We start from the raw sequence: 54,973 nt of genomic DNA, 5'->3' as shown, positions 1-54,973 counted from the left end.
GCTTGCCCGGCTGGCCGAACGCCGGGGAGACCAGCACCCGGTCATGGGTGATGTCCTCGATCCGCCAGCTGGTGGCCCCCAGCGCGAACACGTCGCCCACCCGGGACTCGTAGACCATCTCCTCATCCAGTTCACCCACCCGCTTTGGGGCCTTGGAGTCCTCGGCCCCGGCCAGGAACACCCCGAACAGCCCGCGGTCCGGGATGGTGCCCCCGGAGATGACCGCCAGGCGCTGGGCCCCGGGACGGGCGGAGAGGGTCCCGGCATCCCGGTCCCAGATGATCCGGGGCTTGAGGGTGGCGAACTCATCGGAGGGGTACTTGCCCGAGAGCATGTCCAGGGTGGCCAGGTAGGCGCTGCGCGGCAGCTGCGCGTAGGGGGCGGAGCGGCGCACCGTGTCAAACCAGGATTCCACGCCCAAGTCCGCCAGGGCGACCGCGGCCAGGGTCTGCTGGGCCAGCACGTCCAGCGGGTTGGCCAGCACCGTCATCTTCTCGATCTGCCCGGTGCGCATCCGGGTGACCACCAGCGCGGTGGACAGCAGGTCCGCCCGGTGCTTGGGGTAGAACACGCCGCGGGAGACGGAGCCGACCTGGTGCCCGGCACGGCCCACCCGCTGCAGCCCGGAGGAAACCGAGTTCGGCGACTCCACCTGGATCACCAGGTCCACCAGCCCCATGTCGATGCCCAGCTCCAGGGAGCTGGTGGCCACCACGGCGCGCAGCCGCCCCAGCTTCAGGTCCTCCTCGATCACCGCGCGGGTGTCCTTGGACACCGAACCGTGGTGGGCGCGGGCCAGGATGGGGGCGGCCGGGTCGCTGCCGGCACTGGAACCGGCCTGGGCCATCAGCACCGCCGGGGTGCCGGCCGGCTGCGCCGGATCCGGGGTGAAGCCCTCGCGTTCGGCGTAGAGCTCGTTGAGCCGGCCGGTCAGCCGCTCGGCCAGGCGGCGCGAGTTGGCGAAAATGATCGTGGACTGGTTGGCCAGCACCAAATCCACCAGCTGGTTCTCCACGTGCGGCCAGATGCTGGCCCCGGCGGTGGGGGAGGAGCCGGGCCCCAGGTCGTGGGCGGCGGCCGCGGCCGGCAGGTCGGTCATGTCCTGCACCGGCACCCGCACCGACAGCTCCCACTGCTTGGCCGCCGGCGGGCGCACAATGTTCACCGGCCGGGTGCCGCCCAGGAAGCGGGCCACCTCCTCGGGTGGTTCCACGGTCGCCGACAGCCCGATGCGCTGGGCCGGGGTGCCCAGCAGCGCATCCAGCCGCTCCAGGGACAGGGCCAGGTGGGTGCCGCGCTTGGTCGCGGCCAGGGCGTGGACCTCGTCAATGATCACCGTCTGCACGGTGGCCAGCGTGCTGCGGGCCTGGCTGGTGAGCATCAGGTACAGCGATTCGGGGGTGGTGATCAGGATGTCCGGCGGGTTCTTCACCAGCTGGCGGCGTTCGGCGGCCGGGGTGTCCCCGGAACGGATGCCCACGCTCACCGCCGGCTGGCTGATGCCCAAATCATGCGCGGTGGCCCTGATCCCGGCCAACGGGGAACGCAGGTTGCGTTCCACATCCACGCCCAGGGCCTTCAGCGGGGAAATGTAGAGCACGCGGGTGCCGCCGCCGCTGGGCGGCTGCGGCAGCCCAGGCAGCGCCGGGGCACTGGCGGCGGTGTTCAGCAGCGAGTCCAGGGCCCACAGGAACGCGGCCAGCGTCTTGCCCGAGCCGGTCGGGGCGATCACCAGCGTGTGGTTGCCCCGGGAGATCGAGTCCCAGGCGCCGTTTTGGGCCGCGGTGGGTTCCCGGAAGACATCGGTGAACCATTTGCGGGTCGGGGCGCCAAAACGCGAAAGGATTTCGCTCATGGTTCGATCTTAGGACCTGGGACCGACGGGTTTGGCGGGAACCGGAGCTGGCGCCCGGTCACCGGGTGGTCCCGGTGATTTCGCGCAGCGCCGCCAGGTGCCCCACATAGGCGGCGCGTCCGGCGGCGCTGAGGCTCAGGCGCGTGTGGCTGCGCCCGGCGCGGCTGAAACGCTCGGCCCGGAGGTAGCCGGCGGCGTCCAGCTGCCGCAGGTGCTTGCTCAATACCGAATCGGTGATGCCCAGCAGGTCGCGCAGCTGGGCGAATTCGGCCCACTGGACCGGGGCCAGGCTCGCGCAGATGCGCAGCCGTATCGGGGCGTGGATCAGCGCATCGAATCCTTGTGGTTCAGTGGGCGTGCTCATGGGCGTCCTTCTGCCGGGCCAGCGCCAGCGCCCGGCGCATGCGCTGCTGGCAGAACCAGAACAAGGCGAAGACGCTGAGCCACTTCGCCGTGATCGCGATGGGGCCCAGGGCTTCCCAGAACTGCAGCACTGCCAGCGCCAGCAGGCCGAACAGGAAAGAGCCGGCGTAGGCGCCGTCATTCTCCACCAGCCGGCGGGGCCGCGGGCGGCGGCGGTAGTGGAGCAGGCACCACAGGGCCAGGGGCAGCAGCAGGCTGGCCAGCACGATCAGCAGCCCCGGCGGGGCGACATGCCGCAGGCTGAGCAGGGTTGCCACCCAGGCCCCCAGCAGCGCCAGCAGGCCCCGGGGGGCAGCGCTGGTGCGCACCATGTTCGCCGCGGCGTCATCGGCCAGTGCCAACAGCTCGGCCGCGGACTGCGCCGGTGCTCGGCCGGAGCCCGTGGATCCATGCATGAGCCATTCTCTTTCCGTTGCGGAAAGTCTTGTCTTTCCGGTATGGAAAGTCAACCGGGTGCCATCGCCAGGGGCACTGGTGGGGGGCGGAAGTCTAGAGGTGGTGGTACTTGCCACCGGCCAGGATGTCCTGGGCCCGGTAGAGCTGTTCGGTGAGGATCAGCCGGACCAGCTGGTGGGGAAAGACCAGCTTGGACAGCGACCAGGTGAAATCCGCGCGGTCGTGGACCGTGGAGTCCACCCCGTAGGCCCCGCCGATGACCACCACCACATTGCGGCCGGCGTCGATCGGGGCGCGCAGCGTGTTGGCCAGGGCCGGCGAATCGACGTTGCGCCCACGCTCATCAAGCAGCACCACGAAGTCGCCGGGCGCCACCTTGGCCAGGATGCGCGTCGATTCCTCGGCGCGCGCCGCCTCGTTGTCGCGGGCGGAATGGCTCAGCAGCTGCCAGGACAGGTTGAAGGGCTTCTTCAGCCGCTTCTCATAGCGCCCGATGCCCTCGGTGACCCAGGACTCATGCTTTTTCCCAACTGCCAGCACCTTGATTGTCATGACGCCATTCTCCCGCATCCCCGGCGGTGACCCGGTGACTTCTGCCGCGGGGCACGCACCGGGGCGGGGGCGAAGACTACGATGGAAGCCATGCGATCCTCGTGGTATTTCCGGCCCGGCCAGCGCACCGACGCCGCCCGGGCGCTGTGGGTGGTGCTGGGCCTGATCGTCGCCATGTTCTACTTCACCCGCCGTGTGGTGGTTTCCCTTGGCGCGGGTGGCTGGGTGCAGGATTTTGACGCCCCGGTGCAGCAGTGGGTGCTGGAGCACCAGGACCCGGTGCTGGCGGCCTTGGCCCATGGGTTGTATTGGTGGGGGTCCACCCCGGGGATGACCGCCACCATGGTGTTGGTGACCGCGCTGTTGTGCTGGTTTACGCGCAGCTTCTGGCCGCTGGCCACCGTGGGCTTCACCGCGCTGGTTTCCGTCCTGCTCACCACGATCCTCAAGGGACGGCACGAAGTGATCAGGCCCGACGGGATCCCCGGGGGCCCGGAACCCCCCGGTTCCTTTTCCTTTCCCAGCGGCCACACGCTGAACGCCGCCGCGCTGATCGGCATCGCCGCCTACCTGGCCATCGTCTACGGGCTGCGCCGCTACGCCTACCTGATTGCCTCGCTGGCCGCGCTCTTCGTGCTGGCGATGGGCTTCTCCCGGATCTACCTGGGCCACCACTGGCTCTCCGATGTCGTGGTCGGCTTCGTGATCGGGGCTGGCTGGGCTGCGGTGGTGGCCATCCTGCACTACTACTTTGTTCCCTCGAAGCGCATTCGCCGATAATTCCTGTGTGCCAACGATCATTTCGAGTTGTGAGAAATGTATCAAAGAACCGACGGCTTGTTGAGACTCGCGGCACATTAAAGCGACGAGCGAGATCGTCGGATTTTCCGCCGCGGATGTTGCCGCGGCCACGCGATGGGGCCTGCTCCGTCACATAAAAACATTGGATTCGCGCCGATCAGGGACCCATGGGCCGCGCCGCGGCCCGCGCGTGCGGTGTCCTTTGCGGACACGGTTAAGCCAGCTCACTCTTTTCCAGCTCCCGGGAATTTTCCCTGCGGCATTCTCATGCGGTGAGAATTTCGACTTGCTCCACCGCCGCGGTGGAAAGAACAATGGGTGACTGCGCCTGATTCCACCTGCCTTGAATCGGGTGGTGAACAGATCGTGGCCCGCAGCCCCGGGCCCCCGGCAAAGGTGTTATGTACGTAAGAAAAGTGTCCGATTCGCAGACCGCTCGGGTCCTGTGGATCCTCGCGGCGTTGGCCAAGGTTCCCCAGGCGACCGTTAAGGAGCTGTCCGAGGCGTCCCAGATTCCGGTCAGCTCGGTCTACCGGCTGCTGGATGACCTGGTGACCTCCGGCTTCGTGCACAAGACCTCCTCGCGGCACTACGGGGCCGGCCCGGTGGCCGTGCAGCTGGCCGAACGCTACCGCGACACCACCATGATGACCGGGACAATCACCCCCTACCTGCGCCAGCTCAGCCAGGACACCGGGGAGCTGGCCGCGTTCATGGTCGCCCACGGCGCCGAGGCGGTCTGCGTGGAATCGGTGGAGGCGGCCCGGGCGCTGCGCTGCAGCTACACGGTGGGCGCCTCCCAGCCGCTGACCTTCGGGGCCAGCGCCACCGCACTGCTGGCCCAGCTTCCGCCCGCATCCCGGGCGGAGATCTTTGACTTCCATGCCCTGGCCGAGACCGACCGCGAGCGCATCGACGCCGCCTGCGCGGCCGCCCAGGCCGCCGGCTACGCCCAAAGCGCCGGGGAACTGGACGAAGGCATCTGGGGAGTCAGCGCCCCGGTGCTTGACGGCGCCGGGGAACTGCAGGGTGTGGTCACCCTGATGGCTCCCATCCAGCGCAGCCAGCAGCGCCGCGCCCACCTGATCGAGCAAACCCGCCGCACTGCGATGAACCTGAGTGGAGGAATTAAATGACTTGGAAACAGCCCCAGGGCTGGTCCGGACGCGATGACGGGCCCGGACCCCAGAACGCCCGATGGCACAACACCATCACCCCGTGGCAACCCGGCGCCGACGCGGGCACCGCATTGCTCGGCTTTGCCAGCGACGAGGGCGTGCGGCGCAACAAGGGCCGCACCGGGGCCCGCACGGGTGCCGCCTCGCTGCGCACCGCCCTGTCCTCGCTGGCCCTGCACGAACCGCTAAGGCTCTACGACGCCGGAGACATTGAAGTCCAGGGCCAGGAGCTGGAGGCCGGGCAGGAGGCCTTCGCCGCCGCGTTGGCCACCCTGCTCAGCGAGGGACACTTCACCGTGGGCCTGGGCGGTGGACATGAAATCACGTTCGCCAGCTACCGCGGGCTGGCCCGGGCCCTGGGCGATGAGGCGCCGTGGAGCCTGGGCATCGTGAACATCGACGCCCACTTTGACCTGCGCGAAGAGCCGCTGGCCAGCTCCGGCACCGGGTTCGCCCAGATCGCCCGGGCACAGCAGGACGCCGGCCGGGACTTCCGCTACGCCGCGGTGGGCATCAGCGAGGCCTCCAATACCCGCAAGCTCTTCGACTACGCCCGCAGCCTGGGCGTTGAGGTGCTGCTGGACACCGAATGCCATCTGGGGAACCTGGATGGGGTGCGCGGCTTTGTCACCGACTTCGCCGACTCGGTGGACCACCTGTACCTGACCATCGACCTGGACGCGCTGCCGGCCAGCATCGCCCCGGGAGTCAGCGCCCCGGCCGGATTCGGCATCGGGCTGGAGGTGGTGCGCGAGGTGGTGCTCGCCGCGGCCGGCAGCAACAAGCTCATGCACGCGGACATTGCGGAGCTGAACCCGCTCTTTGACATTGACCAGCGCACCGCCCGCACGGGCGCCCGGCTGCTCAACGACCTGATCCTGAACCGAGGGTAGACATCTATGGAATTGCAATTATCACTGGTCCAGACCTCGGCGCTGGCCATGGTCCTGCTGGCCTTCGGCGAGTTCGCCCGGCGCCGGGTGGGATTCTTGGAGAAGTTCTGCATTCCCGCCCCGGTGGTGGGCGGCTTCCTCTTCGCACTGCTGGTGCTGGTGCTGCGCCAGACCGGCGCTGCCGAAATCAGCCTGGACACCTCGCTGCAGACCCCGGCCATGATCGCGTTCTTCTCCACCATCGGCCTGGCCGGTTCGCTGGCCACCATTAAAAGGGGCGGCAAGCTGCTGCTGGTGTACCTGGTGGCCTGTTGGTCCCTGGCGATCGCGCAGAACCTGATCGGCATGGGCATGGCCAAGGTGCTGGGGGTCGATCCGATGCTGGGCATCATGGCCGGCGCGGTCAGCCTGGAAGGCGGGCACGGCGGCGCGGCCGCGTTCGGCCCGACCGCCGAGGAAATGGGCGTGCAGGGCGCAACCACCGTGGCGATCGCCTCGGCGACCTTCGGCCTGGTGGCCGGCAGCCTGCTGGGCGGCATGCTGGCCAGCTTCCTGATGCACTGGCACAAGCTCAAGGCCCCGCAGAAGGCCGGGGTGCGTGAGGCAAAGCAGCCGGTGGGCGCGGGCATGCGCAAGCTGGCCGGTGGCGGCGGCTCGGCCGGCGGCCCGGCGGTGGGTGAGGACCTGGACGAGGCGATCAAGCAGCCCGGGGATGAAATCAGCAACTACTCCTCGCTGTTGTCCACGGCCACGGTCATCGGCATCATCATGGTGGTCGGCATGCTGCTGGGCGACTGGATCGCCGAGATCACCGGCTTCTCCCTGCCGGCCTACGTCGGTGCGATGATCATCGCGGTGATCTTCCGCAACCTGAACGACAAGCTGAAGCTGATCAAGATCAACGACGACTCGGTCAACCTGATCTCCCAGATGACCCTCGGCTTCTTCCTGACCCTGGCGATGATGAGCCTGAAGATCTGGGAGCTGGCGAACCTGGCCGGCCCGCTGTCGGTCATCCTGCTGGTGCAGCTGGTGTTCATCGTCCTGTTCTCCGCGTTCGTGGTGTTCCGGATGATGGGCAAGGACTACGACGCGGCGACCATGGTCGCCGGCTTCCTGGGCCACGGCCTGGGCGCCACCCCGAACGCGCTGGCGAACATGGACGCGTTCAACGCCAAGTTCGGGATCCGCTCCGAGAAGGCCTTCCTGATTGTGCCGCTGGCCGGTGCGGTGCTGATCGACCTGGTGGCGCTGCCCTGGATTGTGTGGTGCATGAACCTGGTCGCCTAGCCGCCCCACGGTCTTCACCCCGCGGTGCCCCACCCCTGCTGTTGCCGGGGGTGGGGCACCGTTGGTTTCCCCGGTCCGCTGGCCGTCGCGCTAGGCTGGGGCGAAACCCCGGGGAGGAACAATGGGCGCCGAGATGGACATGCAGGCCGCGCTGCTGGCCGGACGCCGCGGACGGCGGCTGCTGTACGAGCTGGTTGCGGCCAGCCAGCTGGAGCAGGACACCGAGGGTGGCGGGCCGGCACCGGTGCTCGGTGCGTTCCACGACGCCGCCTACCTGGTGGCCAAGGAGCGCGGGGATGCGGTGGCCCGGTTCGTGGCTGTCCCCGAAGGCGCGCCGGTGACCACCGCGGACCTGGAACCGGTGATGCCCACCGACGCCGAACTGGCGGCGCTGCTTGACCAGGTGGCGCTGCCGGAGCCGAGCCTGCCCACGGTGCGCCGGGCCCTGGCCGCCTCGGTGGACGCCGCAATGTACTGGCAGCCACCCGATGGCGAGGATACGCTGCTGGGCCGGGCGGACATCATCCCGCCCCTGCGCCGGCTGGCGGGTGCGCTCGGCCCCTCACGCCCGGTCACCGGGTGGAGGGATGCGTGCGCCCGGGCGGATCAATGGAGCATCAACTGGGATGATGTGCAGGGCCTTGGCGGGCCCGGGCCGGAGGAACCGGTGCCATCGGCGGCCGAATGCCTGGCCCGCTGGAAAAAACAGGTTGTGCGGGAGAACGGGCGGCGGCGCCGGGAGCTGCGCCGGCCGCTGCGCAAGCTGGGCAGCGGGTCGTGGTGGTCCACCCCGCCCTTTGGCACGGTCCGCTCCACCGGACGTTTTGCCGACGGCACCCCGGTGGGGCTGTGGTGCGCCGAAGACGGGATGGGTTGGCGCGGGGCGCAGCTGCGCCGGCTGAGCGTGCCGGCCGATGCCCCCGTCTATGAGATCACCGGGCCCAACAGCTGGGCCCGGCTGTGCCGCCAGTACCCGCTGGAGGTCACCGCGCTGCGCCGCCGTGACTGGTTTGATACCACCGGGCGCGACGGGCGCTGGGTGATCCCGGACTTCTCGGCGGTGGCCCGGGACTACGCGGGCGTGCACCTGAGCATTGCCGGGTACCTGGCCACCGCCGGGGAAGTGGTCCCGGTGGATGAGCACACCGCCTCGCTCATCGCCGGCTGGGACCCCGATGCCACCTACTGGCTGCGGGACGAAACGGCGCTGGTCGGGCAGGCGCAGCGCTGGGTGCTGGACGATGCCGGTCCGGGCCCGGATGACTGGGTCCGGGTCCGGTCCTCGGGCTGAGGACCGCTGGGCTACTGCTGGTATTCGGCCAGGACCTTCTTGCCGATCTTGAAGGCCACGTTCGCCGCCGGGACCGAGCAGTAGATGGCGCTTTGCAGGAACACTTCCTTGATCTGCTCGGGCGTCATCCCGTTGCGCAGGGCCGCGTGCACGTGCATCTCCAGCTCCTCCCAGTAGCCGCCGGCGATCATGGCGGTCAGGGTGATGGCGCTGCGGGTGGTGCGCGGCAGGCCCTCGCGGGTCCAGATCGTGCCCCAGGCGTAGCGGGTGATCATTTCCTGGAATTCATCGGTGAACTCGTTCGAGGTGCTGCTGGCCCGGTCCACGTGCTCGTGGCCGAGCACCTCACGGCGGACCGCCATCCCGGCATCATAGGTGTCCCCGGGCAGGCGCTGTGAATCTGTCATGGTCAAACCTTTGCTAGTTGGCGGTGAAGAAGGCGCTCAGCTGGCGCGCGGTGGCCTGCGGGTCCTCGGCCGGGGCCAGGTGGGCGACGCTCTCAATGATGGCGCAGCGGCCCCGCGGGGCGTGCTCGGCAATGAACTGGGCATCGGAGGGCGGACAGACCTGGTCATGGGCGCCGTTCAGGGCCAGCAGCGGGTCGGTGAGCCCGGCCAGCTCTTCGCGCAGGTCGAACCCGGCCAGCGCCCGGCAGACGTGGGCGTAGGAGAAGCGGTCGGCGTCCTGCAGGTTGTGCAGCAGGTTGGTGGAGGTGACCGGGTCCTTCTCGATGAACCCCGGGGCAAACCAGCGCTGGGCGGAGCCGACCACCATGGTCGGGGTTCCGGCGGCGGCGACCAGGTCGGCCCGTTCGTTCCAGGCCTGCTCCGTCCCGATCTTCGCCGCCGAGCACACCACCGAGAGCGCCTGGAACGCGCCGGGATGGTCGTGGGCCAGCTGCAGGGCGATGGCCCCGCCCACGGACACCCCGGCATAGTAGGGCACGGCCCCCTGGTCGATGACCCCATCCACGCGCAGCGCCTGGATCATGTCCATGACCGCCTGGGCCAGTTCGGTCATGGTGAACGGCTGCGTGGCCGGCTGGCTCGCACCGTGGCCGGGAAGGTCCCAGCCGATGAGCTGGAAGCCGTCCCTCAGGTGGGGGACGGCCGGGCCCCACAGGTGCAGTGCGCCGGTACCCAGCGACGGGCCCAGGATCAGCGTCGGCAGCGAGGCGTCGAGGCGGAGCAGCGAGGGGGTTAGTTGTGGGACAGCCATGATTCCTTCCACAGGGCGTAATCGGCAAGAACGGTGTCGGTGAAGCGTGCGGCGCTGCCCAGGTAGCCGGCCGGGTCCAGCAGCTCATCAAGCTGCGCGTCGGACAGGTCCGTGTGGGAGACCTCCAGGCGCAGCAGCTCGCGCAGGCTCACCTGGTCGGTGAGCGAACGGCGCACCAGATCCTGGACGGCGGGCTTGCCGCCCGCAATGACCGGGGCCAGCACGGTGGCCAGGCGTTCGGAGAGCACCGCGTCCCCGCCCAGGGCCAGGTTGCGGGCCAGCGCCGATTCGTTGACGCGCAGCCCGTTGGCCAGCACGTCGGCGTGCTCGGCGCTGCCCACCGCCAGGCGCAGCAGTTCGCGCAGTGCCGGCCATTCGGCGTGCCAGGCGCCATCCGGGCGTTCGTCGGCCGCGGTGCCGGCGGCGGTGAACAGCGTTCCCACCAGGGCCGGGGCGCTGAGCGCCGCGGTGCGCAGCAGCAGCGAATGCACCGGGTTCTGCTTCTGCGGCATGGCCGAGGACCCGCCCTTGCCGGCCTCGCGTGGCTCGGAGAGCTCCCCAATTTCCGGGCGGGAGGCGGTGAGCACATCGGTGCCGAAGGTGCCCAGCGCCGCGATCACCGTCCCCAGTGCGGAGCCGGCCTGCAGCAGCGGCACGCGGTTGGTGTGCCACGGGACCTGCCGGTCCACCAGCTGCAGTTCGGCCGCCAGACGGCGGACCAGTTCGGCGCTGTCTGGGTGGGTCCCGGGCTGGTCGGCAAGGAACTGGTCCAGGGAGGCCAGCGTGCCCACGGCGCCGCCCCACTGCAGCGCCAGCGTGTTGGACAGCTCCTGCAGCGCCCGGCCGGCCGAACCCAGCGCGGAAAGCCACGCGGCGGCCCTGTAGCCGAAGGTGGTGGGCAGCGCATGCTGGGTCAGCGACCTGGCAATGCAGGGGGTCCGGGCGTAGGCGCGCGCCAGTGCGGCCAGGCCGTCACCCGCCGAATGCAGGTGGGCGGACACCACCTTGATGCCGCGGGCCAGCAGCAGCATCAGCGCGGAATCGATGATGTCCTGGCTGGTGGCCCCGCGGTGCAGCACCGTGCCGGTGCCCCCAGGCGCGCCGTCCTGGGCCAGCAACTCGCGCATCATGCCCAGCAGCGGGATCAGCGCGTTCGCTCCGTCCGGGGTCCGCCGCGCCACTTCGGCCAGATCGTAGCGTTCGGCGCGGGCCACGGCGTCCACCGCCGCGGCCTGCTGCGCAGTGCACAGTCCGGCCCCGGCCTGCACCCGCACCCAGGCGGCCTCAACATCAAGCATCGCCTGGATGAAGGCGGTGTCATCGGCCAGCCGGGCCGCAGCGCCGCCGGCCCACGCCGGGTTGAGCACCCCGTAATCGGCATTAGTCATCGGTCAACCTCACTTCGGCACTACGTTCAACGCCCCGCCGGGGCGGAAGGCCGCGGTGCTTGGGCACCTGCAGCTTCCACCCTAGCGGGGCAGCTTCTCCTGCTTCCTAGCTTTCGCGCGGGTAGGTCAGGAAAACGGTCTCGTCCTCACCCTGCAGCCGAATGTCAAAGCGCAGCGATCCGTCCTGTTCCCGGGTGGCGATCAGGGTCTTGCGCCGCTCCTCGGGCAGCGCCGACAACAGCGGGTCATTGGCCAGCGCCTCGGTGTCCTCCGGCAGGTAGATGCGGGTGAACAGGCGGTTGAGCAGCCCGCGCGCGAACACGGTGAGCATGATGAACGGGGCCTTGCCCGCCTTGGTCGCGCCAGGGTTCACGGTGGTGAAGGTGTAGTGGCCCACGTTGTCCACCGCCACCCGGCCCCAGCCGGTGAACGTGTAGCCGTCGCGCAGCAGCGAACCGTCCTGGGTGGGCACCCGTCCCTGATGGTCCGCCTGCCAGATCTCCAGCATCGAATCCGGGATGGGGGTGCCCTGCCCATCGGTGATCACCCCGTGCAGGCGCACCGCGTTCGGGTTGGACGGGTGGATCAGCTCGTGGCCCTTGTCGTAGGGCAGTGCGTAGCCGTAGAACGGGCCGACGGTCTGTCCCGGGGTCGGGACGAGCTTCAGCTCTGGTGCCGGTGCCATTTAGTGGTCCCCCTCTTCGTCTTCCATCCAGGTGCGGTTGCTGCCGGTGAGCACAATGTCCCAGTTGTAGCCGGTGGCCCACTCATGCGAGGTGATCGAGTGGTCGTAGGTGGCGACCAGCCGGTCGCGGGCCTTCTGGTCGGTGATCGACTGGTAGATCGGGTCCAGGGAGAACAGCGGGTCACCGGGGAAGTACATCTGGGTGATCATCCGCTGGGTGAAGTCCGTGCCAAACAGCGAGAAGTGGATGTGCGCCGGACGCCAGGCGTTGTGGTGGTTCTTCCACGGGTACGGTGCCGGCTTGATGGTGGTGAACGTGTACTCGCCATTCGGCCCGGTGATCGCCCGGCCCACCCCGGTGAAGTTCGGGTCAATCGGGGCCGGGTGTTGGTCGCGCTTGTGGATGTAGCGTCCGGCCGCGTTGGCCTGCCAGATCTCAATCAGCTGCCCGGCCACCGGACGGCCGTCCCCGTCCAGTACCCGGCCGGAGACCACGATGCGCTCGCCGATGGGGTCCCCGTTGTGCTGGATGGTCAGGTCCGATTCCAGGATGTGCACGTCCCGGTCCCCGAAGGCGGGGGAGTGCAGCTCAATGGTTTCCGGATCCGTGTGGTGCAGGTCCTTGGTGGGATGGCGCAGCAGGGAGGAACGGTAGGGGGCGAAGTCGATCCGCGGCTGGGTTTCCTCTTTCTTCCCGGCCAGCACCTCCTGCCGGTAGGCCTCGTGGATGTCCTGGATTTCGCTGGTGATGGTTTCCTGCGAGTCGGCGGTGGCGGCAGGATCCAGGACGCGCGGGTTCTCGAACGTCTCATCGGTGGTGTGGTTCGTATCGGTGCTCACTGCGTGCTCCTTTCAGTGGTCAATGGGCGGGAAGGTGGTGGTTGGGCGGGTCAGGCGTGCGGCCAGCCGGTGTAGGACTCGGCCAGGTATTGTTGGCCGAAGCGCGAGGAGGTCACGGTTTCCAGCTCTCCCAGGGCGCGGCGGGTCATGAACGGGTCGGCGCCCACGGGGGTGTGGAGCATGGAGGTCATCCAGTATGAAAAGTTCTGGGCCTTCCAGACCCGCTTCAACGCCAGGTCCGAGTAGCCGGCCAGGAGCCGGTCACTACCGGTGGTGTAAAACGAGTCGATGGCCTCGAACAAGACCTTCACATCCGCGAAGGCCAGGTTCAGGCCCTTCGCCCCGGTGGGCGGGACCGTGTGTCCGGCATCTCCGGCCAGGAACAGCCGGCCGTGGGAGAGCGGTTCGCGCACAAAGGAGCGGAACCCCAGCACGGTTTTGTCGAAGATCGGCCCGGTCGCCAGCTGGAAGCCATCCGGTCCATCCACCCGCCGCTGCAGCTCGCTCCAGATCCGGTCCTCGCTCCAGTCATCAACGTTTTCGTTCGGGTCGCACTGGAAGTACATGCGCTGCACCGTCTCGGAGCGCTGGGAGATGAGCGCGAATCCGTGGGGGGAGTTCGCATAGATCAGTTCCGGAGAGGACTTTGGGGCCTGGGTGAGGATGCCGAACCAGGCGAAGGGGTATTCGACCTTGAAGTCATTGCGCTGGGCTGCCGGCATCTGGCGGCGGGTAAAGGAACGCGACCCGTCGGCGCCCACGATCACGTCAGCTTGCACCTCGAACAGGGTGCCCGCTGCGTCGGTGAAGCGGAACTTCGGGGTGTCGGTTTCGATGTCCAGGATCTCGGTGACTTCGGCCCCGTAGCGCACGTCCCCACCATCGCGCTTGCGTGCCGCGGCCAGGTCGATGAAGACCTCGTTTTGGGCGTACAGGGTGACCGTGGCGTCCACCAGGTCGCGGAAGTCCAGCGGATGGGACTCGCCGTTGAAGCGCAGGTCGATGCCGGCGTGCTCGTCGCCCTCGGTCAATACCCGGCCGTTGACCCCGCTGTCGGTCAGCATGGCCACGGCCTGGTCCTCAAGGATGCCGGCGCGGTGGGTATTGCGGATCGTTTCGTGATCCCGTTTTTCCACCACGATGTTCTCGATGCCTGCCTGGGCAAGCAGATGCGAGAGCATGAGCCCGGCCGGACCGCCGCCGATGATGCCCACCTGGGTGCGGATGATCCGGGGAGTCTGCGTCATTGAAGCCTGCCTCAGCGTTCGGGGCCGTGTCTGCCGCTACGCCGATTCTCGGCGGGCAGGGCGACATGGGTGGGGACAAGAGATTGACTTCAAGAATGCAGTGACGTGCGGAACAAACACACCATGCTTCTCATTGAATAAGAATATTTATGGACGGTGCGTTGGGAAGCATGAAATGCGGGCCCCCGGGCCGGTCACCCGGGCGGCCGCCGCATTTTCAACATCGGGAAGGTGCGGGACGAATGCTTCTGTCCTAGATGCCCGCGCGCCGGCTGCGCATCAACAGCAGGAGGGTGACGCCCAGCAGCAGCAACATGAAGACGCCAAAGCCGAGCACCGATGGCGCCAGCGCAATGAACTGCATCAGTGCGCCAAGCAGCAGGACCGGCACTGACATTCCCAGGTAGCCGGCCAGGAAGATGCCGGCCAGGGCTTCGCCGCGCTGGGCCGGGGAGGCAATGGAAATGGCGGTGCCGATTCCCGCCTTGAACGACATCCCCGAGCCGGCACCGGCCACCAGTCCGCCAATGACCAGCAGCGCCAGGGACGCCACCAGGATGCTGGCGGTCACCAGGAGCAGGCCGATACCCAGGCAGGCCAGACCCGCCGTGGTCTGCCGGTGCAGGCTCCAGCGCGAGGAAACCACCTGCATCGCGGCAGCCGCGGCAAAGACCACGAAGGCCACGGCGCCGGAGACCACATGGGAGGTGATGGCCAGCTCGCCGGCAATCAAAGCCGGGGCCAGGGAGGTGAACAGCCCAAACATGGCAAATCCGACAAATGCCATCATCGCCGCGGCTGCAAAGCGCGAATGGGCCTCCGGGGGCACCGAAACCCTTTGTGGCCGATAGTTCCAGTTGCGATCCACCTGCACGGTTTCCGGGACACGGGCCAGTGACAGCAGGCCGAGCAGCAGCAGCGCGGCAAAGACAAGGTAGGTGGTGTAGAGCGGAGCCGGGGCGAACTCCGCCAGCATCCCAGAGACTAAAGGCCCCAGACCCAGCCCGCCGATGTTGGCGGCGGTGGCGATGACCTCGGCCCGGCGCAAGCCGGTCCCCGGGCGGGAAGTGGCGTGCAGTTCGGTCATGCAGGCGGTCGCGGTCGCGGTCAACATGCCCACCCCAAGGCCCGAGACGAAACGCGCGGTGAGAAGCCCGGGCAGGTCCTGCCAGAAGATGAAGACGAGTGTGGAGATGAAAACCAGGGCCACGGCGGGCACCAGGATGCGGCGTCGGCCGACACGGTCGGAGATATGTCCGGCCAGGAACAGGCTCACCACTACGCCCAGGGCGTAGGCGGCAAAGATCAGGGTGACGGTGAAGGAGCTGAACCCTGACCGCTGTTGGTACAGGACGTAGAGCGGGGCCGGGGCGGAGGCAAAGGCCATCGAGGTCAGGAACGCGAAGGCGACAATCCAGAAGCCGCGGCCGTGCTGCGCGGCGGGTGCGGAGCGGGTTGCCGCGGGGGAAGGTGAAACGGGCATGAGTCCATCATCCGTGGCGGTGTTGATCGCGTCCAACGATAAAGGTTGATTGCTTGCATCTTGCTTGGTGATACTGAAGCATGCAGTTATCCCAGATCCAGTACTTCATGGCCGTCGCCGAACAGCTGAGCTTCACCCGTGGGGCACAGGAGTTGAACGTGGTCCAGTCGGCCGTCTCGGGGGGAATCAAGCAGCTTGAACGCGAACTGGGAGCCCAGCTTTTCGTCCGTCAGGGGCGCAGCGTTCGCCTGGCTCCCGCGGGGGAGGCGCTGCTGCCCCGGGCACGGACCATCCTGGCGGAAGTGGATGGCGCGCGGGATGCAGTCGATGCCGTGGGAGGAATGGTGCGCGGCACGGTGTCGCTGGGCACCCTGTCCTACCTGGGGGCCTTGGACATGGGGAAGGTGCTGCTGGAGATTCATCGACGGTATCCGGAAGTCGTCGTCAAGCTGCGGCTGACCGTGGAGGGGACGCGCACCAGTCTGGCTGCTGTGCAGGAGGGAACGCTGAACCTGGCACTGCTCTCGGTCAGTAATCCCCAGGTCGCGGGGATAGCGCTGCATGAGATCCATGCCGAGCCAATGGTTCTGGTCATCCCGGCGGGGCATCGGCTCGCCGGGCGTCAGCAGGTCGACCTTTCGGAAATTGCCGGGGAACAGTACGTGGACTTCCCCGAAGGCTGGGGAAACCGAACCACCATTGACTCCGCCTTCTCCGCGCAGGGACTGCACCGTAGCGTGCGCACGGAGGTCGTCTCACTGGATTTCGCGCTGGAGCTTGTCCGGCAGGAGCTGGGTGTCGCCTTTTTGCCGCAGTCCACCGTCGAGCGCTCGGGGACCCAGGGAATCTGGGCGGTGCCGGTGCCCCTGAAGTGGCGAATTCAGCTGGCCCGCGCCACGAATCGGCAGCCGACCGCCGCCGAAGACGTGGTCATGCGGGCCATCCTTGCCGAAGCACGCAACGCCATATAGACCGACCAGCCTAGGCAGCATCAAGCCCGTGCGCGCTGTGGGGGAGCCGGCGGCCCGGGTTAACCGTCGGGGGCGTAGCCCAGGGCCCGTGAGATGCCTCGTGCCGCAGTGCGCAGAGCCATGGCCGCGGCGGGCAGCGTTGCAGAGCCCCGGGGAACCACCACAGCCAACACGGCCGCCGCGTACCCCTGACCGTCAAGAATCGGGGCCGCGGCCCCGGTCGTCTCGGGATCGATAAAGCCATCGAAGGTGGCGTAGCCGCGGCGTCGGATCTCAGCCAGCTCATGACGCAGCCGGGGATGGTAGTCGAGAACGGCTTCCTCGTGTCGACTCAGGTAGTCCTCCAGCACCGGGGCCGGGGAGTAGGCCAGCAGCGCCATGCCCATGGAGGTGCGGTGGATCGGCATGCGCCCGGCAACGCTGGCCTGATTGACCACCGACCCGGGACGGGAGAGACGCTCAATGACCAGGACGTCATCCTGATGCAGCATTGCCAGCTGGGTGTTCTGGCCCAGAAGCTGATTGATGTCCTCCATGAAGGGCAGTGCTGCGGTGCGCAGGTCCTGGGTAGCGGCACTGCGGTTGGCCAGCTCCCACAGCCGTAGCCCCAGTGAAATTTGTCCTTCGTGATCACGCGCCAGCAAACCGTGGCCGACCAGGTCCTCAATCAAGCGGTACATGGTGGCGCGGGGAATCTGGGCGCGCCGAGCCAGGGCGGCGACCGAAAGCTTCGGGGTCTTGGGGTCAAAGGAATCCAGGATCCGCACAATGCGGTCCAGCATGGAATCCCCACTGGGCGAGTTGGCCATGAATCAACTCTAGTCTGCTGATGGCAGCGGGAATATTGGCGAACGAGTGGGCGGGGCTGGGAAATGCGCTGGGCATGGTGGGGGAACCCTGCAGGTCTCCTAGGGGACGGAATGAGTAAGAGTGTGCCGGTGCCATCCTGTGGCACCGGCACACTCTTACTCAATTGTTGGCCCCCGGATTCGTCCGTTTGCCGCTAGGAGGACTTCGGCTTGGGGATCTGCGCGATGACCAGCACCGCGATCAGTGCAGCACCCCCGTAGAGGAAGAACGCCCCAGGATATGCGGTTCCCGCAGCCACCATGAGACCGGTGACGTAGGGGCCGAGAATCGCGCCGAAGCGCCCGATCCCCGAAGCCAAACCGATGCCGGTGGCCACCATGTCACGAGGATAGACGTGCCCGGCATAGACGTACATCAGGCATTGGGCGCTGAAAACAAAGACGCCGGTGATGAAGAGGACCACCGTGAGCAATGCCTGGCTTCCGAAGGGCAGGGCCAGAAGAACCAGGAAGACAGCCGAGGCGGCGAACCAGAGCAGGGAAACCAGTTTGATTCCCTTCGCATCGGCGGCATAGGCGCTGATGATGAGCCCGGCGATCGCCCCGAGGTTCAGGACAAAGAGCATTGTCAGGGAGTCGGCCACCGGGTAGCCAGCGGCGCCCATGATCTTGGGCAACCAGGCGTTCAATCCATAGACCAGGACCAGACCCATAAACGCCGCAATCCACAAGCCGATCGAGCTGCGCAAGTACTTGGGCTTGAGCACATCTGCCAGCGAGCTGCGCTCTCCCGCGGGGCGCACTTCGCTTTCGGGGAGCTTGAACCAAAGCAGGCCGAGCAGCACCAGGCCTAGTCCGCCGCCCAGATAGTAAAGCAACGACCAGTGCATGCCCGCGGCCCGGCCAGCCAGGGAGGCCAGCACGGCACCCAGGTGATATCCGACCATGGGCAGGTTGTTGGCCAGGGCCCGGCGTCCAACCGGCGCGTTCTCCTGCATCAACGCCAGGGCCACCGGCATGCATCCACCGAGTCCCAGACCTGCGATAAAACGCACCAACCCCATCAGTGCCGCATTGGGCATCAGCGGAAAGACCAGCGTGAAGGCCGAAAACACCAGAACCGCCAGGAGCAAGGGGCGTCGACGGCCAAAGTGGTCGGCCAAACGCCCCATGAGCGCGGCTCCCACTCCGACGCCGATCAGGGAAAACGTGTTTACCCAGTTCATGGCGGCGACACTGAAGCCTCCGATGTCCGGGTCGGTCAATACGGGAATGGTGGCTCCCAACGCCACGATGTCGTAGCCCTCGAAGACCACGATGAAGAAGCAGAGGGCGGCAATCCAGCCGCCAAGTTTTTGCGGCCTAGTGCCGCTAAGCGACGTAGTCAAGGTGGCTCCCTTCGAGTCCCGCCGACGAAGTGGCGGTGATGTGCGTCATAGCAAAGTGATGTTAGCATCAAATTCACTTCACGCACACTAGTTCGCATAGCGAACTTCTTTGCTAGTATTGAGCGCGAGGGCTGGGGCTGATATTGTTCGTTTTACGAACGAAAGTTCACAGTATGAACATCGAACGGTAATGGAGCAGTGACTTAATGCAGCAGGCCTATCTCTATGACGCGATCCGTACGCCTTTTGGCAAGCTGGGCGGAAGCCTGTCAGGGCATCGGCCGGATGATCTTGCCGCGCACGTGATCCGCCAACTGGTGGCCCGCGCGCCGCAGCTGGATGCCTCCGCCATCGATGAGGTTATTTTCGGCAACGCCAACGGGGCCGGCGAGGAGAACCGGAATGTCGCGCGCATGGCCACGCTGCTGGCCGGGCTGCCCACCTCCATCCCCGGCACCACCATGAACCGGTTGTGCGGTTCCTCCCTGGACGCGGCCATCGCCGCCTCCCGCGAGGTGGCCACGGGGGACGCGGACCTGGTGCTTGTTGGGGGAGTGGAGTCCATGAGCCGTGCGCCATGGGTGCTGCCCAAGACCGAGCGCCCCTTCCCCATGAACAACCTGGAGCTGGCCAACACCACCCTGGGGTGGCGCCTGGTCAATCCGTCCATGCCTGGGGAATGGACCGTTTCGCTTGGTGAAGCGACCGAGCAGTTGCGTGAAAAGTACCAGATCAGCCGCGAAGACCAGGATCAGTTCGCGGCGACCTCCCACCAGCAGGCCGCCGCCGCCTGGCAGGCCGGCAAGTACGACAACCTTGTCGTGCCGGTGCCCCCAGCGTCCAAGAAGGGCACCGAAGTCACCCGCGACGAGACCGTCCGCCCGGACTCGACGGCGGAATCCCTCTCCGGACTGCGCACCGTGTTCCGCCCGGCCGAAACCGGAACCGTGACCGCAGGGAACGCCTCACCCATGAATGACGGGGCCTCGGCAGCCTTCATTGGCTCGGAAGCCGGAGGACAGGCGCTCGGGTTGGACCCGCTGGCCCGCATCATCTCCAACGCGGCCCACGCCCTGGACCCGCAGTACTTTGGATTTGCCCCCGTCGAGGCGGCCAACAAGGCGCTGTCCAAGGCGGGACTGTCGTGGAACGACATCGCCGCGGTGGAACTGAACGAGGCGTTTGCGGCGCAGTCGCTGGCCTGCCTGCGTGCTTGGGACATTGACCCGGACATCGTCAACGCCTGGGGCGGGGCCATCGCCATCGGCCACCCGTTGGGCGCCTCGGGCCTGCGCATCCTGGGGACCTTGGCCCGTCGACTGCAGGAATCGGGGCAGCGCTACGGCCTGGCGGCCATTTGCATTGGGGTTGGCCAGGGCTTGGCCGTGGTCATCGAGAACGTCAACGCCGCCAACTAGCCACACCGGGAGTTCATCCCTCCCAAGGATTTTCGCTCAGAGAGGTAGACACTGATGGCACCACGTATCGCCACCTCGCCGGCCGAGGCCGTGGCCGAAGTGAAGGACGGCTCCACCGTTCTGATCGGCGGCTTCGGCAACGCCGGGCAACCCATGGAACTGATCGACGCCCTGCTTGATGGCGGGGCCACGAATCTGACCGTGGTGAACAACAACGCCGGACAGGCCGACGCGGGCCTGGCCCTGCTGATCAAGGAACGTCGGGTAAAGAAGATCATCTGCTCCTTCCCCCGCCAATCCGATTCCTGGCACTTTGATGAGGCCTACCGGGCCGGGGACATCGAGCTGGAGCTGGTTCCGCAGGGAAACCTGGCCGAACGGATTCGTGCGGCGGGCGCCGGGATCGGCGGATTCTTCACCCCCACCGGCTACGGCACGCTGCTGGCCGAGGGCAAGGAAACGCGCATGATTGACGGGCGCGGTTATGTACTGGAGACCCCGATACACGCCGATGTCGCACTGATCAAGGCGCTGCGGGCTGACACCCACGGCAACCTGGTCTACCGCAAGACCGCGCGCAACTTCGGACCAATCATGGCCGCCGCCGCCAAGCAGGCCATTGTCCAGGTTGATGAGATCGTGCCGGTGGGCGGCATCGACCCGGAGGTCGTGGTGACCCCGGGCATCTACGTGGACACCATGGTGGCACTGGGAGGGAAGAACTGATGGGCACGCTGCTGCACACCGATGAGAAACTGACCCGCGATGCGATGGCCCAGATGGTGGCCGCGGACATCCCCGCCGGTGCCTTCGTCAACCTTGGCATTGGCCAGCCCACCAACGTTTCCAACTTCCTCACCGCCGAACAGGGCGTCACCCTGCACACCGAGAACGGAATGCTGGGCATGGGACCGGTGGCCACCGGGGAGCAGGTGGACGAGGACCTGATCAACGCCGGTAAGATTCCGGTCACCGAGCTGCCCGGAGCCAGCTTCTTCCACCACGCCGACTCCTTCGCCATGATGCGCGGCGGGCACCTGGATGTCTGTGTGCTCGGGGCCTTCCAGGTCTCGGCCGCCGGGGATCTGGCCAACTGGCACACCGGAGCCGAAGGGGCGATCCCGGCCGTTGGCGGCGCCATGGACCTGGCCATCGGCGCCAAGCAGACCTGGGTCATGATGAGCCTGTTTACGAAGAACGGAGACTCCAAGCTGGTGGACCAGCTCAGCTATCCGGTTACCGGGCTCGGCTGCGTCTCGCGAATCTATACGGAGGTCGCGGTCTTTGAGCTGCGCCAGGGGCAGGTGTTCGTGCGCTCCACCCACGGGATCAGCTTCGAGGAGCTTCAGGCCAAGCTGCCGGTCGAACTCGCCCGCGGCTAAACGCGCCAGGCCGCCGCGGGCATCCGCGGAGGCGGTGCTCGCCAACAACCAGTAAATTAGGAGGGGCGCGCGCCATCCCAGGCCGCGTGCCCCTTCACCATCCCCGCAGCACGGCACCCCGTGGGCGGAGCACATCAATCAGGAGAGCCTTGAGCAGCGAGAACAGCGAGAACAGCACGTCGGCGAAGACCTCGGTGCAGTCCCTGGCCCGCGGGCTGCAGGTCATCCGCAGCTTCGACGCCGAACACACGTCCATGACGCTGTCCGAGGTCGCCGCACGCACCGGACTGTCCCGGGCCACCGCGCGCCGATTCCTGCACACCCTGGCCGAGCTGGGCTACGTGCGCACGGACGGGAAGCAGTTCGCGCTCACCGCGCTGGTGCTGCAGCTGGGGTATGCCTACCTGTCCAGCGCCACCCTGCCGCAACTCATTGAACCGGTGCTGGAGGAGCTCTCCGCAAGTGTCGGGGAATCGGCCTCCGCCTCCGTGCTGCAGGGCAGTGAAATCATGTACATCGCCCGCGTGCACACCCGCTCCATCATGCAGGTGGGGATCTCTGTGGGGACCCGCTTCCCGGCGCTGAGCACCTCCATGGGCCGGGTGCTGCTGGCCCATCAGCCGGCGCAAACCGTGCAGCAGGTCCTCCAGGACACTCCTGCTGCACTGACCCCGCGCACCATCACCGACGCCAAGGCCCTGGAAGCGGAACTGGAGAAGGTCCGGGAACGGGGGTATGCCCTGGTGGACCAGGAGCTGTCCGTCGGACTGCGCTCGGTGGCTGTTCCGGTGTTCAGCAAGGACGGCAGCATCGTGGCGGCCATGAACGTATCCATGAGCGTGGGACCCGACAGCCCGGCCGATGCGCAGGAAGCGGCCCAGCGGGTGCTCCCGCAGCTGCTGCGGGCGGCCGGCCAGGTCGAGGAGGCGCTCGCCGCGCGGCGCTAGGGAACCAAAGCCGGTCAGCGGCGGGCTCTTTCGCGGCATTGGCTCACCAGGCGCACCATTTGATCCAGGGTGGTCTCGTCAATGAATCCGTCACCGCCTTGGCGCCCAATGTCCAGGTGGTAGCTCAAACCGTCTCCGGCAAGCAGTGCGAGTTTGGCCAGTGCCGGATCACCCAACGAGTCGAGCAGTACGGAAAACCACTCGTCGCGCCCAAAGCGCAGCACCTGGCCAGCTTCCTCATGGCCGCGCTGAGCCAGCCGGGTCGCGGCCACCACCATTCTTTCCAGCTGTGAGTTCTCCTCCAGGGAGGACGCCAGGTAATACCGAACTGCCTGATCGGGGTCGCTTGCCATGGCTGCGACATCGGCTTCGATCAGCACGCGAAGTCGCTGCACCAGTTCCGTATCCAGCGCCTGGCGGGAGGGGAAGTAATGCAGCAAGCCAGCCTTGGATAGACCGCTGCGCCGTGCCGTGGCATCGATGGTTGCCTCCCGCGCGCCATGTTCTGCCAACAGCGCCACGTAGGCGTCGATGATTGCGTCCTGCTTAGTGCCTGCGGTCATTGACTGTGACTCTTTCAAAAATGTGACGGCGGTGCCAGCGACCTTCTAGCGCTGGCACCTCCGTAGCTCAGGGTCTACTTCTCGACGATACCCCACGGTGAACCGTAACCCTCGGGTTCAGCGGCCTCCATCAGATCCAGGAACGGCTTGGCGGTGAAGGCCTCCGGGCCCAGTACACCGGCACCGGACCAGGTGCCGTTGGCGAGCAGTTCCAGTGCAATCACCGGGTTGATCGCTGTCTGCCAGACTACGGCCTGCGACTGATCACGTTGCATGGTTTCCTCATTGTCGACCACGTGATACAGGTAGCGTGACCCGGTCGAACCATCCTTTAGGGTGCCGGTGACCAGCACCCCAGCGCAGGTCTTTCCCTTCATCAATGGTCCCAGGGTGGCCGGATCGGGCAGGCAAGCCGCCACCACGTCCCGGGGGGAAACCTGCTGACCGCGTACCGTTACCGGTTCCGTTGAGTCCAGGCCCAGCTTGTTCAGGGTTTTGAGCACCTCAATGAACTCATTGCCCAAGCCGTACTTGAATTCCACGCGCTTGGCGTCCAGCCAGCGCGGCATGAGGGAAACTTCCTCGTGTTCGACGTTGACGCATTCCACCTCGCCGATGCCCTCGGGGAATTCGAAGGTGATCGGATCGGAGAACGGCTCGGCAGCGTACCAGCCACCCTTGTCCTTGTCGAAGAGGACCGGCGGGTTCAGGCATTCCTCGATGGTGGTCCAAATGGAGAACGAGGGAGCAAACTCGTAGCCTTCCACCGTGAGGTTCGCGCCGTCGCGCACGCTCAGCTCTTCGATGGAGTCAAACAGCTCATCGGCAGCGTACCGAGCCAGCACGTCGGAAAGCCCTGGTTCCACGCCAATGCCGACCAGTGCCAGCTGGTTGTCCTTCTCCCACTGATCGGCCACCGCAAACTGGTCATCGCCCAACTTGATGTTTGTCTTCGAGTAGGGCTCCTCGGGGTGGCGGATCGACAGACTCATGGCCATGTCCAGGTAGGTCACCCCGGCGGCCTTGCAGGCGTTGAAGATCGGCATCACAAAGCGCGGGTCGACGGCGTTGAGCACATGAGTCGCTCCGGTGGATCGAATCAGCTCCTGCACGCTGTCTTCACTCGACGCGTCAACTTGAGCGACCGCATAGCGTGCGTCGGAGATATCCCGTACCAACTGCTCGGGGCGGGCCGGATCGTAGTCCGCGACCGTCAGCTTGTCGAAGAATTGACGGCGGGAGGCAATGCGGGCAGCAGCCGAACCGACACCGCCGGCACCAATGATGAGAATATGCATGATCTATCTTCTTTCTGTTGATAAACGAGATGGAAAGTTAGTGAAGGCGAGGGAGAACCTCAGCTGGCGAGTGTTAGTGCTCGGGTACCAGGACCGGAGTTGAGGCATTGAGGGAGCGCCCCTCGAAATAATCGCGTGCGGCCGGACGCCGGGCCCAGAGCACCATCACCAGCAGCCCAACCGCCAGTGAACCCACGCCCATGACAAAGGTGCCGCTGGTTCCCAGCACCGTGGTGGTTCCGTATTCGGGATCCAGCATGCTCACTGCCGAGAAGACGAAAACGCCCGTCATCATCAGACCTCCCAGCAGCGGCAGGACGAAACGCAGCAGGACATTGCGTGCCGAAGCGAACAGCGAGGAACGGAAATACCAGATACAGGCGAAGGAGGTGATGGAGTAGTACATCGCTACCGCCAGGGAAGTGCTCTCAATGGTGTCGGCCAGAATGTCGCCAGAGATGACCGTCATTCCCACATAGAAAACCAGTGAAGCCACACCCGTGAAGAGGGTGGAGAAGCTGGGGGTCTGGTAGATGCGGTTGATCATGGCGAAGGGCTTTGGCAGTGCGCCGTACACTCCCATGGACAGCGTTCCACGGGCCGTGGGCAGGATCGTGGTCTGGCAGGTGGCCAGCGCCGAGACTGCTACGGCGAAAACCAGCAGCCAGCCCCAAGAACCCAGGGCGTCCACCCGCAGGGCAAAGAACACGTCCTCAGCTCCTTCTGGATTGGCAAGTCCCTTGCCCTCGGTGCCCACTCCGGCGAACATCATCGCCAACACGGTGATGCCGATGTAAGTCACCAGCAGCATCGCAGTCGACAGCAGTGCCGCAAAGCCAGGGGTAGTGCGCGGATTCTTGGTTTCCTCCGCCAGGGCTAGGCAGGTATCCCAACCCCAGTAGATGAAGATCGCTATTAGCACGCCCTGCATGAAACCGGCCGGGTTATCGGAGGCCAAGGGGTTGAACCAGTCCCAGGAGAACTCCATTCCCAATGCTGGGGCGGACTGGATAGCGAAGTACAGGCCAATGCAGAAGGCAATGATGGCCGCGTACTGCAGAGCCATGAGCAGGTACTGCGTCCATGCCCCAGTTTCAACATTGCGGTACGAAACCCATGTCATGGCGATAATGATCAGCGCGCCGAACCCTGTGACCAGAACCTTGTTCTGGGCGATGGAGCCATCGCCAATGAGCAGAAGCAAATATTTGGAAGCCACCTCCGTCTGGCTGGACATCACGATCACGCCAGCGACCATGACGCCCCAGCCCGCCATCCAGCCGGTGCGAGGGCCGAACGCCTTGGCTGCCCAGGTAAAGGCAGTACCGCTGTCCGGAATGGCGGTATTCAGTTCCCGATAGGCGAAGGCCGTCAAGCACATGGGGATGAAGGCCGCGATTAGTGCGGCAGGTGCCTGGGCGCCGGCCGCCATGACGATGAAACCAAGGGTCGCGGCCAGCGAGTACAGCGGCGCGGTTGAGGCAAGGCCGATAACGGTTGAGGGAACCAATCCCAGTTTTCCGGCCGCCAGATCTTTGCCGGAATCCGTGGACGCCCCACGCGTTCGCTGTTCCAATGCTGTTTCCATTCAATCCTCCTATGCCCCGCCTACGCCGCTCAAAGTACCGACCAACTGGTTGGTCGGTATCATCCTGCCAGTGGTTTCAAAGTGAGTCAAGTTACACCTATCAGTGATCGGATGCACATGTGCTTGACCTTGGAACAGGAGACCCGGGGAATACGGTTCCCGTCGTACTGGACGCGGATGCAGGCGGAAAACCTCGGTTCAGATCCAGTTCACGTCCATTTCGCAGAGCTGTTGCCCGCGCGCGAAACAGTAGGCGGTGTTGTATTCGAAACACAGGAGAACCGCTGACGTGAACATTCGATCGCTTTGCCTTGGGGCGCTTTCAGCCCTCATGCTCGCCGGGCTGGGGCTGCCGGCCGCCGCCGCTCCGGCACCCCACTTACAAGACGAACCCCTACTCATCGGCCACCGGGGAGCTGCCGGAGTGGCTCCGGAAAACACGCTTCCCGCCATCAAAGCCGGCAGCCAGTCCGGTGCCGAATTCATCGAAATCGACGTGCAGCTCAGCCGTGACGGCGTCCCGTTCGTCTTCCATGACGACACCCCGGCACGCACCACGAATGTCGAGCAGGTGTTCCCAGGCCGCGAGCATCAGCCGATCACGTCATTTACCTGGGATGAGCTGCAGCAGCTGGATGCCGGCTCCTATTTCTCCGCGGCCTACGCCGGGGAACGCATCCCGCACTTTGACCAGGTGCCGCAGGCCGTTACCGGCACTACCGGGGTTTTCATTGAGATCAAGTCGCCCAAGAATTCGCCGGGCGTCGAAGAAGTGGTGGCCAAGGCGCTGGAGCAGGAGCGCAGCTGGTCCCGGCTGCTCGATGCCGGGCGCATTGAAGTGCTCGGCTTTGACGCCGAATCCAACCAGCGGTTCGCGCAGCTGGCCCCCGAGGTGCCGCTGCAGCAGCTGGCCGGCACCGTGCCAGATGCCGCCACCTTGGAAGGCTACTCCCGATTCGCAGACGCCTTCGGCACCAGCTATCGAACCCTGGATGCGGCCGGTGCCGAACGGGTCAAGCGGGCCGGGCTCGGCCTGGGCGTCTACACCGTGAACTCCACCGAGTCTGCCGATGCCGCCAGGCAGCTGGGCGTGGAACGCATTACCGGTGATTTCCCGGCCCAGCTCTCCCGGCACTTCTCCGGTCGTGACCCGTTTCCGGGCAAGCCCGGCTTGGTGATCCACTCATCGGTCAACGACGTGCCGGGCAATGACCTGCAGCCCGAGACCGGTGAACACGTGGTGCTGAGCAACCCCGGGCCCCGTCCGGTCGATGCCTCGGGCTATCTGCTGCGCGATGCCGCCAATAACCTGCTGCAGATTCCTGCTGGCTACACCATCCCCGCCGGAGGCCAGCTGCGCGTCTACCCTGGCCCCGGCACCAACAGCATGGATGCCTTCTACGCCGATATGGGCAGCGCAATCCTGAACAACGGTGGTGACTCGCTGGGGTTGTGGAACGGGCAGGGCAAACTCGTGGACACCTTCGCCAATTAACCGGCCCGGATCCGCCAACGTCACAATCCCATCCACCGCTTCTGCCCCTGCCGGCTTGGGGGACCCACAGATTCCCAAGCCAGCAGGGGCAGGGGCGCGCCGGGGGCGAAAAACTGATGAAAGCCCCCGCCGCGCGACACGCGCGCCCTGCGACACGGTTTGCCCCGCCCCGGGAAAACCGGGTTCACTAAGGGTGGGGAAATTGGGGTCCGAACCTTGTGCCACTGCACTGGAACGGCAAAGTCGCAGGGGGAGCATTGGGCGTAAACGAACTGAAATGCAAGCTTCGAACCGTTACCGGCAACTGGTGGAGCGCCGCGACCGGGCGCGGACCGCGAACGCTGTTGGGACGAAGCTTTCCCTGGCATCTGTGCCTGGTGGCCACCACCTTCTGGGTTGGGGAAATCCATGATCCGAACGCCCACGACGGCTCGCAGATGATCAGTGCCTACGACGGATGGTGGTACGAGCGCTACGGCGGATGTGACGGCGTGGTCGAAGACGGCGTCTGCAACACGGAGGTTCGTGAGGCGGCCAACAACTATTTCCCGAAGCACATGACACCCCAGCAGAACCCCTTCTATCTGGACCTGCCGTTCAATGACGTGACCAACGAGAAGGCGTTCTCGCAGCGCCACCTAATCCCGTGGGCCAACGACTTCGGGTATGCCGGAAATCTGGAGAACAAGAATTTCTCCTACATGAAGAACCGCTGGGTTGAATTGAGCTTTCGGGGCAAGACCTGTTTCGCCCAGATCGCCGATGCGGGCCCTGTCGTCTACGACGACTTTGAGTATGTTTTCGGGGAGAACAACGAACGCCCGAAGAACACCGAGTTCAACGGGGCCGGAATGGATGTTTCCCCGGCAGTCGTTGGATGTCTGGGCTTTGACGCGCTGAACGGAACCCAGGCCGGGGTCTCGTGGCGGTTCGTCGATGAAGTCGATGTCCCCGACGGACCGTGGAAGATTGTGGTGACCGAAAGCGGCTACGACTGGAGCAGCGGCGGTCCGCAAGCCAAACAGTAAGTGCGCCAGCATGGCCAACCTCAGCAGGTAGGGAGCCAGGAGCTGGAATACACGGGAGAAGTCTGTTTGATCATGTTCCGGTGTGGTGGCGGCAACCGGCCAGCGATAGGTTACTCACAGCAGTTGGGCGCTGCCATGACTTCTCGTGGGTAAAACGGCGGATGTACCAGTCTGTAGTGGGGTTTTAGTTTCTCCGCTTGGCTTTTCCGGTGATCTAATGGGAAATACCTGCCCTTGAAGCAAGGCTCACGCGCTGTAGGCCTACAGCCCGAATAACGGAGTCACCACGTGGAAACAGTAAAGGTCTTACTCGAACTAGCGGTTGTCATCCTGGCGATCCTGATGGGCACCCGCTCCAGCGGCGTCGGCCTGGGGCTGTGGGGAGGAACCGGCGTTGCAGTGCTGGTCTTTGGCTTCGGTCTGCAGCCCGGGGCGATTCCCACCTCGGCCATCATCATTGTGCTGGCCGTGGTGCTCTCTGCGGCGGTGATGCAGCAATCCGGCGGCATTGACTGGATGGTGGCTGTTGCAGCGAAGGCCATCGCCAAGAACCCGAAGATGATTACCTTTGTCGCCCCGCTGATTTCCTTCCTCTTTTCTGTCGGAGCCGGTACTTCGAACATCCTTTATCCGCTGCTGCCGGTCATCAAGGATGTCGCCTACCAAAACGGGATCCGTCCATCCCGGCCGCTATCGCTCTCGGTGGTGGCCACCGGTGTGGCCTTGGCGGCCAGCCCGGTTTCTGCGGCCATGGCAGCAATGATTGGGTTCACCAGCGAACTTGGCTTCGAAATGATCAACATCATCATGATCACCCTGCCCGCAGCCCTGATCGGGATCGTGGTGTCTGCCTTCATCGTGAACAAGCTGGGCAAGGACATTGAGGACGACCCCCAGATCCAGGCGAAAATCGCGGCGGGGGAAATTCCGCCGCCGGCCGGAGCTGCCGCGGTCAAGGCCGCCGCGGATGCACACCGTTCCGGCACAGGCGCGCCAAGGACCCACCTGTCTACCGCTCCGGCGAAGGCCGCAATTCCGGAGCCGACGGCCGCCGGCCGCAACGCTGCTCTGATCTTCTTTACCGGAGTGCTGGCGATCGTGGTGTTCGGACTGTTCCCATCGCTGCGCCCGCCCTTCGGCGCCGAAACGCGCATGGAAATGAGCCAGCTGATCCCGGTGATCATGTTCGTGGCCGGAACAGTGATCATCATGGTGGCCCGCCCGAAGGTGGGGGACATTCCCTCCTCTACGGTGTTCAAAGCAGGCATGGTCTCGGCCATCGCACTGTTCGGTCTGGCCTGGCTGACCAGCACCTTCCTCGAAGCCCACAGCGACCTGGTCAGCAACGGCGTAGGGGCACTGATCGGGCAGGCGCCGTGGATCTTCGCCCTGGGCGTGTTCCTGATCTGCGTGCTGACCACCAGCCAGTCCACGGCGACCAACACCGCGGTGCCGATCGCGCTGAGCGCCGGTATGCCACTGGGACTGCTCTCAGGCATGTGGGCCGGCGCATTTGCCGGAATCTACCTGCTGCCGACCAACGGCTCACAGATCGCTGCCGCAAACTTTGATGACAGCGGCAGCACCAAGCTCGGCACCAAGCTGGTGGATCACTCCTTCTTCCTTCCCAGCATTATTCTGGCCGTTACCACCATCATCGCCGGATCGGTCATTGGCCTGGCCGTGGACGCGTTCTAGCCGCGGTAGCGGTCCCAGGCAGCTTTGCAGGCGCGGGCCAGGAACTCCACTTGCTGCGGGTCTTCCTGCGGCCAAGAGGTTCCCGGCTCGTGCAGTTGCGCAGTGAATGCCTGACCAAGCAGGTATTCGCGACGGAACTCCGCCTGCACCGCGTCGGTGAGCAGGGCCGAGTCCGGGTGCCGGTGGTGGAAGTCTGAGAAGCGTTCGCGTGCGGCAATGATTTCCTGGCTGCCCAGGTAAGGGGTGTTCAGCTGAACCTCATCCGCACTGGCGACCTCGAACGCCGCCCGGTGCGCCTCCGCCAAGCGGCGCAGACGTTGCGGATTCATGCTGGGCGGGTCCTCTTCGGTACGGGCTTCACCGCGCTGATCCCCGCGGTTGGACAGCGCCACCACGTTGGGCAACCGGTCTTCGGGCTTGCGCGGCACATTAACCGCGCCTTGCGCAGTGGTGGTCGTGTTCATGGTGTCGTGGAAGGAAAGGAAGCTCAGCGACGTCTCGGCACCCGGGGTGGCGGCCGCCTGCCTGATCTGCAGCAGCCGCTCCAGCAACTCGTCACGGGTCCGCTCGTAGACACCCAATCCCTGCTCGGCGGTGTCGGCGAAGTCCTGGCACAGTTTCTGCAGCGCCTCATGGTCTTCGGGGATTTGCAGGATGGGGAAGAAGGAAAATGTCACCGGGCGGATCGCATCCACTCCGCTAAGGTCTACCGGATTCCATTTCCCGACTTGTGCCACCCGCTCAATGGCCTGATTCAGGGTCTGCACCACGTCCTCGGGTTTAGCCCGGTTGGGGTCACGAACCATACGTGGATGCGGGTTGATCACGGCAACGATCCGCGGATCAATGTCTGCCCAGCGACGGACCACGGAGGCGGTGGCCACATCGGAGAAATCGTACTGCAGTCGCTGGGTCAGTTCTGGGGCAAGATAACCGGCCAGCTCCTCGGGGATCGCGGCACCTGAGTGGGGTGTGCTGACCAGCAGATCGGCCTCGGCCAGGGCCTGTTCCAGGGTGCGGGAGTCCGTAGGCTGGCCGGTGGTGTCCGTGCCGTGCGGATTCTTGCCCTGCCAGTGGGTAATGTCCTCGGAACGGAATCGGGTGCCTACCGGAATCAAGGTTGGTGCAGTGTCCATGACTTGACTCTACTGCTGCTTCACCGGTTGGCGCAGGCGCGGCACCGGGTCGGGCCGTCCCCTAGTGTCGCGGGCCGTGCCCGCCGCCGGTGATGCGCTGTTCGAGCAGGTGTTCCAGCAGCGGGTCCAGAACCGCCAAGCCGTCACGCACTCCTCCGGTGGAGCCAGGCAGGTTCACGATCAGGCAGGAGCCGGCGAAACCGGCGACCCCGCGGGTGAGGACGGACAGCGGGGTCACCGCTTCACCGCGACGGCGAATGGCCTCAATGACTCCGGGTAGCTGCACCTGCAGCAGCGGCGCCGTCTGCTCGGGGGTGAGGTCGGTGGGGGAGACCCCGGTGCCGCCGGTGGTCAGGATGAGCCGGGGCTCACTCGCCAGCAGCTGGCGCAGTCCGACACCGACCTCCGGCCCGTCGGCGGTAATACGAAGATCCACGGCGAAGCCACGCTGTTGCAGCCACTGGCTGATCACCGGCCCGGTGCGGTCCGGGTTCGTCCCGGCGGCTGCGCTGGTGGAGGCGACCAGCACCCCGGCGCGGCGCACGGCGGCGGCTGCATCAGTCACGGGCCCAGTCCCCGGATTTTCCGCCGGATTTGGCCAGTACCCGGATGCCGGTGACCTCGGCGTGCTTGTCCACGGCCTTGACCATGTCATAGAGGGTCAGCGCGGCGACGCTGGCGGCGGTCAACGCCTCCATCTCCACCCCGGTGACCCCCTTGGTGGTCACCTGCGCGCTCACCCGAACCGCCGACTCCTCGGCAGTGAAGTCCACCGACACCTTTGAAATCGGCAACGGGTGGCACAACGGCACCAGCTCCCACGTGCGTTTAGCCGCCATGATCCCGGCGATGCGGGCCGTGCCCAGCGCCTCACCCTTGGGCAGGTTGCCGCTCATCAGCATCTGCACCACGTCCGGGCGGGTGACGAACACGGCTTCCGCGGTGGCCACCCGCTTGGTGACCTGCTTGTCGCTGACATCAACCATGGCCGCGCTGCCATCGGCGCGCAGGTGGGTCAGCTGCTGCTCGCCGGACGGGTTCGGGTCAGCTGCGTGTGGGGCGTTTGAGTCAGTCATGGAATCTCCAAGTGTCTACCTTGGTGCCGGCCGGAAGGTGGGCGACACCGACGGGAAGGTGCACGAGCACATCGGCCCGTGCCAGGTCGTGAATCAGGTGGGAGCCGGGATCCAATACGGTGACCTGCCCGTCGTTGAGCAGTCCGCGGCGGACCTGGTGCTTGTTGCCCGGGGAATGCACCTCGTTGGCCAGGGCGTACTGTTCGGGGACGGGCTCGGCCACTGCGGCCAGGCGACGCAGGCTGGGGGCCAGGAACAGTTCCAGCGAGAGCAGCGCGCTGACCGGGTTGCCCGGGAAGCAGAGCACCGGGGTGCCCTCCAGCAATGCGAAGCCCTGCGGACCACCGGGTTGCAGGGCCACATGGTGGAAACTGCCGCCGGAGGGGGCCAGCGCCTCGCGCACCACCTCGTAGGCCCCGGCGCTGATGCCGCCCACCGTGAGGATGAGATCCACCTCCGGCGCCTGCTTGGCCAGTTCGCGGGTCAGCGCCGGCGCGTCATCGGGCAGCCGCAGAACTTCCACCTGGGCGCCGTAGCCGCGCAGCACCGCCGCGAGCATCGGTGAATTTGAATCGGGGATCCGCCCGGACTCGGCGGTCCCGCCCATCAGCTCATTGCCGGTGGTGCATACCAGCACCCGCAGCCGTGTGCGCACCGGAACCCCGCGCACGCCACTGGCTGCCAGCGCGCCGATCAGGGTGGGCGTCAGCCGGGTGCCGGCCTCCGCGACCACGGCACCGGCCTGCAGGTCCTGGCCGAGCGGCCGGATGAAGCGCCCGGGCTCCGCGGGCTGCGTGAAGGTCGCCACCCCGCTCGGCTCGCCCTCGCCCCGGCGCACCAGCGGACCGAAAGTGCCCTGCATGGTGGCCTCCACCGGAATGACGGTGTCCGCCCCGGAGGGGATCACGGCCCCGGTCATCACCGGGGACACGGTGCCGGGCAGCAGTTCGATTTGCCGGTCCCCGGCCGCGGCGGTCACCCCCAGCGGCAGCTGCACCGGGTGCTCGGCGCTCGCGCCGGCCAGCTCCGCGCTGCGGGCGGCGAACCCGTCCATCTGCGAATTGGTGAAGGCGGGAATGGGCAGGGGCGCGGTGATGCGGGCCGCGGTGACGCGTCCGGGCAGATCGGCGGCGTCGACGCCCAGCGTCTGGGTGCCCAACGCCGCGATCACCGGGTCCAGCAGCGCCGCGATTTCCGCGCGGTGGGTTTCCAGGGTGCAGCTCATGGGCTATCCGCCGGCGAATGGAGGCAGCACGTCCACGGTCAGGTCGGCGTCATCGCCCAGCTCACCGTCATCGCGCCGGACCACCCCGTTGATCAGGAAGCTGCCCGCCCGCAGGACCTGGGCCATGGCATCGCCATAAGCGCCGGCCAGCTCGGTGCGCAGCTGGGACAGTGAATCGGGGCGCGCCCAGCGCTCCTGCTCGGTGCCCGCCGCGGCCGCCGCCGCGGCGAAGTAGCGTATCGTAATCTGCGACATGACTTCATGCTATCGCCTATCCTCCGGCGCGGCCGGGCGCGTAGGATCCGACTATGAGTGATCGTGCGTTTAAGCCCCTGGTCGACCCGGCCCCTGCGCTGAGCGACGAGCAGCTGGCCCGGGCCCAGCGCCAGCTGTCCCTGCCCGGATTCGGGGAGGCGTCCCAGCGTCGCCTGGCCGCCGCCCGCGTGCTGGTGATCGGGGCCGGGGGACTGGGCAGCGCCTGCATCCCGTACCTGGTCGGTGCCGGGGTGGGCACCGTGGGCATCGTGGATGACGACGTGGTGGAGCTGTCCAACCTGCACCGCCAGATCACCCACACCACCGCCAACATCGGGCTGCCCAAAACCGCCTCGCTGGCCGCCGCCGCGCGCGCCCTGGACCCCGGGGTGCGGATCATCGAACACCACCTGCGGTTGACCTCCGCGAACGCGTTGGAAATCTTCTCCGGCTACGACCTGGTGATCGACGGCAGCGACAACTTCCCGACCCGCTACCTGAGCAACGACGCCGCGCAGCTGACCGGCATCCCGCTGGTTTGGGGCTCGATCCTGCAGCACCACGGTCAGGTGTCCGTGGCCTGGCACGAACACGGGCCGGGCTACCGCGACCTGTTCCCGCTCCCGCCGGCCCCGGGCACCGTGGCCGACTGTGCCACCGGGGGTGTGCTGCCCGGACTGTGCGGAACCATCGGCTCGCTGCTGGCCACCGAGGCGCTGAAGCTGATCACCGGGATCGGCGATCCGCTGGTGGGCCGGGTGTTGATCTACGATGCGTTGGGCGCAAGCACGCGCACCCTGGAGTACGCGCCGGATCCCAGCGCGCCACCGGTGACCGAGCTGATCGACTATGAGCTGTTCTGTGCCGGCAACCTGCCGCAGCCCAAGCAGCTGGCTCCCGAGGCGCTGGTGGCTGCGCTGGCTTCGCAAGAACCCCCGTTCCTGCTGGATGTGCGCAACCCGCAGGAACGCGCCGCGCTGAACCTGCGCGGCTCCCACCACCTGCCGCTGCCGCAGCTGGAGGCGGCCATCGACGCGGGCTCGCAGCTGCCGACGCTGCCCGAAACCCTGGTGGTCTACTGCGCCAGGGGCCCGCGGGCCCTGCGTCCCGCGCAGCTGCTGGCCGGGCGCGGCATCACCGCCTCCTATGTGCCAGGCGGCGCCCCAGCGGTCGCGCAGCTGGCCCCCGACCTGACCGAATCCGCGCTGCACCAGCAGTCATAAGAGTCCTAAGCAGAGGAGCTACGTGAGCTACGCACTGATCACCGACCAGCCCATCGATGAGGACGCCGTCAGGCAGGGCGTGCAATCGGACACCGCCGGAGCCGTGGTGCTGTTCCACGGGATCATCCGCAACCACGACGGCGGCCAGGCGGTGAACTCGCTGGACTACTCGCATCACCCGCAGGCGCAGGAATTCCTGGAGAAGATCCTGGCCGAGGAGGAGGCCCGCACCGGGCTGCGGCTGGCAGCCGTGCACCGGGTCGGGGCCCTAACCATCGGGGATGCCGCGCTGGTTGCGGCATCCGCGGCCGCGCACCGGCGCGAGGCCTTCGAAGCCATCGAGAATCTGGTGGAGCGCATCAAGGCGGAGGTGCCCATCTGGAAGCGCCAGCACTTCACTTCGGGATCCTCCGAATGGGTGGGGCTCTAGCCTCAATGCTCGGCTCTGGCAGGGCTTGCTGATGGGCGATGCCCGGACCCTGAAACACCGGGACGTGCAAGAGTTGGGATGAATCCCTCGATCACGCGGGCGGTAATTTTGTTGTCCGTGATCGCTGGCTGCGCGGCATGGCAAGCATCCCCAGCTGGTGCGTCAGGGCGTGGCTCCAGCGGGAAGCACCACCGGGCAGGACAAGCGCGGGCTCGGTTGCCGCGGTTGATCTTTTGATTTGGGGGTCGTTGGCCGCAGCCCCGTGCCTCCACGACGCCGCGTTCACCCCAGCCATCGTCATCTTCGGTTCACTGCCGGTAGATCGGGTTCCCGAGGCTGCTCAGATCGGCCGGCCTCGCTCTACGAGTCGGGCCGCGACGTCAGGTTGGCGGACCACGTCGCGAGCAGCTCACGCAGCTTCGGCGGCTGCACCTCGCTGAGCGGGGCCTCGCACAACGCCAATCCAAAGGCGGCCCAGCGCAGGTCTGCGTTCTGGGTGCGCAACATGCTGCTGTGCTCATCCAACGGCTCAATCTCAAACCAGCGCCCCACACGCGGGGCCAGCTGCGCGGCGCTTGCCTGCACCCGTGCGCTGATGTGTGGGTGCCCGGACCCGCTTAGCCCGGCCCGCACGAACTGCGCCGCGTCGCCACCTGGAATCCGCCGCGGCGCGAAGCGCAGCGCCCGGGGTTGGGCGTTTTCGGCCCGGTCCACCCGGAAACTGCGCCAATCCGCACGGTCCACATCGTAGGCCACCAGATAGTAGCGGTTTCCCACATTGACCAGATTGACCGGCTCCACCCGGCGCGAAGTGGCGGTGCCCTGGGCATCGCGGTAGTCGAAAGCCACCCGTTCACGGTCGCGGCATCCCTGGGCGAAGACCACCATCACCTGCGGGTCTACCGGCTCCGGCGCGGAATATTGGGTAGTTAGCGCAACGGTGCTCGAAGTCAGGGCCTAGGCCCGTTGCCGCAGCCGCGTCGGAAGCACCGGAACCACCTTGGACAGGGCACGCAGTCCCGCCTCAGTCAACGTGTTCTCCCCGCCGTGGATGGTGGACTGCAGCCCGATGACCAGCGCTACGGCTTCCTCGTCGTCGAGCACCAGCGGCGGCAGCGCGGCTCCGGCGGCGAGCTGGTAGCCCCCGCCCACACCGCGTTCGGCCTGTACCGGGTAGCCCAGTTCACGCAGCTGATCCACGTCGCGGCGCAGGGTGCGCAACGAGACCTGCAGACGCTGTGCCAGTTCCTGTCCAGACCAGTAGCGCCGGGTCTGCAGCAGCGAGAGCAGGCGCAGCGAACGTTGGCTTGTACTCATGCCCACATTCTGCCTCGATTTAGGACCGAAATAGACACCTATGGCTCCTAGGGTGGTTTTATCCGGCACACCCAGAATGAGGAGCAATGCCATGAGCACCACCATGAAAGCCGTCAGCACCACGCTGAGCGGCGAGCGGGCCGACCTGCACCGGGCGCTGGCCAACGCCCGCCACTTCCTGCGCTTCACCGCTCAGAACCTGAGCGACGAACAGGCCGCAACCCGCGCCACCGTCAGCGAACTAACCGTCGGGGGACTGATCAAGCACGTAAGCGCCGTGGAACTGCAGTGGCAGCAGTTCATGGTCAGGGGCAAGGCCGCCATGGACTGGGACGGAGTGGACTTCTACAACATGCCGCCCGAGGCCCTGCAGGCCTTGAAAGCCGAGTTCAGCATGCAGTCCGGCGAGACGCTGGCCGGACTGCTGGAGAAGTACGCCCACATCGGCGAAGAAACCGACGCGCTGCTGGCGGAAATCGACCTGGACACGGTCCACGAATTGCCCCGGGCGCCGTGGTTTGTGGACACCCATTGGTCGGTGCGCCGCACGCTGCTGCACATCATCGGCGAAACCACCCAGCACGCCGGGCATGCGGACATTATCCGCGAGGCGCTGGATGGCCAGAAGACCATGGGCTAGCTAACCGCCGATGTACGACATCTCGATGCGTCGGCGGTTGCCGGGGGTCAGTGCCGCGCGCAGTTCCGAGTAGTTGTCATTGCGCACCCGCCACAGTCCGCTCAGGGCCACAGCCAGCTGCTCATCGTCGGCCCCGCCGCGCAGCAGGGCCCGCAGGTCGGTGCCGCCGGTGGCGAACAGGCAGGTGTACATCTGGCCCTCGGCCGAGATCCGGGCGCGGGTGCAGTTGCCGCAGAACGCATTGGTGACACTGGAAATCACGCCAATTTCCCCCTGCCCGTCGGTGAAGCGCCAGCGGTTGGCGGTCTCCCCGGGGTCGGTGCGGGCCAGCGGCTCCAGCGGGTATTTCTCATGAATCCGGGAAATCACCTCGCTGGAGGGGACCACGTCATCCAGCCGCCAGCCGTTGGTGCTGCCCACATCCATGTACTCGATGAAGCGCAGGATGTGCCCGGTGCCGCGGAAGTGTTCGACCAGGTCCAGGATTTCGTCGTCGTTGACCCCGCGCTTGAGCACCGTGTTGATCTTCACCGGTCCCAGCCCGGCCTCGGCCGCGGCGTCAATGGCCTGCAGCACCCGGGAGACCGGGAACTTCACATCGTTGATCGCCTGGAAGCGTTCTTCAATCAGTGAGTCCAGGGAAATCGTCACCCGGTTCAGCCCGGCCGCCTTCAGTGCGGCGGCCTTGACCGGCAAGGCGGAGCCGTTGGTGGTCAAGGCCAGGTCCACCGGTTCACCGCCCGGGGTGCGCAACGCGGCGAGCATCTGGATCAGCTCCTCGATGCCCCGGCGCAGCAGCGGCTCGCCGCCGGTCAGGCGCAGCTTGTGCACGCCCAAACCCACCGACACCCGGGCCAGGCGCTCGATTTCCTCAAAGCTGAGCAGTTCGGAACGCTCCCGGAACTGGAAGTCGCGCCCAAAGATTTCCTTGGGCATGCAGTACACGCAGCGGAAGTTGCAGCGGTCGGTCACCGAAATCCGCAAATCCCGCAGGGGCCGGCCCCGGGCATCACCCAACGGTACGAATGCGGGCTTGTCTGCCACGCCAACCTCCTGACTAGTCGGTGCCGCCACGATAGCAGATCGCGGCGTCGCCACCTTCAGCTTACGACAGCCAGTCTGCGCGCTGTAGGGCTCACGGGGCAAGCACCGGGCAGAATCCGCAGCCGCCGGTCAGCTCGCCCCGCCCTGCCCGCGGCCCGAGCCGCGCTTCTCAGGTCACACTTTGGTGCACCGGGCGCAGGCGATAGCATGGCGGCAACCGTTCACAATCAAGGAGTGGGTATGCGCATCCGCGGAACACTGGCACTGCTGGCACTGACGGGGCTGGGCCTGACCGGATGCTCCACCGCGGATCAGCCCGCCGATTCGCCGGCTGCGCAGGATGAAGGCCACACCCAGATCACCATCTCCGCGGCGGCCTCCCTGCAACGCTCCTTCGATGAGATCGCCAAGGACTTCCAGGAAGAACACCCGCAGATCAAGGTGAAGCACATTTCCTATGACGGCTCCTCCACCCTGGCCACCCAGATCGTGGAGGGAGCCCCGGTGGACGTCTTCGCCTCCGCCGATGAACGCAACATGGACACCGTGAGCGATGCGGGCCTGGCCATAGACCCGGTCATCTTCGCCACCAACACCCTGGTGATCGCGGTCCCGGCCGGAAACCCGGCCCACGTACAGTCCCTGGCGGATCTGTCCCGGGTGACCACGGTGCTGTGCGCACCCCAGGTCCCGTGCGGCGGGGCCTCGCAGAAGCTGCTGGATGGTGCCGGGGTGCAGCTGGAACCGGCCAGCATGGAACAGAACGTGAGCGCGGTCCTGCAGAAGGTCTCGGCCGGGGAAGCCGACGCGGGGCTGGTGTACCGCACCGATGTGGTGGGCGATGACAGCGTGGACAGCATTGTGCCCGACGGGGCGCAGGAGGTCGTGAACTCCTACCCGATTTCCGTGCTCAGCACCTCCCAGTCCCAGCAGCAGGCCGACGCCGCCCAGCAGTTCGTGGACTACGTACTTGGCGCCGAGGGCCAGGAAGTGCTGGTTGAGCACGGGTTCGGCAACGCCGGCGCCGGAGCCGAAGGCTAGGGCATGGGCCAGGCCGATGTGGGGGTGCGCGCACCCGTTGCCGCGGTGTTGCCGGCCATCCTGGGTGTGGCGCTGCTGGTGCTGCCGCTGCTGGCCCTGGTGGGCCGGGCCTCCTGGGGAACCCTGTGGGCGGATGTGACCAGCCCCAGTGCGCTGCAGGCGCTGGGGCTGTCGCTGCGCACCGGGGTGGCGGCCACCGCGCTGTGCGTGGTGCTGGGGATCCCCCTGGCCCTGGTGATTGCCCGCAGTTCACCGCGCACCGCCCAGCTGCTGCGCGCCGTGGTGGCGGTGCCGCTGGTGCTGCCGCCGATGGTCGGGGGCGTGGCGCTGCTTTTCCTCTTTGGCCGCACCAGCCCGGTGGGCCAGTTCATTGAGTCGTTGTGGGGGTTCACGCTCCCGTTTTCCACCCCGGCGGTGGTGATCGCCCAGGCGTTTGTGGCGCTGCCGTTTCTGGTGCTCTCCGTGGAGGGGGCGCTGCGCTCGGCCGGGGCCGGGTACGAGCAGGCCGCCGCCACCCTGGGGGCCGGGCGCTGGATGGTGCTGACCCGGGTGACCCTGCCCTTGGCGGCCCCGGGCCTGGTGGCCGGGGTGATCCTGTGCTTTGCCCGGGCGATTGGCGAGTTCGGGGCCACGGCCCTGTTCGCCGGCAACGCGCCGGGGGTGACCCAGACGATGCCGCTGGCCATCTACACGGCGTTCAACGGTGCCGGGACCGGGCGGGAATCCGCGGTGGCGCTGTCCCTGCTGCTGCTGGCCACCGCCGTGCTGGTGCTGGTCTGTGTGCGGGCCTGGCGTCCCGGGGCCCTGAAATGAGCCCGATGCTCACGGCCCGGTTCACGGTGCCGCGCTCCGGGTTTGAGGTTTCCATCGACCTGGAGCTGGACCGCGGCCAGGCGCTGGCCCTGATGGGTCCCAGCGGGGCGGGCAAGTCCACGATCGTGCACGCGCTGGCCGGGATCGAGCAGATCAGCGCCGGGCAGATCACCCTGGACGGGCAGCGGCTGGCCGCCCCGGGGGTGCACCTGCCCCCGCACCGGCGCGGCATTGGGCTGCTGGGCCAGGACCCGCGGCTGTTTCCGCACCTGGATGCGGCCAGCAACATCGCCTTCGGGGCGCGGGCCGGCGGCAAGGACAAGCGTCAGGCCCGGCAGGTCGCCCAAGGGTGGCTGGAACGGCTGGGCTTCCAGGCCCTGGCCGGGCAGCGTCCGGCGGCCCTGTCCGGCGGTCAGCGCCAGCGCATCGCCCTGGCCCGCGCCCTGGCGGCCGGGCCGAAGATGCTGCTGGTCGATGAGCCGTTCGCGTCACTGGATGTGGAGGCCGCCGCGGACATGCGCGAGCTGCTGCGCACCGAACTGCAGCGCACCGGGATGACCTCGATCGTGATTTCCCATTCGGCGGCGGACGCGATTGCCCTGGCCGGGCAGCTGGCGGTCATCGAGCACGGGGTGGTGGTCCAGCGCGGCCCGGTGGCCGAGGTGCTCAGCGCCCCGGTGACCCGTTTCGTGCGCGCCGTGGCCGCGACCGTGCCGGCCAAGGGCGTCTTCGGGACCGCCGGCGAACCCGGCTAGGGTCGCGGGCTCCCCGGCCCCAGGACGGCAAATGGCCTCCGGACCGAGAAGGGAACAGGAAGTCCCTTTTCGGCCCGGAGGCGGTGCCGGGCCAGCCTAGGGCCGGTTGGCGGTGATGCCGCGGCGGTTGCGCCGCCGCTCCGGGGGAGCGGTGACCGGGTCCCAGCCGCGGCGCACCGGGCGCATGCCGCTGGGGGCCTCATCGCGCGAACGGTACACGATGTAGGGACGGAACAGGTACGGGATCGGTGCGGAGAACACGTGCACCAGCCGGGTGAACGGCCATAGGGCGAACAGCAAGTTCGCGGTGATCACGTGCAGCGCGAAGGACAGCGGGATCTGCTGCATCAGCGCGGGGTCGGGCTGGAAGATCAGCAGGCTGCGCACCCAGGGTGAAATGGTTTCACGGTACGGGTAGCCGGGCCCGAACACCTGGTGGACCATGGTGGCCACGGTGCCGAAGAACAGGGTCGCCCCCAGCAGCACGTACATCAGCTTGTCCATCCGGGTGGTGGCCAGGAACACCGGTCCCACGGTGCGCCGCCGGTAGATCAGGATCACCAGCCCGGCCAGCGTCAGCACGGCCGCCGCGGTGCCCATCCAGGTGGCGCCCAGGTGGTAGAGGTGTTCGGTGACGCCGATGGCGTAGAGCCATTCGCGCGGGATCAGCAGCCCCACCACGTGGCCCACCAGCACCAGCAGGATGCCGAAGTGGAACATCGGTGAGCCCCAGCGCAGCAGCCGGTTCTCATAGCTTTGGCTTGACCGGGTGGTCCAGCCGAACTTGTCGTAGCGGTACCGCCAGATGTGGCCCACGATGAACACGGCGGCGCATGCGTAGGGCATCGCCACCCACAGCAGGAATTGCATGGTGCTCATACTCCCGTCCCCTCCCTCGGACTAAATGGTGGTAGGTTGCCCAGGAAGCTGAGCCCCACGGTCTCGGTTGGCGGGCCCTCGCTGACCAGGGACAGGATCCGTTCCTGCGTGGCCCTATCCACCGGCGGCAGGGAGAGGGTGATGGTGCGCACCACGTTCGCCCAGGGGCTGTGCATCCCCTCCAGGGCGGCGCGCAGCACCTCAATGCCCTCCACGTGCGCGGCCAGCAGCGCCCCGGCGATCTCATCGTCGCTGCGGGCGGAGAACTCCAGCACTGCTGGCAGGTAGTCCGGCAGGTCCTGGGCGTCGAACTCGAAGCCGGCCGCCCGGTAGGCCTCCAGGAAGGTGACCAGCGCGGTGCCCCGCTTGCGGGTGTCCCCGGTGGCGAAATAGCTCAGGTACAGGCTGCACTTGCGCTTCTGGTCGAAGGTGTCCACATAGCTGCGCTGCCACTGGGCCGAACCGGCCGCCCGGGAGGCGGCCACGAACTCGGTCAGCGGCCCGGCGAGCGGTGCCGGCAGCGCGGCTATGTGCGGTTCGAGCACCTCCAGCTGGGCGAACCAGTCCTCGTCGGGGTAGTCCAGCAGCAATGAGGCGAGCATGTGCACGGCGCGGCGCTGCGGGTTCTTCAGCGGCACCGGATCCAGGGTGCCGGGCAGCCGGCGGCGCGGGGTGGCGCGGTTGAGCAGCTTGGGAATCATTGCTCATTCTCCTTGGAACGCTGGTGCTGCGGCGGGAAGAGCCCCTCGGGCCGGCCATTGCCGTCCCAGTTCAGCAGGTTCACCCGTCCCGGAGTGGAGGGCCGGTCCGCGGTCTGCCGGCTCTGCAGCGAATGGAAGTTCTCCACCGCCACCGGCACCTGCTCGCCGCTGGAGGAGCCGAACGGCCCGGCCCCGCCCATGCCCGGTCCGCCCTCGAACTCCAGCGAACAGCCCATTTCCTCCAGGTCGTGGGCCTGCTCGGCGTGGGCCGGGGGGATCACATAGCGTTCCTCGTACTTCGCGATCGCCAGCAGCCGGTACATTTCCTCGATCTGCGGCCCGCTCATGCCCACCGCGTTCGCGATCGACTCATCACGCACGTCATCGATGGACACCCCGCGCATGTAGGAGCGCATGGCCGCCAGCTTGCGCAGCGCCAGGTCCACCGGGGCGGTGTCCCCGGCGGTGAACAGCTCGGCCAGGTAGCCGATCGGGATGCGCAGCTTGTCAATCGCCGCGAACAGGTTGTTCGCGTCCTCCCCGTCGTTGCCGGTGCCGGTGACCACGTCCACCACCGGGGACAGCGGCGGGATGTACCAGACCATCGGCATGGTGCGGTACTCCGGGTGCAGCGGCAGCGCCACCTGGTAGTCGCGGATCAGCTTCCAGATCGGGCTCTGCTGGGCGGCGGTGATCCAGTCCTCGTCCATCCCCTCGGCGCGGGCCGCGGCGATGACCTCGGGATCACGCGGATCCAGCAGCACCTGGCGCTGGGCCTCGAGCAGCTCGTGCTCGTCCTCCACGCTGGCCGCGTCGGCCACCGCGTCCGCGTCGTAGAGCACCAGGCCCAGGTAGCGCAGGCGCCCCACACAGGTTTCGGCGCACACGGTGGGCAGGCCCACCTCGATGCGCGGGTAGCAGAACGTACATTTTTCGGCCTTGCCGGTGCGGTGGTTGAAGTACACCTTCTTGTACGGGCAGCCCGAGACGCACATCCGCCAGCCGCGGCAGGCATCCTGGTCCACCAGCACGATCCCGTCCTCGGCCCGCTTGTACATCGCCCCGGAGGGGCAGGAGGCCACGCAGGAGGGGTTCAGGCAGTGCTCGCAGATGCGCGGCAGGTAGAACATGAAGGCCTTCTCGTACTCGGCCTTCACCTCCTCGCTCATCTTGGCCAGGATCGGGTCATCGGCCATGGTTTCCAGCGAGCCGCCCAGGTTGTCATCCCAGTTCGCCGACCAGCCGATCTTCATGTCCTTGCCGGTGAGCAGGCTCTTGGGCCTGGCCACCGGGGTGTGCTCCCCGGAAGGGGAGTTCAGCAGCATGTCGTAGTCGTAGGTCCACGGCTCGTAGTAGTCCTGGATTTCGGGCAGCTTCGGGTTGGAGAAGATGCGCGAGAGCTTGTGCAGCCGGCCGCCGTCCTTCAGCTTCAGCCGGCCGCGCTTGGTGCGCTCCCAGCCGCCGCGCCACTTCTCCTGGTCCTCATAGGTGCGCGGGTAACCCACCCCGGGGCGGGTCTCCACGTTGTTGAACCACACGTACTCCACCCCGGAACGGTTCGTCCAGGCCTGCTTGCAGGTCACCGAGCAGGTGTGGCAGCCAATGCACTTGTCCAGGTTCATCACCATCGACATCTGGGCCATGACCTTCATCGGTATTGCACCTCCTGGTTGCGGCGACGGATCGTGGTGACCTCATCGCGCTGGTTTCCGGTTGGACCAAGGTAGTTGAACGCCCAGGCCAGCTGGCCGTAGCCGCCGATCAGGTGGCTGGGCTTCATCAGGATCCGGGTCAGTGAGTTGTGGATGCCGCCGCGCAGCCCGCTCGTTTCGGCGATCGGCACGTCCACGGTGCGGTCCTTGGCGTGGTACATGTACACCGTGCCCTCGGGCATGCGGTGCGAGACGATCGCGCGGGCCACGACCACGCCGTTGCGGTTGTAGGACTCAATCCACTCGTTGTCCCGCACCCCGATCTTCGCGGCGTCCTGCGGGCTCATCCAGATGGTCGGTCCGCCGCGGGAGAGGGAGAGCATGAACAGGTTGTCCTGGTATTCGGAGTGGATCGACCACTTCGAGTGCGGGGTCAGGTAGCGCACCGCCACCTCGGCGTTGCCCGACTCGTGTTCGCTGGTGCGCCCCAGCTGCGCGTCCCCGTACAACCGGTGCATGTCCAGCGGTGGACGGTAGATCGGCAGGGCCTCGCCCAGCTCGTCCATCCAGTCGTGGTCCAGGTAGAAGTGCTGGCGCCCGGTGAGCGTGTGCCAGGGCTTGAGGTGCTCCACGTTGATCGCGAACGCCGTGTAGCGCCGGCCCCCGTGTTCGGAGCCGGACCATTCCGGGGAGGTGATCACGCTGCGCGGCTGGACCTGCACGTCATGGAAGGAGATGTGAGTGCCCTCGTGCTCCTCGGAGAGGAAGGCCATCTTCTGCCCGGTGTGCTCCTCCAGCGCCCGGAACCCCTGCGTGGCCAGCCGCCCGTTGGAGGTGCCGGAGAACGCCAGGATCATCTCGCACGCGCGCCGGTCGGTGTCCAGGCGCACATGCCCGGCGTACGGGCCGGAGGGCACGGTGCCGTTCAGCCCCTCCAGGGTGCTGATCTCCGGTTCCGGGTGGTAGTTGATGCCCTTGGTGGTCATCCCCATTTTGGCGGTCAGCGGGCCCAGGCTGCGCCACTGGTCGAACAGGTTCGGGTAGTCGCGTTCGACCACCTTCAGCTTGGGCATGCTCACCCCGGGCACCAGCGGCACCTCGCGCTGCACCCGCCCCTTGGGGGTGGCCATCGCATCCGGGGTGTCGTGCTGCAGCGGGGTGGCGACCAGGTCCCTGCGCACCCCCAGGTGCTTGGCGGAGTACTGGCTGAAGCGCTGGGCCATCAGCCCGAACAGTTCGAAGTCGGTCTTCGTCTGCCAGGGCGGGGCGATCGCCGGGTTGAAGGAGTGGATGAACGGGTGCATGTCCGTGGAGGACAGGTCGTATTTCTCGTACCAGGTGGCGGCCGGGAAGACCAGGTCGGAGAACAGCGTGGTGCTGGTCATCCGGAAGTCCGCGGTGGCCAGCAAATCCAGCTTGCCCTCCGGGGCCTGCTCATGCCAGGCCATCTGCTGCGGCCGGGAGCCCTCGGCGGCCTCGGGGGCGCGCACCGCCGCGTTGGTGCCCAGCAGGTGCTTGAGGAAGTACTCGTTGCCCTTGCCGGAGGAGCCGAGCACGTTGGCCCGCCACATCAGGATCACCCGCGGGAAGTTCGCCGCATCATCCGGGTCCTCGCAGGCGTAGGCCAGCGAGCCGTCGTTCAGCGAATCCACCACGTGCTGCGCCGGGTCCTTGCCGGCGGCCTCGGCCTCATCCACCAGATCCAGCGGGTTGCGGTTGTAGGTGGGGTAGGAGGGCATCCAGCCGCGCTTGGCCGATTCGACCAGGCAGTCCGCGGTGGTCAGCCCGTCGAAGTGGCCGCGGGCCAGCGGGGAGGCCAGCTGGTTGGCCGGCAGCCCGTCGTAGCGCCACTGGTCGGTGGACAGGTACCAGAACGCGGTGCCGATGGTGTAGCGCGGGGGCCGCACCCAGTCCGAGGCGCCGGCGTACTGCTGGTAGCCGGTGAGCGGGCGGACCTTTTCCTGGCCCACGTAGTGCGCCCAGCCCCCGCCGTTGACGCCCTGGCAGCCGGTCATCATGGTCAGCGCCAGGAAGGTGCGGTAGATGGTGTCCGAGTGGAACCAGTGGTTGGTGCCCGCGCCCATCAGGATCATCGAGCGTCCCCCGGACTTCTCCGCGTTGTCCGCGAATTCCCGGGCGATGCGGATCGCCTGCTCGGCCGGCACGTTGGTGTGCTCCTGCTGCCAGGCCGGGGTGCCCGGGGCGGTGGCGTCATCGTAGCCGGTGGGCCACACCCCCGGCATGCCCGCACGCTGCACCGCGTAGCGGGCGAGCATCAGATCGAACACGGTGGTGACCAGCTTGCCGGCCACCCGCATCACCGGCACGCCGCGGGTGAGGATCCCCGAACCGCCGGCGTGTTCCTGCCCGGCCTCCGGTTCCAGGTCGAAGCGCGGCAGGTTGACCTCGCTGGCCGCGCCGTCCCAGCCATCCAGGTCCGCGACCGAGAGCATCGGGGTGATGTCCCCCAGGTCCAGGTTCCATTCGCCCTTGTCTTCGGCGGCGAAGCGGTGGCCCAGGGTGCCGTTGGGGACCCGGGCGGTGCCGCTGGCGTCCAGCAGCACCGGCTTGAACTCGGCGTTGGCGGCACCGGCGGCCTGCCCGCCCAGATCCGCGGCGGTGAGGAACTTGCCCGGCACCGGCAGCCCGTTGGCTTCATCGATTTCCACCAGGAACGGGGAGTCGGTGTAGCGGCGCATGTAGTCCTGGAAGGGGGCGGTGCGCTTGGCCACGTAGTGCTCGTTGAGGATCACGTGGCCCATCGCCATGCCCAGTGCGGCGTCGGTGCCCGGGTGCAGGGCCACCCATTCGTCGGCGAACTTGGTGTTGTCGGTGTAGTCGGGGGAGACGGTGACGACCTTCTGGCCGCGGTAGCGCGCCTCGGCCATGAAGTGCGCGTCCGGGGTGCGGGTCACCGGCACGTTCGAGCCCCACATGATCAGGTAGCCGGCGTTCCACCAGTCCGCGGATTCCGGCACGTCGGTCTGGTCCCCGAACACCTGGGGGCTGGCCACCGGCAGGTCGGCGTACCAGTCGTAGAAGGAGAGCATGGTCCCGCCCACCAGGTTCAGGTAGCGTGCCCCCGCCCCGTGGGAGACCATCGACATCGCCGGGATCGGGGAGAACCCGGCGATCCGGTCCGGGCCGTACTTCTTCACCGAGTACACCTGGGCGGCCGCCGCGATCTCCATCGACTCGTCCCAGGTGGTGCGGATCAGCCCGCCCTTGCCGCGGGCCTGCTTGTAGCGCTTGGCCTTGACCGGGTCCTCCACGATCGAGGCCCAGGCGTCCACCGGGTCGGGGTGTTCGGCCTTCGCCGCCCGGTACAGTTCGGCCAGCACGTCGCGGATGTACGGGTAGCGCACCCGGGTGGGCGAGTAGGTGTACCAGCTGAAGGCGGCGCCGCGCGGGCAGCCGCGCGGTTCATATTCGGGGGAGTCCGGGCCCACCGACGGGTAGTCGGTCTGCTGCGTTTCCCAGGTGATGATCCCGTCCTTGACGTAGACCTTCCAGGAGCATGATCCGGTGCAGTTCACCCCGTGGGTGGAGCGCACCACCTTGTCGTGCGACCATCGGTCGCGGTAGAAGACATCACCCTGGCGTCCTCCGGAGAGGAACATCGCCCGCAGATCCTGGCTGGTTTCCCCGCGGCGCAGGTACTTGCCCATGGTCAGCAGCGAATCGGCCAGTGGTCCGTCGGTGGCCGGTGTTGTGTGGTTTGGCCTTTCGGTCATGACAGTGACTCCCAACTGTGACGCTTGACTCAAGCTTCGTCCTTTGTCTCGATAGATGCAAGGGTTCTTCCCCGGGTGTCACTGGAAGTGAGATTTCACATTCCCTAGATAAAAATGTTTGTTTCACTAGCGCGTTGGCGTTTGAGCGGTTAGTGTGCACAACAAGTGGTAGTGCAGCACCTGACGGTTACGGTGGAGGAAAACCATGAGCCAGAAGTCCCCAGCACAAGCCGCGCAGACGTCCCCGGAGCTGCGTGGGCAATTCCCGCAGCTGCTGCTGGCCACGCTCGCCAGCGCCGTGGGTTTCTGGGCCTGGATGCTGATTTCCCCGATTCAAACCCACTACGCGGAGCTGATGAAGCTGGGCGAGGGGCAGATTTCCCTGATGCTGGCCACCCCGGTGCTGGTCGGTGCGCTGGGGCGCATCGTGATCGGTTCGCTGACCGACCGCTTCGGGGCCAGAAAGATGTTCACCGTGGTGCTGCTGGCCTCCGTGCCGGCCGTGCTGCTGGTGGCGCTGGCCGGAACGCTGGGCAGCTTCGCACTGCTGATCGCCTCGGGCACCTACCTGGGCATCGCCGGCACCATCTTCGCGGTCGGGGTGCCCTTCGCCAGCGCCTGGTATGAGCCGCGCCGACGCGGTTTTGCCAACGGCGTGTTCGGCATGGGCATGATCGGCACCGCGGTGTCCGCATTCTTCACCCCCCGGCTGCTGCGCCAGCTCGGCTACTTCGAAACCCACCTGTTCATTGCCGGCCTGCTGGTGCTCAGCGCCGCGGCCGTGTGGTTCTTCATGCGCGAATCCCCGGCCTGGACCCCGAACCGCCAGCCGCTGCTGCCGAAGCTGATCGACACGCTGAAGCTGCCGATCACCTGGGAGATGTCCTTCCTGTACGGCATAGTGTTCGGCGGGTTCGTCGCGTTTTCCACCTTCCTGCCCAAATACCTTGTCACCATCTACCCCGATGACGTGGACCCGGTGGGGGCCGGCGCCCGCACCGCGCTGTTTGCGGTGGCCGCGGTGATTGCCCGGCCGATCGGCGGCGTGCTGGCCGACAAGTTCGGTCCGAAGCTGATTGCCCTGATCTCCCTGGCCGGGATCGTCTCGCTGGCCTACATCGTGGGCATGCAGCCCCCGGAGGGCATCCTGACCGGCATCACCTTCCTGCTGATGGCCTCGGCCATGGGCCTGGGCATGGGCGCCGTGTTCGCCTGGATCGGGCCCTCGACCCCGCCGGAGAAGGTGGGCGCGGTCTCCGGCGTGGTCGCCGCCGCCGGTGGCCTGGGCGGCTACTTCCCGCCGCTGGCGATGGGCGCGACCTACCACGCCGAAACCAACTCCTACGCGCTGGGGCTGTGGCTGCTGGTGCTGGTGGGCACGTTCGCGCTGATTGTGGCCGGCATGCTGCGCGGCACCAAGGGCCGCGGCGGCATGTAACACCGGCCAGGCGCATGCCACATGGGCCTTTGCGGCTGACTTTGGGGTGCCAATGGGGGCATACTGGCGGTAGGCAACCGAAAGGACGCAGATGGCCCTGACCCCCGAAGCGCACCTGGAGTGGATCCTGGATCAGCTGAGCCCCCTGCCTGCCCGGCAATACAGCCTGGCCAACGGCTTCCACCACCTGTACGGCACCGTGCTGGCCGAGGACTTCGCCGCCCGCCACCCGCTGCCGCTGTGGGACAATTCGGCCATGGACGGGTACGCGGTGCGTGCCGCCGACACCCGCGGCGCCAGTGACAGCACGCCGGTCACCCTGCGGGTGCTGGGCGAAATCCCGGCCGGCAGCACCCAGGACCCGGCCCTGGAACCCGGGCAGGCGGTGCGGATCATGACCGGGGCGCCGCTGCCCACCGACGCGGACGCCGTGCTGCGGGTGGAGGACACCCTGGGCGAGGACGGGCAGCGCTGGGGCACCGGGCAGGTCACGATCCTGCGTGAGGTCCAGCCGGGCAAGGACATCCGGCACCGCGGTGAGGACCGTGCCGCCGGGGACCTGGTTGCCGCCGCCGGACAGCAGGTGGACGCGGCACTGCTCTCCGCACTGGCCGCCGCCGGGGCCGAACGGCTCTTGGTGCGCCCACTGCCCACCGCCGCGGTCCTGGTGACCGGCGCGGAACTGCAGGAGGTGGGCGCGGTGCTGCAGCGCGGGCAGATTCCCGAATCGAACTCCTGGCTGATGCAGGGGCTGCTCACCGAAGCCGGCATCACCCAGATCACCGTGCAGCGCTGCACCGATGACACCGACCTGGTGCGTGAACAACTCGCCCGGTTGGGGGCCAGCCACGATGTGGTGATCTCCACCGGCGGGGTGGGCCCGGGCACCCACGACGTGATGCGCCAGGTGCTGCAGGACGAGCCGGGGGTGCGGGCGGTGCGGGTGGCCCTGCGTCCCGGAGCCCCGCAGTGCGCCGGACGCCTGGAATCCGGGGCGATGATGTTCGCCCTGCCCGGCAACCCGGTCAGCGCCGCGGTCGGATTCGAGCTCTTTGTGCGTCCGGCCCTGCGCGCCCTGCAGGGCAACGCACAACTGCACCGGCCCCGGCTGCGCGCCACCGCGGCCGTGGGATGGAAATCCTCGGTGGGGCGGCTGCAGGTGCTGCCGGTCGTCTTTGACCCGGTGAACCCGCAATTGTGCGCCCCGGCCGTACAGGCCCAGGCGATCTCCCATTCAGTGGGCGGCTTCGGGGCGGCCGAGGGCTACGCCCTGGTCGGGCCCGAACAGGGAGACGTGCAGGCCGGAGACCAGGTCGAAGTGTTGCGGGTTAAACCATGACGGAAGCACCTGCGCCAGGGAACCAGCGGCCAGCGAACACGCCGGAGGCGGGCGCCGGATTTGACGCCCTGGTATTGGCCGGCGGGCGCGGCACCCGCCTGGGCGGGGCGGACAAGGCGGCCCTGACCCTGCACGGACAACGGCTGGTGGACCGGGTCATCACCGCGGCACGAAGCGCCGGAGCAAACCAGGTGGTCGTCATCGGCCCACCGCACGCCGGCACCGAAGCGGACCGGGTCGTGCGCGAGGAACCAGCATATGGTGGACCGCTGGCGGCACTGGCCGCCGGGATCCGCGCCGTGGACAGCGAATGGGTCATGGTGCTGGCCTGCGACCTGCAGCACCCGCTGGCGGTGGCCACCGCGCTGCGCACCGCCAGCGGCATGGAGCTGGGGGATGGGGCGCTGCTGGAGGACGAGGAAGGCCACCTGCAGTGGCTGGCCGGCTACTATCGCACCGCCGCGATCACCGCCGCCTGTAAACGGCTCGGGGATGAGGTGGCCAACGCGCCGCTGCGCCGGGTCCTGGGTGAGCTGGAGCTGCACCGGATTCCGGTGGGTGAAAGACTCAGCGACGACATCGACACCCCGCAGGCCCTGGCCACCGCGCGGCAAAGCACGAAACCGGTGGAGCCGGACGACGCGCGCGGCCCCGGGCAACCTGGGGCCGGCCGCCAAGCGTCGGCCCAACCCACACCAAACTGAGCGAGAACACGACCAGCGCCACGCAAAGGGTGGCCGTGAAAGGAATTCGAAAATGGCACAGCATCTCCCGCCGGAGGCCCTGGATGAATGGCTGAGCGCGGCAGCCGCCGAACTGGGCCTGGATGAAAACGAGGTGGACATTGCCACCATCCTGGACGTCGCCAAGCACGTCGCCCACGACGTCGCGCGCCCCGCGGCCCCCTTGAGCACCTTCCTGCTGGGCCTCGCCCTGGGACGCGCGGGCGAACAGGGCTCGCTGGCGGCGCTCGCCGGCCAGCTGACCGAGCGGGCCCACCGGTGGGAGCAGGAAAGCCCCCAGTAGGAAGATCTGGTGAGGTGCTACCCGGCCAGCAGGGCCTTCTAGAGGTCCAGGATCTGCCGGTTGTGGGGCAGCTGGCCGTGGAACGTAATCGGTACCGGGGCAGCACGGCCGGGCTGCGGGCCATCTATTGCCTGCAGGTGCAGGTGCGGTTCGGTGCTGTTGCCGGTATTGCCGCAGCGTCCCACGGGCTGCCCGGGAGCGAGGTGTTGTCCCACCTCCACCTTCACGCTGTCCTGCATGAGGTGGCAAAGCGCCACGATGATTCCGTCGTGCTCGATCATCACATGGTTGCCGGCCAGTCCCGGCCAGCCGGCGCGGACCCGGGCGCGCTGGCCCAGCGCGTAGCCAACCGAGGCCAGGGCGCGGTGGGCTTGATGATCCGGGATGGCGTGCTCAACGGCGATCACCCGACCGCCGCACGGGGTCAGTACCCTGCGGCCAAAGCCAGGGAACGCGGCAGCCGGTTCGCGCCCACGCCAGGTGTTCCACGTCAGTGGGGCACGGCGCCCGCTGTCACCCACGGGCACAAAATCGATGGCATGGGAACTGGCGAACAACGTCGTTCCATGGCTCGGCACACGGTTGGCCGGACTATTTTGCACCAGCCACCTGCCGGTGAATGGGTAGTCCAGGTCGATCTGCGCTGTCATGGCAACCCCGTGGCTCGGTCATTTGCGTGTTGCCCGCATTCTTGCATCACCGTCTGGAATTTGCCGGTGAGCACGGGGTTGCCGAGCCGGACTGCGGTGCTGTGGAGCTGATCTTCCGTTGTTTCGCCTAGGCTTCGTGTGGGGCCAGGAAAGCCTTCGGAATCAGTTCGGCGCCGGAGACATTCTCCAGGAACTCCGGTTCAATGGGCACCCCGGTGCGCAGAACGCTGATCTGCCCGGTGGGTTCGAGGACGACGCAGGCGATTTCCGAGCGGTTGCGGACCCCGCTCAAGCGCAGCCGGGAGAGCAGCTCGCTTTCCGAGACGTGAGTGCGCTTCAGATTCGCGGTGATGAATTCTTCCCCGGCCATCAGCAGGTACGCCTTGTTGTTGACTGCGGCCCGGCCCCGTGGAAATCGGCGCAGCTGACCGGTGAGGGCCTGCAGAACCAACAGGGTCACCAAGCCCAGCGCCCCGGCGGCCAGTGTTGGGGTGTAGCCGAGGATCGCGCGGCCAATGACGGCGCCGAAAGCCACCACCGCCGCCAGGTCAAAGCTGGACAGGTTAGCCATCGTGCGCTGACCGAGCACTCTAATCGCCACGAGCACCAGAACGTATAGCGCAATCGCGGAAAGCACCACGCGCCCGGCGTCGGCCCAAGTTAGTCCGAAATCATGCCACACAAAGAATCCCCTCTAACATCGTCGCTGGAGTGCTTTCGCCCCAACCCATCCTCTCAATAGGGCAGGCACCCGACCGAATTGAACCCAGGACAAAGCGCAACCGAATCGGTCGCAATCGGGGAGCAGACCACCAGTGCATGAGACGGAGAGGACCCGGAACCTCTAATGTCATGGGTTGTGAACATGAGAGTGTTTGGGCCTACGGGGACCCGCGCGTTGAGAATCCTCGGGCGGTTTGGCCTAGTTAAACCGGGGCCTTACCACGGGCTCACCCATTATTCAGATCCTTCTTGATGCCCACTGCTGCAAATCCGAGGGCTATGGCGAAGCAAATCCAGAGTGCGCCGAACGCAACCGGGTATGCGCCGCCGCCTATCAAGGTCATGGCGCCCATGAGCAGTCCGGTCAGGACCATGGTGATGGTGAAGCGGTGCGTGATGATCTTCTTCATGGCGTTGAGAATTGCCAGCTGTGTTTGCCGGGCGACCCAGGCAGTAGCCACATTTCACGTTCTGGCTTCTGGAACTGCTCACTTCCCGCTCGCGGCCACGCGTGATCATGCTGGCTCACTGCGGTAAGGGTGTCGTGGCAAGCAAACGACGGAGACTAGCTCGTTCCCTTGCACTTCCTTCCTCTGATTATCGTTTCCCGTGCAGGAGAGTGGCCGCTTTTTCTGGTGCGTTTCCCGATCGGGGCCATAAGGATAATTGTGCACGTCGAAGCCGACATTTTGCCTCAGCCAACAACTCGGTTCCATGCCCGCACTTTGAATTCAGGAAGAGAAAAACCCCGTAGATTCATAACCTACGGGGTTCATCGTGGCGGTGACGGTGGGATTTGAAACCTTTAGCGGCTCTTCACAATCCAGGGTGTAATACGGGTCTGAACCCGCCAGATTCCAAGAGCGAACGGGCAATATAATTCGCTAGGCTCCGGAACCCCAGAGCGCTGCCGCGCAGGTGTTCCAACCTCCCATTGATCGCTTCGGTGGGCCCGTTCGAGGTGCCTGCCCGGTCAAAGTAAGCCAGGATATCCCCGGCCCGGCGTTTCAGGGTGCGGCCCAGGGACGCCAGTTCGGGCAGCCCGGTAGGAATTTTTGCTTTGATCAGCTCGATGACCTGCTCCATCGACCACCTGCCGATGCTCTTCTCCTTTTGCCGGTACGCGTCCACGATGCGCTGATAGATGTTCCAGGTGAACTGCACCGGTTCGTGCTGCTGATCATCAAATAAGGCATCAAGCCGTTCAATCTGCTTCTCAGTCAGCAAACCATCCCCGGTCAACAGCGTGCGCCGTGCCGCATAGAGCGGATCACCCTTGCGGCCGCGGTGACCACAGGTGTCTTGCTGCACCCGTTGACGGCACTTATCCAACGCTTCGGCAGCAAGGCGCACCACATGGAAGGGATCCATCACTTCTACCGCGTCCGGGAGTTCCTCGGCAGCTGCGGTTTTGAAGCCGCTGAACCCGTCCATGGCCACCACTTCAATCCCGTCCCGCCATTCTTGGGGCCGGTTCGCGAGCCAGGACTTGAACACGGCCTTGGAGCGGCCTTGGACCATGTCCAGCAGCCGGGCCGGGCCAGCACCTTCGGTGACCGGAGTCAGGTCAATAATCACGGTGACGTATTTGCCTCCACTGCGGGTGTGGCGCCATACGTGCTCGTCCACCCCAATGACTTTCACCCCGTTGAACCGTTCAGGCTTGTTGATCAGCACCCGTTGCCCCTGACCCAACACCGCGTCATTAGCGGTATTCCAGGACACGCCCAACCCCTCAGCGACCCGGGCCA

General features: G+C 66.7%; 55 protein-coding genes. 23 read left to right on the top strand and 32 right to left on the bottom strand.

Features of this window, described 5'->3' with window-relative positions; all coding sequences use genetic code 11:
• The 4 genes from RCJ92_RS04660 to RCJ92_RS04645 form a co-directional block, all read right to left on the bottom strand.
• Positions 1–1,855, bottom strand: a 1,855-nt coding sequence (locus tag RCJ92_RS04660; RefSeq protein WP_446753893.1) for a DEAD/DEAH box helicase, incomplete at its 3' end; no start/stop codon positions are given.
• Positions 1,856–1,913: 58 nt separating this feature from the next.
• Entirely contained in the window at positions 1,914–2,219 is a 306-nt protein-coding gene (locus RCJ92_RS04655) for a transcriptional regulator (protein ID WP_446753892.1), read from the bottom strand.
• A complete protein-coding gene (locus RCJ92_RS04650) occupies positions 2,203–2,673 on the bottom strand; it encodes a hypothetical protein (RefSeq protein ID WP_446753891.1) in 471 nt (156 codons plus the stop codon). Before RCJ92_RS04650 ends, RCJ92_RS04655 begins: the two co-directional genes overlap by 17 nt.
• Before the next feature lie 94 nt (positions 2,674–2,767).
• The gene (locus RCJ92_RS04645) at positions 2,768–3,226 is read right to left on the bottom strand and encodes a 23S rRNA (pseudouridine(1915)-N(3))-methyltransferase RlmH (protein WP_346922833.1); all 459 of its coding nucleotides are present in this window, start codon (positions 3,224–3,226) and stop codon (positions 2,768–2,770) included.
• 90 nt (positions 3,227–3,316) lie between these two features.
• Here RCJ92_RS04645 and RCJ92_RS04640 point away from each other — a divergent pair, with 90 nt between their 5' ends.
• The 5 genes from RCJ92_RS04640 to RCJ92_RS04620 all read left to right on the top strand — a co-directional run bounded on the left by RCJ92_RS04640 (position 3,317) and on the right by RCJ92_RS04620 (position 8,679).
• Entirely contained in the window at positions 3,317–4,006 is a 690-nt protein-coding gene (locus RCJ92_RS04640; protein ID WP_446753890.1) for a phosphatase PAP2 family protein, read from the top strand.
• A gap of 437 nt (positions 4,007–4,443) precedes the next feature.
• Positions 4,444–5,163, top strand: coding sequence for an IclR family transcriptional regulator (locus RCJ92_RS04635; protein ID WP_175419293.1), 720 nt, complete (start codon positions 4,444–4,446; stop codon positions 5,161–5,163).
• Positions 5,160–6,098 (top strand): formimidoylglutamase, encoded by a 939-nt coding sequence (gene hutG / locus RCJ92_RS04630; protein ID WP_446753889.1) that lies wholly within the window; start codon positions 5,160–5,162, stop codon positions 6,096–6,098. Before RCJ92_RS04635 ends, hutG begins: the two co-directional genes overlap by 4 nt.
• Before the next feature lie 6 nt (positions 6,099–6,104).
• Positions 6,105–7,388, top strand: coding sequence for a sodium/glutamate symporter (locus RCJ92_RS04625; RefSeq protein ID WP_446753888.1), 1,284 nt, complete (start codon positions 6,105–6,107; stop codon positions 7,386–7,388).
• A gap of 121 nt (positions 7,389–7,509) precedes the next feature.
• Complete coding sequence (locus RCJ92_RS04620; RefSeq protein WP_446753887.1) at positions 7,510–8,679, top strand: hypothetical protein; 1,170 nt, start codon at positions 7,510–7,512, stop codon at positions 8,677–8,679.
• Between the two features lie 11 nt (positions 8,680–8,690).
• Here the strand turns inward: RCJ92_RS04620 and pcaC are convergent, their stop codons facing one another.
• The 7 genes from pcaC to RCJ92_RS04585 all read right to left on the bottom strand — a co-directional run bounded on the left by pcaC (position 8,691) and on the right by RCJ92_RS04585 (position 15,540).
• Entirely contained in the window at positions 8,691–9,086 is a 396-nt protein-coding gene (gene pcaC / locus RCJ92_RS04615; protein ID WP_138175104.1) for a 4-carboxymuconolactone decarboxylase, read from the bottom strand.
• Between the two features lie 13 nt (positions 9,087–9,099).
• Positions 9,100–9,897 carry an alpha/beta fold hydrolase gene (locus RCJ92_RS04610; protein ID WP_446753886.1) on the bottom strand — a complete coding sequence of 266 codons (798 nt, stop codon included), beginning with the start codon at positions 9,895–9,897 and terminating at the stop codon, positions 9,100–9,102.
• On the bottom strand, positions 9,879–11,285 hold the full coding sequence (locus RCJ92_RS04605) for a lyase family protein (RefSeq protein WP_446753885.1): 1,407 nt from the start codon (positions 11,283–11,285) through the stop codon (positions 9,879–9,881). Before RCJ92_RS04605 ends, RCJ92_RS04610 begins: the two co-directional genes overlap by 19 nt.
• 106 nt (positions 11,286–11,391) lie before the next feature.
• The gene (pcaG, locus tag RCJ92_RS04600) at positions 11,392–11,970 is read right to left on the bottom strand and encodes a protocatechuate 3,4-dioxygenase subunit alpha (RefSeq protein WP_446753884.1); all 579 of its coding nucleotides are present in this window, start codon (positions 11,968–11,970) and stop codon (positions 11,392–11,394) included.
• Entirely contained in the window at positions 11,971–12,810 is an 840-nt protein-coding gene (pcaH, locus tag RCJ92_RS04595) for a protocatechuate 3,4-dioxygenase subunit beta (protein ID WP_054821288.1), read from the bottom strand.
• A 50-nt stretch (positions 12,811–12,860) separates the two neighbouring features.
• Positions 12,861–14,057, bottom strand: a complete 1,197-nt coding sequence (locus tag RCJ92_RS04590) for a 4-hydroxybenzoate 3-monooxygenase (RefSeq protein WP_446753883.1) — start codon at positions 14,055–14,057, stop codon at positions 12,861–12,863.
• Between the two features lie 253 nt (positions 14,058–14,310).
• Positions 14,311–15,540 carry an MFS transporter gene (locus RCJ92_RS04585; RefSeq protein ID WP_446753882.1) on the bottom strand — a complete coding sequence of 410 codons (1,230 nt, stop codon included), beginning with the start codon at positions 15,538–15,540 and terminating at the stop codon, positions 14,311–14,313.
• Positions 15,541–15,620: 80 nt separating this feature from the next.
• Here RCJ92_RS04585 and RCJ92_RS04580 point away from each other — a divergent pair, with 80 nt between their 5' ends.
• Positions 15,621–16,511 (top strand): LysR family transcriptional regulator, encoded by an 891-nt coding sequence (locus RCJ92_RS04580; protein WP_446753881.1) that lies wholly within the window; start codon positions 15,621–15,623, stop codon positions 16,509–16,511.
• A 59-nt stretch (positions 16,512–16,570) separates the two neighbouring features.
• On the opposite strand, the gene RCJ92_RS04575 is transcribed toward RCJ92_RS04580, so the two are convergent.
• Together RCJ92_RS04575 and RCJ92_RS04570 are read right to left on the bottom strand one after the other, a co-directional pair.
• Positions 16,571–17,320: an IclR family transcriptional regulator gene (locus RCJ92_RS04575; RefSeq protein WP_446753880.1), complete on the bottom strand. Its 750-nt coding sequence runs from the start codon at positions 17,318–17,320 to the stop codon at positions 16,571–16,573.
• Between the two features lie 194 nt (positions 17,321–17,514).
• Entirely contained in the window at positions 17,515–18,708 is a 1,194-nt protein-coding gene (locus RCJ92_RS04570; RefSeq protein ID WP_446753879.1) for an MFS transporter, read from the bottom strand.
• Between the two features lie 206 nt (positions 18,709–18,914).
• Here RCJ92_RS04570 and RCJ92_RS04565 point away from each other — a divergent pair, with 206 nt between their 5' ends.
• From RCJ92_RS04565 to RCJ92_RS04550, 4 genes are all read left to right on the top strand, one after another.
• The gene (locus tag RCJ92_RS04565) at positions 18,915–20,126 is read left to right on the top strand and encodes a thiolase family protein (protein ID WP_446753878.1); all 1,212 of its coding nucleotides are present in this window, start codon (positions 18,915–18,917) and stop codon (positions 20,124–20,126) included.
• Positions 20,127–20,180: 54 nt separating this feature from the next.
• Complete coding sequence (locus RCJ92_RS04560; RefSeq protein WP_138175050.1) at positions 20,181–20,852, top strand: 3-oxoacid CoA-transferase subunit A; 672 nt, start codon at positions 20,181–20,183, stop codon at positions 20,850–20,852.
• Positions 20,852–21,508 carry a 3-oxoacid CoA-transferase subunit B gene (locus RCJ92_RS04555; RefSeq protein ID WP_138925584.1) on the top strand — a complete coding sequence of 219 codons (657 nt, stop codon included), beginning with the start codon at positions 20,852–20,854 and terminating at the stop codon, positions 21,506–21,508. The genes RCJ92_RS04560 and RCJ92_RS04555 overlap by 1 nt, the downstream gene beginning before the upstream one ends.
• Positions 21,509–21,657: 149 nt before the next feature.
• Complete coding sequence (locus RCJ92_RS04550) at positions 21,658–22,455, top strand: IclR family transcriptional regulator domain-containing protein (RefSeq protein WP_246049688.1); 798 nt, start codon at positions 21,658–21,660, stop codon at positions 22,453–22,455.
• 14 nt (positions 22,456–22,469) lie between these two features.
• On the opposite strand, the gene RCJ92_RS04545 is transcribed toward RCJ92_RS04550, so the two are convergent.
• From RCJ92_RS04545 to RCJ92_RS04535, 3 genes are all read right to left on the bottom strand, one after another.
• Positions 22,470–23,018, bottom strand: a complete 549-nt coding sequence (locus RCJ92_RS04545) for a TetR/AcrR family transcriptional regulator (RefSeq protein ID WP_343833383.1) — start codon at positions 23,016–23,018, stop codon at positions 22,470–22,472.
• 74 nt (positions 23,019–23,092) lie between these two features.
• Positions 23,093–24,316: a saccharopine dehydrogenase family protein gene (locus tag RCJ92_RS04540; RefSeq protein ID WP_343833381.1), complete on the bottom strand. Its 1,224-nt coding sequence runs from the start codon at positions 24,314–24,316 to the stop codon at positions 23,093–23,095.
• A gap of 73 nt (positions 24,317–24,389) precedes the next feature.
• Positions 24,390–25,904, bottom strand: coding sequence for an APC family permease (locus tag RCJ92_RS04535; RefSeq protein WP_446753877.1), 1,515 nt, complete (start codon positions 25,902–25,904; stop codon positions 24,390–24,392).
• Positions 25,905–26,193: 289 nt separating this feature from the next.
• On the opposite strand from RCJ92_RS04535, the gene RCJ92_RS04530 reads away from it, so the two are divergent.
• The 3 genes from RCJ92_RS04530 (at position 26,194) to RCJ92_RS04520 (ending at position 30,125) form a co-directional block, all read left to right on the top strand.
• Complete coding sequence (locus tag RCJ92_RS04530; RefSeq protein ID WP_446753876.1) at positions 26,194–27,399, top strand: glycerophosphodiester phosphodiesterase family protein; 1,206 nt, start codon at positions 26,194–26,196, stop codon at positions 27,397–27,399.
• Between the two features lie 377 nt (positions 27,400–27,776).
• Positions 27,777–28,427, top strand: a complete 651-nt coding sequence (locus RCJ92_RS04525; RefSeq protein WP_446753875.1) for a hypothetical protein — start codon at positions 27,777–27,779, stop codon at positions 28,425–28,427.
• A 288-nt stretch (positions 28,428–28,715) separates the two neighbouring features.
• Positions 28,716–30,125, top strand: a complete 1,410-nt coding sequence (locus tag RCJ92_RS04520; protein WP_446753874.1) for an anaerobic C4-dicarboxylate transporter family protein — start codon at positions 28,716–28,718, stop codon at positions 30,123–30,125.
• Here RCJ92_RS04520 and RCJ92_RS04515 read toward each other — a convergent pair.
• From RCJ92_RS04515 to RCJ92_RS04495, 5 genes are all read right to left on the bottom strand, one after another.
• Positions 30,122–31,261: an N-formylglutamate amidohydrolase gene (locus RCJ92_RS04515; RefSeq protein WP_446753873.1), complete on the bottom strand. Its 1,140-nt coding sequence runs from the start codon at positions 31,259–31,261 to the stop codon at positions 30,122–30,124. The two genes, RCJ92_RS04520 and RCJ92_RS04515, sit on opposite strands and share 4 nt — an antisense overlap.
• 61 nt (positions 31,262–31,322) lie before the next feature.
• Positions 31,323–31,826, bottom strand: a complete 504-nt coding sequence (locus tag RCJ92_RS04510; RefSeq protein WP_346922587.1) for a molybdopterin-binding protein — start codon at positions 31,824–31,826, stop codon at positions 31,323–31,325.
• Positions 31,819–32,337 (bottom strand): cyclic pyranopterin monophosphate synthase MoaC, encoded by a 519-nt coding sequence (moaC, locus tag RCJ92_RS04505; protein ID WP_346922588.1) that lies wholly within the window; start codon positions 32,335–32,337, stop codon positions 31,819–31,821. The genes RCJ92_RS04510 and moaC overlap by 8 nt, the downstream gene beginning before the upstream one ends.
• Entirely contained in the window at positions 32,330–33,562 is a 1,233-nt protein-coding gene (locus RCJ92_RS04500) for a molybdopterin molybdotransferase MoeA (protein ID WP_446753872.1), read from the bottom strand. Before RCJ92_RS04500 ends, moaC begins: the two co-directional genes overlap by 8 nt.
• 3 nt (positions 33,563–33,565) lie before the next feature.
• Positions 33,566–33,817 (bottom strand): MoaD/ThiS family protein, encoded by a 252-nt coding sequence (locus tag RCJ92_RS04495; RefSeq protein WP_138175032.1) that lies wholly within the window; start codon positions 33,815–33,817, stop codon positions 33,566–33,568.
• 53 nt (positions 33,818–33,870) lie between these two features.
• On the opposite strand from RCJ92_RS04495, the gene RCJ92_RS04490 reads away from it, so the two are divergent.
• Together RCJ92_RS04490 and RCJ92_RS04485 are read left to right on the top strand one after the other, a co-directional pair.
• The gene (locus RCJ92_RS04490) at positions 33,871–35,040 is read left to right on the top strand and encodes a ThiF family adenylyltransferase (protein ID WP_446753871.1); all 1,170 of its coding nucleotides are present in this window, start codon (positions 33,871–33,873) and stop codon (positions 35,038–35,040) included.
• Positions 35,041–35,062: 22 nt separating this feature from the next.
• Positions 35,063–35,470 carry a molybdenum cofactor biosynthesis protein MoaE gene (locus RCJ92_RS04485; RefSeq protein WP_138175028.1) on the top strand — a complete coding sequence of 136 codons (408 nt, stop codon included), beginning with the start codon at positions 35,063–35,065 and terminating at the stop codon, positions 35,468–35,470.
• 360 nt (positions 35,471–35,830) lie between these two features.
• Here RCJ92_RS04485 and RCJ92_RS04480 read toward each other — a convergent pair whose 3' ends face one another.
• Both RCJ92_RS04480 and RCJ92_RS04475 read right to left on the bottom strand, forming a co-directional pair.
• Complete coding sequence (locus RCJ92_RS04480) at positions 35,831–36,358, bottom strand: helix-turn-helix transcriptional regulator (RefSeq protein ID WP_446753870.1); 528 nt, start codon at positions 36,356–36,358, stop codon at positions 35,831–35,833.
• 69 nt (positions 36,359–36,427) lie between these two features.
• A complete protein-coding gene (locus RCJ92_RS04475; RefSeq protein WP_446753869.1) occupies positions 36,428–36,787 on the bottom strand; it encodes a helix-turn-helix transcriptional regulator in 360 nt (119 codons plus the stop codon).
• Between the two features lie 91 nt (positions 36,788–36,878).
• Here RCJ92_RS04475 and RCJ92_RS04470 point away from each other — a divergent pair, with 91 nt between their 5' ends.
• Complete coding sequence (locus RCJ92_RS04470) at positions 36,879–37,427, top strand: DinB family protein (protein WP_138175016.1); 549 nt, start codon at positions 36,879–36,881, stop codon at positions 37,425–37,427.
• Here RCJ92_RS04470 and moaA read toward each other — a convergent pair whose 3' ends face one another.
• Positions 37,428–38,471 (bottom strand): GTP 3',8-cyclase MoaA, encoded by a 1,044-nt coding sequence (gene moaA / locus RCJ92_RS04465; RefSeq protein WP_446753868.1) that lies wholly within the window; start codon positions 38,469–38,471, stop codon positions 37,428–37,430.
• Positions 38,472–38,711: 240 nt separating this feature from the next.
• Here moaA and modA point away from each other — a divergent pair, with 240 nt between their 5' ends.
• The 3 genes from modA to RCJ92_RS04450 are packed head-to-tail and all read left to right on the top strand — an operon-like array spanning position 38,712 to position 41,080.
• Entirely contained in the window at positions 38,712–39,512 is an 801-nt protein-coding gene (gene modA, locus RCJ92_RS04460) for a molybdate ABC transporter substrate-binding protein (protein WP_446753867.1), read from the top strand.
• Positions 39,513–39,515: 3 nt separating this feature from the next.
• Entirely contained in the window at positions 39,516–40,325 is an 810-nt protein-coding gene (locus RCJ92_RS04455) for an ABC transporter permease (protein ID WP_138175010.1), read from the top strand.
• Positions 40,322–41,080, top strand: coding sequence for an ABC transporter ATP-binding protein (locus RCJ92_RS04450; protein ID WP_446753866.1), 759 nt, complete (start codon positions 40,322–40,324; stop codon positions 41,078–41,080). The genes RCJ92_RS04455 and RCJ92_RS04450 overlap by 4 nt, the downstream gene beginning before the upstream one ends.
• A gap of 96 nt (positions 41,081–41,176) precedes the next feature.
• Here RCJ92_RS04450 and narI read toward each other — a convergent pair whose 3' ends face one another.
• From narI to RCJ92_RS04430, 4 genes are read right to left on the bottom strand one after another with little or no spacing between them, the layout of a single operon-like run.
• Entirely contained in the window at positions 41,177–41,959 is a 783-nt protein-coding gene (gene narI, locus RCJ92_RS04445) for a respiratory nitrate reductase subunit gamma (protein WP_171021142.1), read from the bottom strand.
• A complete protein-coding gene (gene narJ, locus RCJ92_RS04440; protein WP_138175006.1) occupies positions 41,956–42,660 on the bottom strand; it encodes a nitrate reductase molybdenum cofactor assembly chaperone in 705 nt (234 codons plus the stop codon). Before narJ ends, narI begins: the two co-directional genes overlap by 4 nt.
• Complete coding sequence (gene narH / locus RCJ92_RS04435; protein WP_138175004.1) at positions 42,657–44,312, bottom strand: nitrate reductase subunit beta; 1,656 nt, start codon at positions 44,310–44,312, stop codon at positions 42,657–42,659. The genes narJ and narH overlap by 4 nt, the downstream gene beginning before the upstream one ends.
• Positions 44,309–48,046, bottom strand: coding sequence for a nitrate reductase subunit alpha (locus RCJ92_RS04430; RefSeq protein ID WP_446753865.1), 3,738 nt, complete (start codon positions 48,044–48,046; stop codon positions 44,309–44,311). Before RCJ92_RS04430 ends, narH begins: the two co-directional genes overlap by 4 nt.
• A gap of 205 nt (positions 48,047–48,251) precedes the next feature.
• Here RCJ92_RS04430 and RCJ92_RS04425 point away from each other — a divergent pair, with 205 nt between their 5' ends.
• The 4 genes from RCJ92_RS04425 (at position 48,252) to RCJ92_RS04410 (ending at position 51,849) form a co-directional block, all read left to right on the top strand.
• Complete coding sequence (locus tag RCJ92_RS04425; RefSeq protein WP_138175000.1) at positions 48,252–49,484, top strand: MFS transporter; 1,233 nt, start codon at positions 48,252–48,254, stop codon at positions 49,482–49,484.
• A gap of 91 nt (positions 49,485–49,575) precedes the next feature.
• On the top strand, positions 49,576–50,823 hold the full coding sequence (locus RCJ92_RS04420; RefSeq protein WP_446753864.1) for a molybdopterin molybdotransferase MoeA: 1,248 nt from the start codon (positions 49,576–49,578) through the stop codon (positions 50,821–50,823).
• Positions 50,820–51,527, top strand: a complete 708-nt coding sequence (gene mobA, locus RCJ92_RS04415; protein ID WP_446753863.1) for a molybdenum cofactor guanylyltransferase — start codon at positions 50,820–50,822, stop codon at positions 51,525–51,527. The genes RCJ92_RS04420 and mobA overlap by 4 nt, the downstream gene beginning before the upstream one ends.
• A gap of 52 nt (positions 51,528–51,579) precedes the next feature.
• Entirely contained in the window at positions 51,580–51,849 is a 270-nt protein-coding gene (locus RCJ92_RS04410; protein ID WP_446753862.1) for a DUF6457 domain-containing protein, read from the top strand.
• A 38-nt stretch (positions 51,850–51,887) separates the two neighbouring features.
• On the opposite strand, the gene RCJ92_RS04405 is transcribed toward RCJ92_RS04410, so the two are convergent.
• The 4 genes from RCJ92_RS04405 to RCJ92_RS04390 all read right to left on the bottom strand — a co-directional run.
• Positions 51,888–52,499, bottom strand: a complete 612-nt coding sequence (locus tag RCJ92_RS04405) for a M23 family metallopeptidase (RefSeq protein ID WP_446753861.1) — start codon at positions 52,497–52,499, stop codon at positions 51,888–51,890.
• A 127-nt stretch (positions 52,500–52,626) separates the two neighbouring features.
• On the bottom strand, positions 52,627–53,070 hold the full coding sequence (locus tag RCJ92_RS04400; protein ID WP_446753860.1) for a DUF421 domain-containing protein: 444 nt from the start codon (positions 53,068–53,070) through the stop codon (positions 52,627–52,629).
• Positions 53,071–53,449: 379 nt separating this feature from the next.
• A complete protein-coding gene (locus RCJ92_RS04395) occupies positions 53,450–53,632 on the bottom strand; it encodes a hypothetical protein (protein WP_446753859.1) in 183 nt (60 codons plus the stop codon).
• 406 nt (positions 53,633–54,038) lie between these two features.
• Positions 54,039–54,973 (bottom strand): ISL3 family transposase (locus RCJ92_RS04390; RefSeq protein ID WP_446753858.1); only part of this gene is annotated, 935 nt, incomplete at its 5' end.

Source organism: Glutamicibacter sp. BSL13, from assembly GCF_052928425.1.
The sequence above is the reverse complement of the archived record's forward strand: the minus strand, read 5'-3'. Positions and strand labels throughout refer to the sequence as shown.

What these genes read in the sequence shown, in the direction of transcription:
- RCJ92_RS04545 (WP_343833383.1), bottom strand. Translation starts at nt 23,018, where the DNA reads ATGACCGCAGGCACTAAGCAGGACGCAATCATCGACGCCTACGTGGCG.
- RCJ92_RS04405 (WP_446753861.1), bottom strand. Translation starts at nt 52,499, where the DNA reads ATGACAGCGCAGATCGACCTGGACTACCCATTCACCGGCAGGTGGCTG.
- narI (WP_171021142.1), bottom strand. Translation starts at nt 41,959, where the DNA reads ATGAGCACCATGCAATTCCTGCTGTGGGTGGCGATGCCCTACGCATGC.
- RCJ92_RS04430 (WP_446753865.1), bottom strand. Translation starts at nt 48,046, where the DNA reads ATGACCGAAAGGCCAAACCACACAACACCGGCCACCGACGGACCACTG.
- RCJ92_RS04540 (WP_343833381.1), bottom strand. Translation starts at nt 24,316, where the DNA reads ATGCATATTCTCATCATTGGTGCCGGCGGTGTCGGTTCGGCTGCTGCC.
- RCJ92_RS04480 (WP_446753870.1), bottom strand. Translation starts at nt 36,358, where the DNA reads ATGGTGGTCTTCGCCCAGGGATGCCGCGACCGTGAACGGGTGGCTTTC.
- RCJ92_RS04535 (WP_446753877.1), bottom strand. Translation starts at nt 25,904, where the DNA reads ATGGAAACAGCATTGGAACAGCGAACGCGTGGGGCGTCCACGGATTCC.
- RCJ92_RS04495 (WP_138175032.1), bottom strand. Translation starts at nt 33,817, where the DNA reads ATGTCGCAGATTACGATACGCTACTTCGCCGCGGCGGCGGCCGCGGCG.
- RCJ92_RS04585 (WP_446753882.1), bottom strand. Translation starts at nt 15,540, where the DNA reads ATGCCCGTTTCACCTTCCCCCGCGGCAACCCGCTCCGCACCCGCCGCG.
- RCJ92_RS04475 (WP_446753869.1), bottom strand. Translation starts at nt 36,787, where the DNA reads ATGAGTACAAGCCAACGTTCGCTGCGCCTGCTCTCGCTGCTGCAGACC.
- RCJ92_RS04450 (WP_446753866.1), top strand. Translation starts at nt 40,322, where the DNA reads ATGAGCCCGATGCTCACGGCCCGGTTCACGGTGCCGCGCTCCGGGTTT.
- RCJ92_RS04625 (WP_446753888.1), top strand. Translation starts at nt 6,105, where the DNA reads ATGGAATTGCAATTATCACTGGTCCAGACCTCGGCGCTGGCCATGGTC.
- moaC (WP_346922588.1), bottom strand. Translation starts at nt 32,337, where the DNA reads ATGACTGACTCAAACGCCCCACACGCAGCTGACCCGAACCCGTCCGGC.
- RCJ92_RS04400 (WP_446753860.1), bottom strand. Translation starts at nt 53,070, where the DNA reads ATGGCTAACCTGTCCAGCTTTGACCTGGCGGCGGTGGTGGCTTTCGGC.
- RCJ92_RS04645 (WP_346922833.1), bottom strand. Translation starts at nt 3,226, where the DNA reads ATGACAATCAAGGTGCTGGCAGTTGGGAAAAAGCATGAGTCCTGGGTC.
- RCJ92_RS04565 (WP_446753878.1), top strand. Translation starts at nt 18,915, where the DNA reads ATGCAGCAGGCCTATCTCTATGACGCGATCCGTACGCCTTTTGGCAAG.
- RCJ92_RS04575 (WP_446753880.1), bottom strand. Translation starts at nt 17,320, where the DNA reads ATGGCCAACTCGCCCAGTGGGGATTCCATGCTGGACCGCATTGTGCGG.
- RCJ92_RS04650 (WP_446753891.1), bottom strand. Translation starts at nt 2,673, where the DNA reads ATGCATGGATCCACGGGCTCCGGCCGAGCACCGGCGCAGTCCGCGGCC.
- RCJ92_RS04420 (WP_446753864.1), top strand. Translation starts at nt 49,576, where the DNA reads ATGGCCCTGACCCCCGAAGCGCACCTGGAGTGGATCCTGGATCAGCTG.
- RCJ92_RS04620 (WP_446753887.1), top strand. Translation starts at nt 7,510, where the DNA reads ATGGGCGCCGAGATGGACATGCAGGCCGCGCTGCTGGCCGGACGCCGC.
- RCJ92_RS04395 (WP_446753859.1), bottom strand. Translation starts at nt 53,632, where the DNA reads ATGAAGAAGATCATCACGCACCGCTTCACCATCACCATGGTCCTGACC.
- RCJ92_RS04640 (WP_446753890.1), top strand. Translation starts at nt 3,317, where the DNA reads ATGCGATCCTCGTGGTATTTCCGGCCCGGCCAGCGCACCGACGCCGCC.
- RCJ92_RS04590 (WP_446753883.1), bottom strand. Translation starts at nt 14,057, where the DNA reads ATGACGCAGACTCCCCGGATCATCCGCACCCAGGTGGGCATCATCGGC.
- RCJ92_RS04455 (WP_138175010.1), top strand. Translation starts at nt 39,516, where the DNA reads ATGGGCCAGGCCGATGTGGGGGTGCGCGCACCCGTTGCCGCGGTGTTG.
- hutG (WP_446753889.1), top strand. Translation starts at nt 5,160, where the DNA reads ATGACTTGGAAACAGCCCCAGGGCTGGTCCGGACGCGATGACGGGCCC.
- RCJ92_RS04410 (WP_446753862.1), top strand. Translation starts at nt 51,580, where the DNA reads ATGGCACAGCATCTCCCGCCGGAGGCCCTGGATGAATGGCTGAGCGCG.
- narJ (WP_138175006.1), bottom strand. Translation starts at nt 42,660, where the DNA reads ATGATTCCCAAGCTGCTCAACCGCGCCACCCCGCGCCGCCGGCTGCCC.
- RCJ92_RS04500 (WP_446753872.1), bottom strand. Translation starts at nt 33,562, where the DNA reads ATGAGCTGCACCCTGGAAACCCACCGCGCGGAAATCGCGGCGCTGCTG.
- pcaG (WP_446753884.1), bottom strand. Translation starts at nt 11,970, where the DNA reads ATGGCACCGGCACCAGAGCTGAAGCTCGTCCCGACCCCGGGACAGACC.
- RCJ92_RS04470 (WP_138175016.1), top strand. Translation starts at nt 36,879, where the DNA reads ATGAGCACCACCATGAAAGCCGTCAGCACCACGCTGAGCGGCGAGCGG.
- mobA (WP_446753863.1), top strand. Translation starts at nt 50,820, where the DNA reads ATGACGGAAGCACCTGCGCCAGGGAACCAGCGGCCAGCGAACACGCCG.
- narH (WP_138175004.1), bottom strand. Translation starts at nt 44,312, where the DNA reads ATGAAGGTCATGGCCCAGATGTCGATGGTGATGAACCTGGACAAGTGC.
- modA (WP_446753867.1), top strand. Translation starts at nt 38,712, where the DNA reads ATGCGCATCCGCGGAACACTGGCACTGCTGGCACTGACGGGGCTGGGC.
- pcaC (WP_138175104.1), bottom strand. Translation starts at nt 9,086, where the DNA reads ATGACAGATTCACAGCGCCTGCCCGGGGACACCTATGATGCCGGGATG.
- RCJ92_RS04425 (WP_138175000.1), top strand. Translation starts at nt 48,252, where the DNA reads ATGAGCCAGAAGTCCCCAGCACAAGCCGCGCAGACGTCCCCGGAGCTG.
- RCJ92_RS04605 (WP_446753885.1), bottom strand. Translation starts at nt 11,285, where the DNA reads ATGACTAATGCCGATTACGGGGTGCTCAACCCGGCGTGGGCCGGCGGC.
- RCJ92_RS04610 (WP_446753886.1), bottom strand. Translation starts at nt 9,897, where the DNA reads ATGGCTGTCCCACAACTAACCCCCTCGCTGCTCCGCCTCGACGCCTCG.
- RCJ92_RS04555 (WP_138925584.1), top strand. Translation starts at nt 20,852, where the DNA reads ATGGGCACGCTGCTGCACACCGATGAGAAACTGACCCGCGATGCGATG.
- RCJ92_RS04655 (WP_446753892.1), bottom strand. Translation starts at nt 2,219, where the DNA reads ATGAGCACGCCCACTGAACCACAAGGATTCGATGCGCTGATCCACGCC.
- RCJ92_RS04515 (WP_446753873.1), bottom strand. Translation starts at nt 31,261, where the DNA reads ATGGACACTGCACCAACCTTGATTCCGGTAGGCACCCGATTCCGTTCC.
- RCJ92_RS04560 (WP_138175050.1), top strand. Translation starts at nt 20,181, where the DNA reads ATGGCACCACGTATCGCCACCTCGCCGGCCGAGGCCGTGGCCGAAGTG.
- RCJ92_RS04580 (WP_446753881.1), top strand. Translation starts at nt 15,621, where the DNA reads ATGCAGTTATCCCAGATCCAGTACTTCATGGCCGTCGCCGAACAGCTG.
- RCJ92_RS04490 (WP_446753871.1), top strand. Translation starts at nt 33,871, where the DNA reads ATGAGTGATCGTGCGTTTAAGCCCCTGGTCGACCCGGCCCCTGCGCTG.